57 protein-coding genes and 1 pseudogene (2 of these 58 running past the window's edge) are annotated in these 55,182 nt (G+C 64.6%); 27 read left to right on the top strand and 31 right to left on the bottom strand.

The window, feature by feature from the left end; genetic code table 11:
• A protein-coding gene (locus tag ACUWEX_RS11270) for a transglycosylase domain-containing protein (RefSeq protein ID WP_159449524.1) crosses the window boundary here: on the bottom strand, positions 1–2,467 show its 5' portion. Its footprint begins 71 nt before the window's first position; the window shows 2,467 of its 2,538 coding nt (coding positions 1–2,467); the start codon lies at positions 2,465–2,467; its stop codon lies off the left edge, out of view.
• Between the two features lie 54 nt (positions 2,468–2,521).
• Here ACUWEX_RS11270 and ACUWEX_RS11265 point away from each other — a divergent pair, with 54 nt between their 5' ends.
• Together ACUWEX_RS11265 and ACUWEX_RS11260 are read left to right on the top strand one after the other, a co-directional pair.
• A complete protein-coding gene (locus tag ACUWEX_RS11265; protein WP_445996306.1) occupies positions 2,522–2,692 on the top strand; it encodes a DUF4177 domain-containing protein in 171 nt (56 codons plus the stop codon).
• On the top strand, positions 2,692–3,162 hold the full coding sequence (locus ACUWEX_RS11260; protein ID WP_445996305.1) for a RidA family protein: 471 nt from the start codon (positions 2,692–2,694) through the stop codon (positions 3,160–3,162). Before ACUWEX_RS11265 ends, ACUWEX_RS11260 begins: the two co-directional genes overlap by 1 nt.
• On the opposite strand, the gene ACUWEX_RS11255 is transcribed toward ACUWEX_RS11260, so the two are convergent.
• The gene (locus tag ACUWEX_RS11255; protein ID WP_445996304.1) at positions 3,159–5,270 is read right to left on the bottom strand and encodes a glycosyltransferase family 39 protein; all 2,112 of its coding nucleotides are present in this window, start codon (positions 5,268–5,270) and stop codon (positions 3,159–3,161) included. The two genes, ACUWEX_RS11260 and ACUWEX_RS11255, sit on opposite strands and share 4 nt — an antisense overlap.
• A gap of 73 nt (positions 5,271–5,343) precedes the next feature.
• On the opposite strand from ACUWEX_RS11255, the gene ACUWEX_RS11250 reads away from it, so the two are divergent.
• Positions 5,344–6,456: a ThiF family adenylyltransferase gene (locus tag ACUWEX_RS11250; protein WP_445996303.1), complete on the top strand. Its 1,113-nt coding sequence runs from the start codon at positions 5,344–5,346 to the stop codon at positions 6,454–6,456.
• Positions 6,457–6,463: 7 nt separating this feature from the next.
• Here the strand turns inward: ACUWEX_RS11250 and ACUWEX_RS11245 are convergent, their stop codons facing one another.
• Genes ACUWEX_RS11245 through ACUWEX_RS11235 form a run of 3 tightly spaced genes read right to left on the bottom strand, consistent with a single transcriptional unit; the run spans position 6,464 to position 9,517 of the window.
• Positions 6,464–6,868 (bottom strand): hypothetical protein, encoded by a 405-nt coding sequence (locus tag ACUWEX_RS11245; RefSeq protein WP_445996302.1) that lies wholly within the window; start codon positions 6,866–6,868, stop codon positions 6,464–6,466.
• 3 nt (positions 6,869–6,871) lie between these two features.
• Complete coding sequence (gene moaA / locus ACUWEX_RS11240; protein ID WP_445996301.1) at positions 6,872–8,047, bottom strand: GTP 3',8-cyclase MoaA; 1,176 nt, start codon at positions 8,045–8,047, stop codon at positions 6,872–6,874.
• Positions 8,048–8,056: 9 nt separating this feature from the next.
• Entirely contained in the window at positions 8,057–9,517 is a 1,461-nt protein-coding gene (locus ACUWEX_RS11235; RefSeq protein ID WP_445996300.1) for a glycosyltransferase 87 family protein, read from the bottom strand.
• A 159-nt stretch (positions 9,518–9,676) separates the two neighbouring features.
• On the opposite strand from ACUWEX_RS11235, the gene ACUWEX_RS11230 reads away from it, so the two are divergent.
• Positions 9,677–11,065, top strand: a complete 1,389-nt coding sequence (locus tag ACUWEX_RS11230) for a molybdopterin-dependent oxidoreductase (protein WP_445996299.1) — start codon at positions 9,677–9,679, stop codon at positions 11,063–11,065.
• The gene (locus ACUWEX_RS11225) at positions 11,062–11,568 is read left to right on the top strand and encodes a hypothetical protein (RefSeq protein ID WP_445996298.1); all 507 of its coding nucleotides are present in this window, start codon (positions 11,062–11,064) and stop codon (positions 11,566–11,568) included. Before ACUWEX_RS11230 ends, ACUWEX_RS11225 begins: the two co-directional genes overlap by 4 nt.
• 28 nt (positions 11,569–11,596) lie before the next feature.
• On the opposite strand, the gene ACUWEX_RS11220 is transcribed toward ACUWEX_RS11225, so the two are convergent.
• From ACUWEX_RS11220 to ACUWEX_RS11210, 3 genes are read right to left on the bottom strand one after another with little or no spacing between them, the layout of a single operon-like run.
• Positions 11,597–12,322 carry a class I SAM-dependent methyltransferase gene (locus ACUWEX_RS11220; RefSeq protein ID WP_445996297.1) on the bottom strand — a complete coding sequence of 242 codons (726 nt, stop codon included), beginning with the start codon at positions 12,320–12,322 and terminating at the stop codon, positions 11,597–11,599.
• On the bottom strand, positions 12,303–13,025 hold the full coding sequence (locus ACUWEX_RS11215) for a TIGR04282 family arsenosugar biosynthesis glycosyltransferase (protein WP_445996296.1): 723 nt from the start codon (positions 13,023–13,025) through the stop codon (positions 12,303–12,305). Before ACUWEX_RS11215 ends, ACUWEX_RS11220 begins: the two co-directional genes overlap by 20 nt.
• Positions 13,022–13,693 (bottom strand): glycosyltransferase family 2 protein, encoded by a 672-nt coding sequence (locus ACUWEX_RS11210; protein WP_079728190.1) that lies wholly within the window; start codon positions 13,691–13,693, stop codon positions 13,022–13,024. Before ACUWEX_RS11210 ends, ACUWEX_RS11215 begins: the two co-directional genes overlap by 4 nt.
• A 105-nt stretch (positions 13,694–13,798) precedes the next feature.
• Between ACUWEX_RS11210 and ACUWEX_RS11205 the strand changes: the two genes are divergently transcribed.
• Complete coding sequence (locus tag ACUWEX_RS11205) at positions 13,799–15,643, top strand: molybdopterin-dependent oxidoreductase (RefSeq protein WP_445996295.1); 1,845 nt, start codon at positions 13,799–13,801, stop codon at positions 15,641–15,643.
• A 72-nt stretch (positions 15,644–15,715) separates the two neighbouring features.
• Here the strand turns inward: ACUWEX_RS11205 and ACUWEX_RS11200 are convergent, their stop codons facing one another.
• From ACUWEX_RS11200 to ACUWEX_RS11180, 5 genes are all read right to left on the bottom strand, one after another.
• Positions 15,716–16,300 (bottom strand): hypothetical protein, encoded by a 585-nt coding sequence (locus tag ACUWEX_RS11200; RefSeq protein ID WP_445996294.1) that lies wholly within the window; start codon positions 16,298–16,300, stop codon positions 15,716–15,718.
• The gene (locus tag ACUWEX_RS11195; RefSeq protein ID WP_445996293.1) at positions 16,297–18,210 is read right to left on the bottom strand and encodes an alpha/beta fold hydrolase; all 1,914 of its coding nucleotides are present in this window, start codon (positions 18,208–18,210) and stop codon (positions 16,297–16,299) included. The genes ACUWEX_RS11200 and ACUWEX_RS11195 overlap by 4 nt, the downstream gene beginning before the upstream one ends.
• 14 nt (positions 18,211–18,224) lie before the next feature.
• On the bottom strand, positions 18,225–18,527 hold the full coding sequence (locus ACUWEX_RS11190; protein ID WP_445996292.1) for a hypothetical protein: 303 nt from the start codon (positions 18,525–18,527) through the stop codon (positions 18,225–18,227).
• Positions 18,528–18,778: 251 nt separating this feature from the next.
• Positions 18,779–19,888: an NAD-dependent epimerase/dehydratase family protein gene (locus ACUWEX_RS11185; protein ID WP_079728195.1), complete on the bottom strand. Its 1,110-nt coding sequence runs from the start codon at positions 19,886–19,888 to the stop codon at positions 18,779–18,781.
• Positions 19,889–19,896: 8 nt separating this feature from the next.
• On the bottom strand, positions 19,897–20,796 hold the full coding sequence (locus ACUWEX_RS11180; protein ID WP_445996291.1) for an MTAP family purine nucleoside phosphorylase: 900 nt from the start codon (positions 20,794–20,796) through the stop codon (positions 19,897–19,899).
• 158 nt (positions 20,797–20,954) lie between these two features.
• Here ACUWEX_RS11180 and ACUWEX_RS11175 point away from each other — a divergent pair, with 158 nt between their 5' ends.
• Genes ACUWEX_RS11175 through ACUWEX_RS11160 form a run of 4 tightly spaced genes read left to right on the top strand, consistent with a single transcriptional unit; the run spans position 20,955 to position 23,880 of the window.
• Positions 20,955–22,271 (top strand): molybdopterin molybdotransferase MoeA, encoded by a 1,317-nt coding sequence (locus ACUWEX_RS11175; protein WP_445996290.1) that lies wholly within the window; start codon positions 20,955–20,957, stop codon positions 22,269–22,271.
• Positions 22,264–22,740 (top strand): cyclic pyranopterin monophosphate synthase MoaC, encoded by a 477-nt coding sequence (moaC, locus tag ACUWEX_RS11170; protein WP_445996289.1) that lies wholly within the window; start codon positions 22,264–22,266, stop codon positions 22,738–22,740. Before ACUWEX_RS11175 ends, moaC begins: the two co-directional genes overlap by 8 nt.
• Positions 22,737–23,444 (top strand): MogA/MoaB family molybdenum cofactor biosynthesis protein, encoded by a 708-nt coding sequence (locus ACUWEX_RS11165; RefSeq protein ID WP_445996288.1) that lies wholly within the window; start codon positions 22,737–22,739, stop codon positions 23,442–23,444. The genes moaC and ACUWEX_RS11165 overlap by 4 nt, the downstream gene beginning before the upstream one ends.
• Entirely contained in the window at positions 23,434–23,880 is a 447-nt protein-coding gene (locus ACUWEX_RS11160; protein ID WP_445996287.1) for a molybdenum cofactor biosynthesis protein MoaE, read from the top strand. The genes ACUWEX_RS11165 and ACUWEX_RS11160 overlap by 11 nt, the downstream gene beginning before the upstream one ends.
• Positions 23,881–23,891: 11 nt before the next feature.
• Here the strand turns inward: ACUWEX_RS11160 and ACUWEX_RS11155 are convergent.
• Positions 23,892–24,188, bottom strand: a pseudogene (locus tag ACUWEX_RS11155) (AMP-binding enzyme); the annotation flags it as partial.
• A 38-nt stretch (positions 24,189–24,226) separates the two neighbouring features.
• Between ACUWEX_RS11155 and ACUWEX_RS11150 the strand changes: the two are divergent.
• The 4 genes from ACUWEX_RS11150 to ACUWEX_RS11135 all read left to right on the top strand — a co-directional run bounded on the left by ACUWEX_RS11150 (position 24,227) and on the right by ACUWEX_RS11135 (position 27,885).
• The gene (locus ACUWEX_RS11150) at positions 24,227–25,822 is read left to right on the top strand and encodes a recombinase family protein (protein WP_445996286.1); all 1,596 of its coding nucleotides are present in this window, start codon (positions 24,227–24,229) and stop codon (positions 25,820–25,822) included.
• Positions 25,823–25,971: 149 nt separating this feature from the next.
• Positions 25,972–26,391: a hypothetical protein gene (locus ACUWEX_RS11145; RefSeq protein ID WP_445996285.1), complete on the top strand. Its 420-nt coding sequence runs from the start codon at positions 25,972–25,974 to the stop codon at positions 26,389–26,391.
• Positions 26,392–26,458: 67 nt separating this feature from the next.
• On the top strand, positions 26,459–27,052 hold the full coding sequence (locus ACUWEX_RS11140; protein ID WP_445996284.1) for a hypothetical protein: 594 nt from the start codon (positions 26,459–26,461) through the stop codon (positions 27,050–27,052).
• Between the two features lie 65 nt (positions 27,053–27,117).
• Positions 27,118–27,885, top strand: a complete 768-nt coding sequence (locus tag ACUWEX_RS11135; RefSeq protein WP_445996283.1) for a hypothetical protein — start codon at positions 27,118–27,120, stop codon at positions 27,883–27,885.
• 60 nt (positions 27,886–27,945) lie between these two features.
• Here the strand turns inward: ACUWEX_RS11135 and ACUWEX_RS11130 are convergent, their stop codons facing one another.
• The 11 genes from ACUWEX_RS11130 to ACUWEX_RS11080 form a co-directional block, all read right to left on the bottom strand.
• A complete protein-coding gene (locus ACUWEX_RS11130; RefSeq protein WP_445996282.1) occupies positions 27,946–28,125 on the bottom strand; it encodes a hypothetical protein in 180 nt (59 codons plus the stop codon).
• Between the two features lie 54 nt (positions 28,126–28,179).
• Positions 28,180–28,422, bottom strand: coding sequence for a hypothetical protein (locus ACUWEX_RS11125; RefSeq protein WP_445996281.1), 243 nt, complete (start codon positions 28,420–28,422; stop codon positions 28,180–28,182).
• 325 nt (positions 28,423–28,747) lie between these two features.
• Entirely contained in the window at positions 28,748–29,095 is a 348-nt protein-coding gene (locus ACUWEX_RS11120) for a hypothetical protein (protein ID WP_445996280.1), read from the bottom strand.
• 556 nt (positions 29,096–29,651) lie between these two features.
• Positions 29,652–30,089: a prepilin-type N-terminal cleavage/methylation domain-containing protein gene (locus tag ACUWEX_RS11115; RefSeq protein WP_445996279.1), complete on the bottom strand. Its 438-nt coding sequence runs from the start codon at positions 30,087–30,089 to the stop codon at positions 29,652–29,654.
• A 121-nt stretch (positions 30,090–30,210) separates the two neighbouring features.
• Entirely contained in the window at positions 30,211–30,954 is a 744-nt protein-coding gene (locus ACUWEX_RS11110; protein WP_445996278.1) for a hypothetical protein, read from the bottom strand.
• A 61-nt stretch (positions 30,955–31,015) separates the two neighbouring features.
• Positions 31,016–31,660 (bottom strand): signal peptidase I, encoded by a 645-nt coding sequence (locus ACUWEX_RS11105; protein WP_445996277.1) that lies wholly within the window; start codon positions 31,658–31,660, stop codon positions 31,016–31,018.
• Positions 31,661–31,726: 66 nt separating this feature from the next.
• Positions 31,727–32,452 carry a hypothetical protein gene (locus tag ACUWEX_RS11100; RefSeq protein WP_445996276.1) on the bottom strand — a complete coding sequence of 242 codons (726 nt, stop codon included), beginning with the start codon at positions 32,450–32,452 and terminating at the stop codon, positions 31,727–31,729.
• Positions 32,453–32,484: 32 nt separating this feature from the next.
• Entirely contained in the window at positions 32,485–32,613 is a 129-nt protein-coding gene (locus ACUWEX_RS11095) for a hypothetical protein (protein WP_445996275.1), read from the bottom strand.
• Positions 32,610–33,350: a recombinase family protein gene (locus ACUWEX_RS11090; protein ID WP_445996274.1), complete on the bottom strand. Its 741-nt coding sequence runs from the start codon at positions 33,348–33,350 to the stop codon at positions 32,610–32,612. The genes ACUWEX_RS11095 and ACUWEX_RS11090 overlap by 4 nt, the downstream gene beginning before the upstream one ends.
• Positions 33,351–33,368: 18 nt before the next feature.
• Positions 33,369–33,686 (bottom strand): hypothetical protein, encoded by a 318-nt coding sequence (locus ACUWEX_RS11085; RefSeq protein WP_445996273.1) that lies wholly within the window; start codon positions 33,684–33,686, stop codon positions 33,369–33,371.
• A 234-nt stretch (positions 33,687–33,920) separates the two neighbouring features.
• Positions 33,921–34,376: a hypothetical protein gene (locus ACUWEX_RS11080; protein ID WP_445996272.1), complete on the bottom strand. Its 456-nt coding sequence runs from the start codon at positions 34,374–34,376 to the stop codon at positions 33,921–33,923.
• Positions 34,377–34,634: 258 nt separating this feature from the next.
• Here ACUWEX_RS11080 and ACUWEX_RS11075 point away from each other — a divergent pair, with 258 nt between their 5' ends.
• Positions 34,635–36,113 (top strand): hypothetical protein, encoded by a 1,479-nt coding sequence (locus ACUWEX_RS11075; protein ID WP_445996271.1) that lies wholly within the window; start codon positions 34,635–34,637, stop codon positions 36,111–36,113.
• 37 nt (positions 36,114–36,150) lie between these two features.
• On the opposite strand, the gene ACUWEX_RS11070 is transcribed toward ACUWEX_RS11075, so the two are convergent.
• Positions 36,151–36,309 (bottom strand): hypothetical protein, encoded by a 159-nt coding sequence (locus ACUWEX_RS11070; RefSeq protein WP_445996270.1) that lies wholly within the window; start codon positions 36,307–36,309, stop codon positions 36,151–36,153.
• Positions 36,306–36,851, bottom strand: a complete 546-nt coding sequence (locus ACUWEX_RS11065; protein WP_445996269.1) for a hypothetical protein — start codon at positions 36,849–36,851, stop codon at positions 36,306–36,308. The genes ACUWEX_RS11070 and ACUWEX_RS11065 overlap by 4 nt, the downstream gene beginning before the upstream one ends.
• A 978-nt stretch (positions 36,852–37,829) precedes the next feature.
• Between ACUWEX_RS11065 and ACUWEX_RS11060 the strand changes: the two genes are divergently transcribed.
• Together ACUWEX_RS11060 and ACUWEX_RS11055 are read left to right on the top strand one after the other, a co-directional pair.
• Entirely contained in the window at positions 37,830–39,368 is a 1,539-nt protein-coding gene (locus tag ACUWEX_RS11060; protein ID WP_445996268.1) for a HEPN domain-containing protein, read from the top strand.
• Between the two features lie 48 nt (positions 39,369–39,416).
• Positions 39,417–39,989, top strand: coding sequence for a hypothetical protein (locus ACUWEX_RS11055; protein WP_445996267.1), 573 nt, complete (start codon positions 39,417–39,419; stop codon positions 39,987–39,989).
• 187 nt (positions 39,990–40,176) lie between these two features.
• Here ACUWEX_RS11055 and ACUWEX_RS11050 read toward each other — a convergent pair whose 3' ends face one another.
• Positions 40,177–40,668 carry an endonuclease domain-containing protein gene (locus tag ACUWEX_RS11050; RefSeq protein ID WP_445996266.1) on the bottom strand — a complete coding sequence of 164 codons (492 nt, stop codon included), beginning with the start codon at positions 40,666–40,668 and terminating at the stop codon, positions 40,177–40,179.
• 1,029 nt (positions 40,669–41,697) lie between these two features.
• On the opposite strand from ACUWEX_RS11050, the gene ACUWEX_RS11045 reads away from it, so the two are divergent.
• Genes ACUWEX_RS11045 through ACUWEX_RS11030 form a run of 4 tightly spaced genes read left to right on the top strand, consistent with a single transcriptional unit; the run spans position 41,698 to position 45,204 of the window.
• Positions 41,698–42,897: a hypothetical protein gene (locus ACUWEX_RS11045; protein ID WP_445996265.1), complete on the top strand. Its 1,200-nt coding sequence runs from the start codon at positions 41,698–41,700 to the stop codon at positions 42,895–42,897.
• On the top strand, positions 42,890–43,051 hold the full coding sequence (locus tag ACUWEX_RS11040) for a hypothetical protein (RefSeq protein WP_445996264.1): 162 nt from the start codon (positions 42,890–42,892) through the stop codon (positions 43,049–43,051). Before ACUWEX_RS11045 ends, ACUWEX_RS11040 begins: the two co-directional genes overlap by 8 nt.
• A complete protein-coding gene (locus ACUWEX_RS11035) occupies positions 43,044–44,684 on the top strand; it encodes an FtsK/SpoIIIE domain-containing protein (RefSeq protein WP_445996263.1) in 1,641 nt (546 codons plus the stop codon). The genes ACUWEX_RS11040 and ACUWEX_RS11035 overlap by 8 nt, the downstream gene beginning before the upstream one ends.
• Positions 44,685–44,694: 10 nt before the next feature.
• Positions 44,695–45,204 carry a hypothetical protein gene (locus tag ACUWEX_RS11030; RefSeq protein ID WP_445996262.1) on the top strand — a complete coding sequence of 170 codons (510 nt, stop codon included), beginning with the start codon at positions 44,695–44,697 and terminating at the stop codon, positions 45,202–45,204.
• Between the two features lie 468 nt (positions 45,205–45,672).
• Here ACUWEX_RS11030 and ACUWEX_RS11025 read toward each other — a convergent pair whose 3' ends face one another.
• A complete protein-coding gene (locus tag ACUWEX_RS11025; RefSeq protein ID WP_445996261.1) occupies positions 45,673–47,820 on the bottom strand; it encodes an AAA family ATPase in 2,148 nt (715 codons plus the stop codon).
• Between the two features lie 225 nt (positions 47,821–48,045).
• The gene (acs, locus tag ACUWEX_RS11020) at positions 48,046–50,031 is read right to left on the bottom strand and encodes an acetate--CoA ligase (RefSeq protein ID WP_445996260.1); all 1,986 of its coding nucleotides are present in this window, start codon (positions 50,029–50,031) and stop codon (positions 48,046–48,048) included.
• A 905-nt stretch (positions 50,032–50,936) separates the two neighbouring features.
• Here acs and ACUWEX_RS11015 point away from each other — a divergent pair.
• The 5 genes from ACUWEX_RS11015 to ACUWEX_RS10995 all read left to right on the top strand — a co-directional run bounded on the left by ACUWEX_RS11015 (position 50,937) and on the right by ACUWEX_RS10995 (position 54,047).
• Positions 50,937–51,896 carry a TadA family conjugal transfer-associated ATPase gene (locus ACUWEX_RS11015; RefSeq protein ID WP_445996259.1) on the top strand — a complete coding sequence of 320 codons (960 nt, stop codon included), beginning with the start codon at positions 50,937–50,939 and terminating at the stop codon, positions 51,894–51,896.
• Positions 51,893–52,900, top strand: coding sequence for a type II secretion system F family protein (locus ACUWEX_RS11010; protein WP_445996258.1), 1,008 nt, complete (start codon positions 51,893–51,895; stop codon positions 52,898–52,900). The genes ACUWEX_RS11015 and ACUWEX_RS11010 overlap by 4 nt, the downstream gene beginning before the upstream one ends.
• A gap of 45 nt (positions 52,901–52,945) precedes the next feature.
• Entirely contained in the window at positions 52,946–53,158 is a 213-nt protein-coding gene (locus ACUWEX_RS11005; protein ID WP_445996257.1) for a DUF4244 domain-containing protein, read from the top strand.
• A gap of 110 nt (positions 53,159–53,268) precedes the next feature.
• Positions 53,269–53,622 carry a TadE family type IV pilus minor pilin gene (locus tag ACUWEX_RS11000; RefSeq protein WP_445996256.1) on the top strand — a complete coding sequence of 118 codons (354 nt, stop codon included), beginning with the start codon at positions 53,269–53,271 and terminating at the stop codon, positions 53,620–53,622.
• Positions 53,623–53,771: 149 nt separating this feature from the next.
• Positions 53,772–54,047: a helicase gene (locus tag ACUWEX_RS10995; protein ID WP_445996255.1), complete on the top strand. Its 276-nt coding sequence runs from the start codon at positions 53,772–53,774 to the stop codon at positions 54,045–54,047.
• Between the two features lie 26 nt (positions 54,048–54,073).
• Here ACUWEX_RS10995 and ACUWEX_RS10990 read toward each other — a convergent pair whose 3' ends face one another.
• Positions 54,074–54,310: a hypothetical protein gene (locus ACUWEX_RS10990; protein WP_079728205.1), complete on the bottom strand. Its 237-nt coding sequence runs from the start codon at positions 54,308–54,310 to the stop codon at positions 54,074–54,076.
• A gap of 128 nt (positions 54,311–54,438) precedes the next feature.
• On the opposite strand from ACUWEX_RS10990, the gene topA reads away from it, so the two are divergent.
• Positions 54,439–55,182 carry the 5' end (the start) of a type I DNA topoisomerase gene (topA, locus tag ACUWEX_RS10985; RefSeq protein WP_445996254.1) on the top strand. Its footprint extends 2,169 nt past the window's final position, so only the first 744 of its 2,913 coding nucleotides appear in the window; the start codon lies at positions 54,439–54,441; the stop codon falls past the right edge of the window.

Genomic DNA, 55,182 nt, shown 5'->3' with positions numbered 1-55,182 from the left:
CCGGGTTCTGGCCGGTCACCTGGCCATCGTTCGGCGCATTGGGGTCGGCCGTGCACATGAACTGCACCCCGAACCCGGCGTCTTCGAGCGACTTTTGGGCCCGTTGCTGGTTTTGGTTGGCCACATCGGGCACGGCGACCTCGGCGGGTTGCCCGCTCGACGGACGCAACGTGATGGTCGATCCGACCGACACGTTGGCACCGGCACCCGGCTCGGTGGCCGCGACGACGCCTTCCTGCAGCTGCGACGCGATGGGCTCGCCCGTGGCGACGGTGAAGCCCGCGGACTGCAGCGTGGTAGTGGCGTCGGCGACGGACTTGCCGCGCACATCGGGAACAGCGACCTGCTTGGCGCGGATGAGGCTCTGCGAGGGCTGCGGGAACGCATCCCCGCCGAACTTCGCGACGGCCGAGTTCATGATCTGCGACCAGACTCGGAACTTCGCGCTGAAGCCGGTTTGCCCGCCGAGCACCCGCACGTTGTACATGCTCGCCTTACCCGAGACGTTGCCGATCCACAGCGAGGTGACGGCCTTGGTGGTGCCACCCGTAATCCAGGAGTGCAGGGCGTCGTCGGCGGTTCCCGTCTTGCCGAACAGCGGGGCGCCGCGCACGGTGGTGGCCGCGGCGGTTCCGCCGGGCTGGAAGATCGTCTGCATGGCGTAGGCGGCCGTGTTCGCGATCTCGGGCGTGACACCCTGCTTGCAGTTGGCGCTCGGGGGCGTGAACTTCTCGCCGTCGGGCTTGACGATCTCGTCGATGACGATGGGCTCGCAGTACTTGCCCTGGGCGGCGATGCCGGCAAACGACGCAGCCATGGTGAGGCCGGCGATGTCGTTCGAGCCGAGGATGGAACCGGGGAAGTCGACGAGCTGCTTGCCGTCGGCGCGGTGCACGCCCATGGATTCAGCGGTCTGACGGATCTCGCACAGGTCGAGCTTCTGCGCCATGGCGACGAAGGCCGAGTTGACGCTTCGCTTGGTGGCGTCGATCGCCGTGATCGCTCCGGGGCTCGAGCCGTCAAAGTTCTGCGGGTTCCACGCTCCGCGCCAGTTGCCTTCACACGTGTTGGTGAAGGAGGTGAAGGTGCGGCGCTTGCCGTCGACCGTCTCGTTGAGCGAGTGCCCGTTCTTCAGCCAGTCGAGCAGCGTGTACACCTTGTACGACGATCCGACGGGGAAGCCGGTGGACCCGCCATAGGCCTGATCGGTGTTGTAGTTGACCGCCGTGTAGCTCGGGTCGGGGGAGTCACCCGCCGTGTAGTTCTTGTTCTGCGCCATGGCGAGAACGCGGCCGGTGCCGGGCTCGACGGTCGCCGCGGTGGCTCCGATGTCTACCCGGGCCATGGACTTCGGGATGTAGGCATCAATGGCGGCCTGCGACGTGTTCTGCATGTCGATGTCGAGCGTGGTGTAGACGTCGAGCCCGCCTCGCTTCAGAAGCGCCAGTCGCTCTTCGTCGGTCGCGCCGAATGCCGCATTGCGCTTGATGACCCAGGTCACGTAGTCGCAGAAATAGGCCGCGTTGCCGGCGGTCTGGCAGCCGGATGACGGCTGCACGATGTTGGGCTCGACGGCCGACGCGAGAGCCGCGTCGTGCTCTTCTTGCGTGATCTTGTTCTCTTCGAGCATCTTGTTGATGACGTAGTCGCGCCGCACCTTCGTCAGCGAGTAGCCGTCGGCTGCGCCGTTGACCTCTTGGTCGGGACGGTCGATGCGCAAACCCGACGGGTTGTTCAACATGGCGATGAGCGTGGCCGCCTGCTGGATGTTGACGTCCTTCGAAGAAACCCCGAAGTAGTACTTCGACGCTGCCTCGACGCCGTAGCTCTGCCCGCCGAAGTTGGCGATGTTGAGGTAACCGAGAAGGATCTGGTCTTTGGTGTAGTTCTTCTCGACGCCGACCGCGAGACGCATCTCTTTCAGCTTGCGCTCGGGTGTGGTCTTGGTGGCCTCTTTGTAGGCGGCGTCGCGCTTGTCTTTGTCGGCGATCTGCTCGGCCTGCTGCACGAGGACGTTCTTCACGTATTGCTGCGTGATCGACGAACCACCCTGGGTGTCGCCACCGACCACGTAGGTCTTGATGACGGCACGCGCCGTGCCCATGATGTCGATGCCGCCGTGCTCGTAGAAACGCGGGTCCTCGGCCGAGACCGCCCCGTCCTTCAAGAACTGGGAAACGTTCTCCCACGCGACGTCTTCGCGGTTCTGGTCGAAGAAGGAGGCCAGGAGGACGGGCGAGCCGTCGGCGTTCTTGGCGTAGATGTTCGACTTCTCCATGGGAGCGTCGACGTTGAGGTAGTTCGGCAGGTTGTCGAAGACGCTGATGGCGTTGTTCGCGGTCATGCCGGTGAGGGCGAGAGCGGGTGTGACGGCGGCGGTAACCAGGACCCCGGCTGCGACGCTGAGGCCGACAAATCCGAGGAGGCCGCCGAGCGCACCCCTACCCGTACGTTTTTCTTGAGGCATAGGATCGAGCCTAAGCGACAAAACTGTAAAAGTGCCCGAATAACGAGGAGAACCATGCCCCGCTGGGAGTACGTCACGACCCCCCTGCTCATCCATAACACCGCCGCGATCCTCAACAACTGGGGCAGCGACGGCTGGGAGCTCGTCCAAATCGTTACCGGACCGGAAGGCGGCCTCGTGGCCTACCTGAAGCGCCCGGTCGCCGACGCCGGAGCGGGCGCCTGATGGCCGTCATCGCCGACAGGCTCGCCGAGCTGGGAATCGAGCTGCCCGAGGTGGCCGCCCCGGTGGCTGCCTATGTGCCCGCCGTCGTGCAGGGCAACCTCGTCTACACGTCGGGCCAACTGCCCTTCGTCGCGGGCGCCCTGCCCGCCACCGGCAAGGTCGGCGACGGCCACGGCCTGGTGCCCGCCGCCGACGCGCAAGACTTCGCGCGCACCGCCGCGCTCAACGCCCTCGCCGCCGTGCAGAGCGTCATCGGCTCGCTCGACCGCGTGACCCAAATCGTCAAGGTCACGGGTTTCGTGGCGTCCGCACCCGAGTTCACCGGGCAGCCGGCCGTCATCAATGGCGCCTCCACGGTGCTCGGCGAGATCTTCGGCGACCTGGGCGTGCACGCGCGTTCGGCCGTCGGCGTCGCCGTGCTGCCCCTCGACTCGCCCGTCGAGGTCGAGATCATCGTCGCCTTCGCCTAGGGCGCGGGCGTCGGAGCCGGAACGGTGGGGGCCGACGTCGACCCCGGTTCGCCGGGCAGCGGTGTCGGCATCCCGAACGGATCGGTGGGCGGCGTCGTGAGCGACGGGTCGACGTAGTCCTCGGGCGGGGCGCCTCGCGTGGGAGCATCCCCGTCGTCGGTCGTCACGCGCTCGAAGCGCAAGACGTTCACGCCCGTGAGCTTCCACTGTTCAGTGATCGAAAAGCCGAGGGGTGCCAGGCGTGCTGCGACGCCCCCGCGCCAGTCGCGTTTGTTGCTGGTGATCAGGTAGATGACATCCGCTTCGTTGGCCACGTCGAGGCGCTCCGAGAGCGGGTGGATGCTTTCCCAGAGGGTGCCGCGCAGGGCGCCGGGGGTGTCGAGGTTGATGTCGGTCATGCCCGCGAAGGCATTGGGGTAGGCGACCTCGATCACGCGTGAGGTGGCCGTGGGGTGGCGTCTGACGGGACCGAAGATCACGGCATCCTTCGTGCCCACCGTCTCGGCCGCACGTTCGCGCGCGATGAGGTCGGCCACCTGCGACCATGCCGAGTTGTCTTTGGCCTCGGGCAGGCGCTGGGCGACGATGGATGGCGCGGCCACCGCGGCGATGACCGTGACGGCGATCGCGATCTGCCACTTCTTGCGCAGCACGGCCACGATCGGCACGGCCATGAGCAGCGCGAGCGCGGGAGCGGTGAACGCCAGGTAGCGCGGCGAATACAGCGGCGAGAAGACCTCGGAGGCGACGACGAGGCCCGACAACGGCACGACGAGCCACGGCACGGCGACCTGCAGCAGCGTGAGACCGCCGCCCGCGATGCCGCCCGGTTTGGCGGGGGAGCGGAACCGCACCCAGCCGCCCCAGGCCAAGATGAGGACGCCGATCGCGCCGAGGGGCCAGCCGATCCAGGCGAGCACGGGGTTCTCGGTGAAGAACTGGGTGGTGAAGATCTGGCCACGGGTGGCGTCGCTGATGGGGGCGATCCAGCTGACCTGTTTGGCTTGCGCGCGGATGGCGAGCACGAGCGGCAGGGCGCCGGCGGCGGCGATGCCGGCGGCGACGAGGAAAGACCCGAAGACGCGGGCCGTGTTGGCCGCGCGCGCCTTGCCCCGCAAACGCGTGAGCGCCCACCACACCATCGTGACGCCGTGCGCCGCGAGCAGCAGCGCGAGGTAGGCGAAGATGGCGACGCCGCCCACGGCGAGGATCACATAGGCCACCCAGGGCCAGACGCGGCGGCGGCTGCGCACCGCGTAGACGAGCACGAGCGTGAGCGTGATGGCGATGAGCGTGGTCAGGGCGAACGAGCGACCCTCGGTTCCCATCCAGGCCACGCGCGGCATGAGGAAGAACAGGATGCCCGCCACCACGGCGATGCGGTGCGTGACGAGGCGGCCGCCCAGCCACACGATGAAGCCGGAGGCCAGGCCGATGCAGATGGCGCTCGGCAGGCGCAGCGTGAGCGGGCTGTAGCCGACGAGGTCGAACCACAGGTGCATGAGCGAGTAGTAGGCGGCGTGCACGGCGTCGACGCTCTGCACCATCTGCCAGAGCTGGCCGAAGCTGCGCGTGGCCGAGGTGACCGTTGCGGCCTCGTCGTACCAGACCGAGGGAACCCAGAGGAAGGCGCCCGAGACGATGAGGCCGGCGAGGCCCACCAGGATGGCGTCGCGCACGCGTCGGCCGCGGCCGGGGGCCGAGGGGGAACGCTTCGACGGGCGGCGGGGTGTGCCGGTCGAGGCGGCGACCGAGGATGTCTCGGGTGAGGGCGACTCAGTGGAGGGCGTTGCCGGTGACGATGTCTCGCGTGAGGAAGTCTCGGGCGAGGGGGTGCTCGCCGGGTTCTCGTGCGCCGGGGGAGAAGCCGAGGCATCCTTGCGCTCGTCGGCGGATGTGGTGGCATCGGGGGTGCCGAACACCTGGGTGGCACGCGTGATGGCCGCGTCGAGGTCTGCGGGCGAGGATGCGCCGGGGGAGCGCTCGGGCTCGCCGGGTCGGTGGGGCTCGTCGGGCCGGTCGGAGGCGGGAGGGACGGCGCTCTCACCCGCGGTTAGGCTGGGTTCGTCGCTGCCGCGCGCCGAGTGTGCGCGAGGAAGGTCAGTCATGAATTCTCTGCCTCCGCTAGTGGAACCCGGGCCGGCGCTCAGCCCTGCCCAACTCGAACGTTTTTCACGTCATGTGGCCTTGCCCGGCCTCGGACTCACCGGGCAACGACGGCTCGCGAACGCGCGTGTGCTGGTGGTGGGGGCCGGGGGTTTGGGCTCACCCGTGCTGCACTACCTTACCGCGGCGGGCATCGGAACCCTGGGAGTGCTCGACGACGACACCGTGGATGTGAGCAATCTTCATCGCCAGGTCATCCACTCGACGGCCACCGTCGGCATGCCGAAAGCCGAGTCGGCGGCGCGGGCCATGTGCGCCATCAACCCGGATGTGCGCGTCGAGGTGCACCCCGTGCGACTGACGCCCGAGAACGCGCTCGACCTGTTTGCGCGCTACGACCTGATCGTCGATGGAACCGACAACTTCTTCACCCGTTACCTCGCGAATGACACGGCGGCGGTGCTCGGCAAACCGTATGTCTGGGGCTCGGTGCTGCGCTACGACGCGCAGGTGAGCGTGTTCTGGCAGGGTGCCCCCGACGGGCGCTCGCTCGACTACCGCGACCTGCTGCCCATTCCACCGAACGACGACGATGTGCTCTCGTGTTCGGATGCCGGGGTGCTCGGCGCCGTGTGCGGCCTCGTCGGCTCGATGATGGCGACCGAGACGATCAAGCTCGTGGCGGGCGTGGGGGACGCGCTGCTCGGGCGCGTGCAGAACTTCGACGCCCTGGCCGGCACCTGGCGCGAGTTCGAGCTGCGCCGCGATGCTGCCCGGCGGCCGATCACGCTCGACGAGTGGCACGAGCGGTGGGGCGACGCGGCGACGGGCTCGTCAGCTGATCGCGCGGCGGTCGGCTCGACCGTCCCCCTCATCGAGCCGCGCGAGCTGGCAACGCTTCTGAGCGACGCGGATGCCGGTGTCGAACTCGTCGATGTGCGCCAGCCGTTCGAGCGCGACATCGTGTCGATCGCGGGCTCGACCTGGCTCGACCCCGAGGCGCCCGTCGAGGGCCTGCGCCGACGCGGTGTGGATGCCGCAACGCCCGTCGTCGTGCTGTGCAAGTCGGGCGTGCGCTCGGCCCGCGCCGTGCGCGAGCTGCGGGAACACGGCGTCGACGCTCGGTCGCTGCGGGGCGGCATACTGGCCTGGGTCGACGAGGTCGAACCCGAGTTACCGCGCTACTGAGCGAGCCTCAGCCACCGGCGAACGGGGGCATGACGTCGATCGTCTGATCCCCGCTGAGCACGCGCGCGTGATCGGTGACGGCCACGCCGTCGACGAGGAATGAACAGCGCCGGAAGACCGCCTCGGCGTGGGCGACGGTGTCGATTGAAGCCGAAGCCGAAGCCGAAGCCGAAGCCGAAGAAGACGAAGACGAAGACGAGGTCGAGGCCGCCTCAGGTGCAGGTGCCGCGTCGACGGCGGGGGATGACGGGGCCGCGAGCTGACGTGCGACTGCCGCGAGGGCATCCGCGATGGTGGAGCCCACGGGGAGCTCGACGTCGAGGGTGTCGCGACCGACGGCGGCACGGGCGGCCGCGAAGAAGCGCAGGGTGACGCGCAGGGCTGTGGTGGAGGCATCCGCTCGGGTCGTCACGCCTCAGCCCCCGATCGCGCTCATGCTGCGGGCGGGCTGCACGAAGTCGGGGTTGTCGAGGCCGTGCCCGGCGGGTTTGCCCCACATGGCCTCGCGCCACAGGTCGGCGACCTCGGCGTCGGAGGCACCGGCGCGCATCGGGGTGAGCAGGTCGGTCTCGGTGTGCGAGAAGAGGCAGCTGCGCACGCGGCCGTCGGCCGTGAGGCGCGTGCGGCGGCAGTCGGCGCAGAACGGCTCGGAGACCGAGGCGATGATGCCGACCGTGCCGAGCTCGATGCCCGACCGGTCGAACACGCGGAAGAGTTCGGCGGGGGCGCCGTCGCGCGGGGCGTCATGGGGTGTGAGCGTGAAGCGCTCGGAGACGCGGGCTCGGATCTCGGTGGCCGTCACCATATCCGAGCGGCTCCACGTGTGGTCGGCGTCGAGGGGCATCTGCTCGATGAACCGCAGCTGATAGCCGCGCTCGAGGCACCAGGCGAGCAGCTCGGCCGCCTCGCCATCGTTGACGCCGCGCAGCAGCACGGCGTTGATCTTGATGGGACCGAGACCCGCCTCGGCGGCCTTCTCGATGCCGTCGAGCACGCGGTCGAGGAACGGGCGACGCGTGACCTCGAGAAAAGTGGCCGCGTGCACGGTGTCGAGCGACACATTGATGCGGTCGAGGCCCGCGGCGGCGAGACCGGCGGCGCGCGAAGACAGGCCGATGGCGTTGGTCGTGAGCGAGACCTCGGGGCGCGGTTCGAGGGCGGCGCAGGCCGCGATGATCGAGGCGAGGTCGGCGCGCAGCAGCGGCTCGCCGCCCGTGAAGCGCAGCTGACGGACGCCGAGCAGCGAGACGGCGATGTGAGACATCCTCACGACTTCGTCGGCCTGCATGAGGGCCGCGGCGGGTTTGGTGGGCAGGCCTTCGGCGGGCATGCAATAGGTGCAGCGCAGGTTGCAGCGCTCGGTGAGCGAGATGCGCAGGTCGGTGGCCGAGCGGTTCCAGCGGTCGACGAGGCCGGATGTCGCGGGCCGGGCGCCGGCGTGCACGATCGGGCCGAGCCCGAGACCGACCGGGGTGGCGGCGGCTCGCGAGTCGGCCGGGGCGGCAGGCCGGGAGGCCGGGGCGACCTGCTCGGGCGCTCCGCGATGCGCGCCGGGGGCCGGCACGGCGGGAAGTCCGAGAGAGACGGTCACAGGTTGAGGCTAAGCGACATCGGGTCGATCCGCCACGTCGGGCGTCCCCGCGGCGACACTCGAGCCGGTCGCGGCCTCTTTACCCCGCCCCGGAAGCCGACGACGGATGCCGCGCCACAGCTGCTGCGGAGCATCCGGCCCGTGACGCCACCACGACACAGCCACGAGCACGACGATCGAGACCGCGATGCCCCAGCGCTGCACGGCGAGGCTCGGGAAGATCTGCCGGTTGAGGATGGACAGGCCGATGACGAACCACTCCCAGCGCCCGCTCATGGCGATGAACGGCACGAGCAGCAGGGCATACCAGGGGTAGCGGGGGCTGACGATCAGCAGCGTGACACCGATCATCACCAGCTGCGCCACCCAGGGCCGCTCGGGGTCGGTCGCGACGATGACGGCGACCGCCGTGACCACGAGCAGGATGGCCGCCACCGGCAACGCTGCGCTGCCCGGGGCGAAGAGGGAGATGAGACCGAACCTGCTGCCATCCTCGTAACCCTCTTCGCTGAGGTAGCCGGGCAGATAGCCGAGCACGCCGATGCCGGTCGACAGGATGTAGGGGATGTAGAGCACGGCGAACGTGGCGATGGCCGCGGCGATCACCTTCCAGCCCTGGCGACGCAGGAGGGCGGGGGCCGCGATCACCGGGATGAGCTTGACGGCGATGGCGCCGCCCAGGGCCACACCACCGAGCGCGCGTCGGCCGATCGTCACCGACAGAGTGGCCACGAGGATGAGGACGGCCCCGACCAGATCGACGTGCGAGTTCGTGACCCCCTCGGCCAAGACGAGTGGACACCAGGCCCACAGCGCCGCCTGCCACCCGGGCAGATTGCGCCGGCGCAGGGCCCGCAGCAGCAGGGCGGCCGTGCCCAGCACGAAGAGGAGACCGACGGCCTGCAACGGCCAATACTCGGCGGAGGGCCCGACGAAGAAGCGCACGCCCGCGAACAACATCTCGGCCAGCGGGGGATAGATGGTCGGCACCTGCGGGCGGTTGATGGCCGTACACAGCACATCGTCCGTGCCGACCTCGCGTGTTTTCGAGATGCGCTCACCATCGCAACTCTCGGAGCCGTCGGCCGCGACCGTGGGGGCCGGGAACAGCCAATCGGTGCGGAGCTCGGCGAGGGCCGGGTCGGCCGGCACGTACTCGTACGGCGAGATGCCCGCGTTCTGCACGATTCCGTCCCAGGCATACCGGGCCGAATCGGTGCTCGTGTTGGGCGGACCCGCCATGGCCGAGGCGCCGAGCACCGCGCATCCGATGAGCACCAGGGCCGTCACGGCGCGGCCGCGCACACCCCGCAGCGCCCACACCGACAGCGCGAACAGCGCCCACAACGTGTAGGTCGCCCACGCCATGGCCGGGCGGTCGTCGTCACTGTAGACACCCAGATTGAGCACCGTGAAGGCCGTCAGAACGGTGGAGGCCGCCAGCAGAACGGCGGTGAGAGCGATACGCACGTCCCCATCTTGAAGGAAAAGCGGCCCGAGACCCATCCCGAACGGCCACGGTGACGAATAAAGGTCAGCAATACGGGTCGGCAGGCATCCGCCCGCCTAGGCTCAGATCCACACCGCTCAGGGACACACCGCGCAGACGCGCTCGACGAAGGGACCGGCATGCGATTCCTTCTCTATCGACTGCGCCGCAGCATCGACTCGCCCTCGCGCAACCCGCGCATGGCCACCGTCACCGGTCGGCTGCTCGGGCTCGCGTTCCTGATCTGCTTCGGCACGGGGCTCTACAGCCACTTCCTGCAGGAGCCGCTGGCCTGGATGACGTTCACCACGCGCCCGCTGTGGCTCTATCAGGTGACGCAGGGCATCCACATCACGGCCGGCATCCTGTGCTTCCCGCTGCTGCTCGGCAAGCTCTACGTGGTGTTCCCCGACCTGTTCCAGTTTCCGCCCGTGCGCAGCCTGAAGAAGGGCGGCGCCGTCGACCTGCTCGAGCGGGGGTCGATCGCGCTGTTCGTGGGGGCGTCGCTCGTCGAGATCACGATCGGGTTGCTGAACACGTTTCAGCTCTACCTCTGGCCGTTCGGGTTTCGGCAGGTGCACTATGCGCTCGCCTATGTGATCATCGGGTCACTCGCGATCCACATCGCAGTGAAGTTGCCCATCATTCGGCGGTATTGGTTCAAGGCCCGGATGCCTGAGGGCGAGCCGGTTCTGGCGAGCGGGCGCGAGGACGCCGCGATCGGCCGGGACCTGGCGGATGCTCGCGCATCGAGTGTGTCGAACGACGCAGCGTCATCAACGCCCGCGGCCGCCTCTGCCGCCGCTTCTGCTGCCGCCGCGCCGGATTCGGGGGATCGGGTGCCGCAGGAGGCCGCCCAGGCGCCGTTCGCCGCTCGCGGGGTCACCGGCCGCGTCTTCGACTGGATCGACACGACCCCCGCCCCGAACAAGGCGGTCAGCCGGCGCGGCTTCGTCGCCACCCTCGCCGTCGCCGTCGCCGCGCTCGTGGCGTTCACGGGTGGTCAGTCGTTCCGCGTGCTCGACCGCCTCAACGCGTTCGCCCCGCGCAAGGCCGGCATCGGCCCGCAGTCGCTGCCCATCAACCGCACGGCCGCCGCCGCGAAGGTCACCGAGACGGCCGTCGACCCCGCCTGGACGCTCACCATCGCCAACGGCGACCGCAGCATCGACCTCAGCTACGCCGACCTCACGGGGATGCCGCAGACCTCCGTCGACCTGCCGATCGCGTGTGTCGAGGGGTGGAGCCAGATGGCGAGCTGGAGGGGCGTGCGCATGAGTGAGTTGGCGGCGCTCGTGGGCGCGACATCCGAGGATGCTTTCAAGGCCACGAGCCTCGAGACGAACTCGCGCTACGGCGTGATGACGATGGGCCCCGAATACGTGAACGATCCTCTGACCCTGGTGGCCGTGCAGCTCAACGGCGAACCGCTCGACATCGACCACGGCTACCCCGCGCGCATGATCGCGCCCGGCCGGCCGGGTGTGCTGCAAACCAAATGGCTGAGCCGACTGGAAGTGACCTCATGACCGACGTCGTGGCAGAAGCCCCCGAGAGCGTGGGGCGCGGCGTGACCGTGGTGCGAGGCATCCTCATTGCCCTGGGCGTGGCCCTCATCGGGTTCGGCGGATACACCCTCGTGATGCTGCAGCCGCGGCCGAATCAGCTCATCGGCGTGGCCGTGTGGCTCATCGGGGCGATCGTGTTGCACGACGCGATCCTGTCGCCGCTGCTCGTGGCCATCGGCCTGCTCATGCGTCGCGCCGGGCACCGCGTGCCCTGGACCGTGATCGCGCTCGTTCAGGGCGCCGTCGTGATCGGATGCCTTTTCACCCTCATGTTCCTGCCCGAGATCGCGGTGCAGCAGCGCGGGCCCAAGAACGCCACCGTGGTGCCGCTCGACTACGCGCAGAACCTCGTCATCATGTGGGCTGTGCTCGCCGTGATCGTGGCCGTCGGAAGCATCCTGCTCGTGCGACGCACGCGCAGCGGGGGACGCAGCCACAGCAACGTGCGGCCGCCCCGCGCATAGCGCTGAGGGTCTAGGAGGCGCTGAGGGTCTAGGAGGCGCTCAGCGCCAGCGACACGAACGTGCGGCCGTCGGCCACCCAGACCTGGTCGGCCTCGAGACCGGCGTGGGCGGCGCGGGCCGTCAGCGCACGCTGGCCGATCTCGGCCCACGGGAACGGGTCGCTCTGGTGGCCGTGGCCGTTGACCACGGCGCCCTCGAAGGCGCGGTCGTGGTCGTCGTCGGGGTGGGTTTCGACGATGACACGTCCGTCGGGTGCCAGCAGCTCGGCGACGCGCGCGAGCAGGGCGCCCGGGTCGCCGCCGATGCCGATGTTGCCGTCGAGCAGCAGGGCCGTGCCCCAGGCCCCTTCGCGCGGCAGCGGGTCGAAGACCGAGCGGCGCAGCACGTCGAGCCCGGCCGCCTCGGCGATCTCGAGGGCCGCGGGCGACACGTCGATGCCGAAGGCTTCGAAACCCGCATCGGCGGCGGCCTTCACCATGCGGCCGGGGCCACAACCGATGTCGAGCACGGGGCCGGTCGCGCGGGTCAAAACGTCGCGGTCGGTGTCATCCGCGTCGGCACTCCACTTCGACACGTCGAACGGCGCGGGATGCCGCGGCGAATCGCTTGCGGTCTCGCGCAGGTAGAGCACTTCGTCGTCGTGACGCAGCGCCCGAGCGTAGGGTTCGCCGCCACCCGAGCCGAAAGTGGCGGGGACGACGGGGATAGCGGGGTTGGCGACATCGTCGGAGCGGTTAGTTTCGATCGTGCTCATGGCGGGCTCCTTCGGCGGTGGCGGAGGTAGTGCTCTCGATGCGGCGCAGGGTCTCGGCGAAACGCGTGTGCGGGGCGAGAGCCGCCACGGTGCGCGCGTCGTCGATGGTGTCGACGTCGACGAGTTCCGGCACGAGGCTCACGCGCAGGCCGGCCGCTTCGAGGCGGTCGAGTTGCACGCGGCCGGTGTCGTCCTGCGACATCGGCACGCCGCGGATGAGCGAACCGTCGGGTTCGCGCATGCCGAGTGTCCAGAAGCCGCCGTCGTTGGCGAAGCCGAAGAAGACGTCGGTCGTGCCGGCATCCGCGTCGGTGACGCCTGCGTTCGCATCGGCTGTCGCTGCTTCGTCTTCGGCGGCCCACTGCGCGAACATGTCGCGCAGAACCCGGGCGTCGAGCTGGGGCGTGTCCATGCCGATCAGCACGGTCGGACCCGTGCAGTGATCGAAAATGTGCGCCAGCCTCACGTCGAGGTCTCCTGTCCCTTGAGGTACTACCTCGTAGTGTTCGGAGCCGGGCGGGAAAAGGTTTCCATCGAAGTACAGAATGCGGCGATCGACGTCGACGGCGCTCGCCGCGGCAAGCGTGTCTTGGATGGCGGCGGCCGCAACCTCGGCGGCCTCCTCGTAGCTCAGGGGCGGGTGCAGACGCGTCTTCACCTTGCCGGGAATGGTCTCTTTCGCGATGACGATCAACGTGGTCACGGGCGGCGCACCTCTCGCAGCAGTCGGGACATGTCTTGGATGGCGACAACGGTGCCCTTCAGCGTTCCCGTCACCTTCGAGCGGCCGACGCGTTCCGTGTAGGGGGTGTCGGTTTCTTCGATGCGCCAGCCCTCGGCTTTCGCGCGCAGCACCATCTCGAGCGGGTAGCCGCTGCGGCGGTCCTGCAGGTCGAGGGCGAGAAGGCGTTCGCGGTGGCCGGCGCGCATGGGGCCAAGGTCGTGGATGTCGACGTGAGCACGCCGACGGATGAGGAACGACAGCGCCAGGTTGGCGGCGCGGGCGTGCAGCGGCCACGACCGAGCGGATGTCGGGCGCCGGCGCCCCAGCATCAGGTCGACGTCGCCGCGTTCCACGGGGTCGACGACGAGTGGCAGATCGGCGGGGTCCATCGACGAGTCGGCGTCGCAGAACGCCACGATCGGGGCGGATGCGGCGAGCAGTCCCGTGTGGGCCGCCGAACCGAAGCCGCGGCGCGATTCCGAGACGACGACGGCGCCGTGCTCGCGGGCGACCTCCGCCGACCGGTCGGTCGAACCGTTGTCCACGACGATGGCGCGATAGCCCTCCGGCAGGCGGGACATGATCCAGGGCAGCGAGCCTTCCTCGTTCAAACAGGGGAAGATGACGTCGACTCGGGGGTGAACCATTTTCCGAGAGTACAAGCATGCGGCGCGTCATCCGTGCACCGGGAGTTGGCCTTGACATCTGACCGTGGGGCGTCGAAACGCCGTGGGGCGACTTATTCTGAGGCGATGAGCACAGACGACGAGCGGGCCGACCCGGCGACGACCTGGGACACGCTGGCTGCGGGGGCCACGGCTCGGGGGAGTGACGTCGAGGGTGGCTCGGGCACCGCAGCCCGCGGAGGCGGCACGTCCGGTGCCGGCGCCGGCGTCGACGAACGTGGCGGTGACAGGAGCCTGACCGGTGCCGCTCGTGGCGGAGAGGCGCCCGGCGCCGGTGGCGCAGATGCCCGCGCTGCCAATCCGGGCTCGGGCTCGGGCGATCTCGACGCGGGCCGACGCCCTCCCCTCTTCCGCGACCCGGCCACCTGGTGGGCCGCGCTCGCCGGCATCGTCTCGGCCATCGTGGTTCTCGCGGTCGCCGAGGTCATCGCGGTGTTCCTCGGTTTGGCCGGCAGCCCGCTCTTCGCGGTCGGCGCCTGGGTCATCGACCTCGTCCCCGGCTGGCTGAAGGATGCGGTCATCCAGGCGGTCGGCACCGCCGACAAGGTCGTGCTGCTCGGCGTTCTCGCCGTCGTCGTGCTGCTCCTCGCCGCCGCGGCCGGCATCGTGCAATATCGTCGCGCGCCGTGGGGCGTCGTCATCCTGGTTGCGGTCTCGGCCTTAGCCGCCGTCGCGGTGACGACCCGGCCCGAGGCGACCGGGGTGGATGCCATCCCCACCGTCGTCGGCATGATCGCGGGTGCCGTGCTGCTGCGGCAGGCCGTGCGGGCGCTCGCCGACTGGCGCGAATCGGCCGCGCGCGAGCGGGGGACCGTCGCTCGCTCGGGCGGGCTCGCCCAGCTCGACCGCCGCAAGTTCCTCGGCCTGACGCTCATCGCGGGCGTCGCTGCGGCGGCGGCCGGTGCGGGCGCGCGAGCCTTCAACCAGGCCGTCACCTATGTCTCCGATCTGCGCGCCAAGATCACGCTGCCCGCCGCCGCCACGACGGAGGCCCCCGCCCCGGCCGGTGCCGACCTCGACATCGACGGCGTGGTCTCGTACATCACCCCGAATGAGGAGTTCTATCGCATCGACACGGCCCTGCAGGTGCCCAACATCGACCCGGATGCGTGGAGCCTGAAGGTCACGGGGATGGTCGACCGCGAGGTCGAGATCACCTTCGACGAGCTGCTGGCCAAACCCCTCATCGAGCACACGACGACGCTCGCGTGCGTGTCGAACGAGGTCGGCGGAACCCTCATCGGGAACGCCGTGTGGCTGGGGTATCCGATTCGTGAGGTGCTGGCCGAGGCGGGTGTGCAGGCGGGAGCCGACATGGTGTTGTCGCGCAGCCAGGACGGTTTCACGGCATCCACCCCGCTCGAGGTGTTGCAGGACGAGGGCCGTGAGGCCCTGTTGGCGGTCGGCATGAACGGCGAGCCGTTGCCGCTCGAGCACGGTTTCCCGGTGCGCATGGTCGTGCCGGGATTGTACGGCTACGTGTCGGCGACGAAGTGGGTGGTCGAGCTGACGGTGACGACGTTCGCGGCCGAGACCGCCTATTGGACCGACCGCGGCTGGGGCGAGCGCGGCCCGATCAAGCAGTCGTCGCGCATCGACACGCCGCGTCAACTGGGCAAGATCGCCCCGGGGCGCACGGCGGTCGCGGGTGTGGCGTGGGCACAACACACGGGCATCCGCGGGGTCGACGTGCGCATCGACGACGGCCCGTGGCAGCCGGCCCGCCTCGCCGACACCGTCGGTCCCGACACGTGGGTGCAGTGGGTTTACGAATGGGATGCCGCGGCCGGCCAGCACCAGGTGCAGGTGCGCTCGACCGACGCCACGGGCCAGCCGCAGACGGAAGCCCTCGCGGGCGTCCTCCCCGACGGCGCCACCGGCCTCCACACCATCACGGTAAACGTGGGCTGATCGTTCCTCACTGAACCAGTCATCGTTGCCTGACGAGGAACGAGGGCGACACCACGTGTCGGTGTCGCCTTGTCACGAAGGCTCAGCGGGGTGCGGGAGCGGTTCCGACGGAGGGACGGATGGGGGCGTTCCATACTGCTTCTCATACGGATCGGGGAGCGTCGAGGCTATGTCCTCGCGGATGGTGTACCAATCACCTCCTACGCACCGGCCTTCGACGTCGAGCAATATGACCCCGAGGTCGAGCCCGTAAGAGAGAGTGACGCCGCCCGGCGCTCTGGCGGTTATGGCGCGATGTTCAGCCGCGTAAGAGGTGGTTTCAAGAGCAAAGCCCAGCGATTGCCAATAGTGAAGAATGCGGTTCGTGGGCCCTTCGATGTCGGTCAGTCCGTCCTGGCGTCGGCCGCCTGACCAATAGACGCCGTCGCTGTGTGAACTGACGTCGCATTCTTCCGGAAGTGGGCTTTCCTCGATATGCCAGTTTCCGCCGATGACATTCGAAGCGTTCTCGAGAAGGCTATGGACTTCGGCTCGGGCTTCAGCGGGGGTCGTGATGATTTCGGGGTCACCTTTCTTCTGTTCGATGAGGTCACTCGTCGATGTGCATCCCGTCAGGAGCAGCGCGACGAGCGAGACCGAGATGCTCAGCCACCTCATCGCAGGTACTCTCCGTGCACATGCAAGTCGGTGCGTCTGCCGTCCGTGACGTTCTCACCGCGAAGGATGCGACGAATGTTATGCAGGCTTTCCGTATCGGCGCCGAAGTACTTGCGACGATCGTCGGTTTCGCTCCCACCCACGGCGTTGTGTCCGACGACGGGCTCGAGCCTCGTTCCGTCCGTCAAGGTTGCGCCATCCACCCCGAAAACACGCGCGCCCCAGGCTTCGCTTTCGGGGTCGACTCGTCCGCCTACTTTCTGGCCGAATCTCGCCAACACATCCGTCTGCGCTTGAGAGACGAAGACCTGCTCCGCTGGAACATTGAGGTCGGATAATGCCAGGTGATCCGGTATGCCCGCCGAACCCACGAGTACGACGGAATCCACGGCGAGAGGACGTGTGGCGAGAGCCAGGGCCACCAGAGTCGAGCCATACGAGTGGCCGATCACGGATGTGCGGGGAGAGACCCCCGTTGTCGAAGTCACGATTGATGTCGCGGCGATGTCCGCTGCGAGACGAGAAGCGCCCTCGCGCGCTCGATCGTCCCGGGGCACTTCGGCTGGACCTGGGCTGTCGTAATTCAGCCAGAGGACGACGGCCGAGTCCTCGTCCTTCGAACGGATCCGCGCCGCAGCGCGAGCGTAATCCGGCAATTCAGCGACGCTACTGTTCATGCCGGGGACGAGGTAGCTCACGTTTGTCGCGCTCGAAAGGTCGCCGATAGACACCGCGACACGTGGTCTGCCCGGCATTGCATCGTCGAGGGTGACGAGGTATTCGGGCGGGTTGTCATGGCGAGCACTACCCGTGCCGTAGCGCTTCAGGAGCAAGCCAAAAGCACTCAGTCGCGCAGCGGCGTCGGCCATCCCCGGGTCGCCGTCATAACTGCGCGGCCCGTCTCGGCCGGCGAGCTCGCGGTAATGCGAGGCGGCAGCGTCATGCAACCCCTGCAGGCGTTGCACGTTTGCGTAGTCACGGTCGAGCGGGGACACCCCCGGCATGGTCCCCACCCGCTCGGGATTTCGGTCGGCCAGACGTTTGCGAAACGCCGGGCTCAGGCCCGCCCAGATTCCGGCCACCTGCGCAACGGGCATCGTGCCCAGAGCCGCTAGCGCCCCATCGGCGTCGGTGCCGTAAGCGCTTTCAAACGCGGCGCCGTCGAGCGTAGCCCAGGCGCGCAGGAGGTCGGAGGTGTCGGCGTCGAGTCGCGAGCCCACGTGGCCCGTCCGTGGCACCCCCGCGGCGTCGAAAACGGGGAGGTCGTCGAGACCACGGACGGCGGCCTCGTCGGCGCGGGCGCGGGCGTCGACCTGTGCTTGCCAGAGCTGCCTGACGGTGGCCAGCTGGTTGAGACATTCGCGCCACGCGGCCTGTGCGCGTTCGACGGTGGCCACATCCGCCGCGTCGATGCCGAACGGCGGTGTGCCAGAAGACGAGCTGGGGGAGACCGCGGCCGCCGGAGTATCCGGAATGACGTCCCACCGGAATGTCCAGTCGCCCAACGCCTCGCTTCCGAGAACGCGATCGATCGCGCGGGCGTGAGAGCGAATGTCTGCAAGTTCCGCCGTGGCCCGTGCACGAAGCCGGGAGCATTCGCTAGCGATCGCCTCGACGGACACCGCATAGGCGATAAAGGTCGCCCGATAGCCGTCGAACGTGGCCGCGGCCGTGCCGAGTCGTTCCTGGAGAAGCGAGGCGGTGCCGGTGAGCGCCGCCGTAGCCTGCGACACGTTCGCGTCGAACAGGGCCCCGGCGCCGCTGATGTTCTCGGCCATGGCGCGGTACGTCTGTGCCTGCAGAGCGAACCCCTGGCCGCTCCTCAGGATCTCGGCGAAGTCGCCTCGGCCGGGATCGTCGAGTCCACCGAGCGGGCCGCCCGCTGCGAACAGTTCGTCGCCCGTCTCCACCCGTCTCGCGTGCCTCACGGGGCGACCGCCTGGGCGAGTGCGTCATCGGCGTCGCGGAACCCCGCACGAGCCGCGGACACCGATTCAGACATCCGGCCCATCGATTCGACGAGACCCGCGCCCATCATCTGCACGGCGTGCCCCGCGTTCTGCATCGCCCGCGCCACCACAGCCGACCCGATCGTTTCGGTTGACGCCATGCGCATGCGCGCGAGAAGCAGCGGCACCGTCACACCCGCGATGTAGGCCGCGACGGCCCGATCGACGAGCGCCTTTCCTTCGTCGATGTCTGCATACGTGATCGTGAGATCGGCCATGGCGCCCCGCCCCGGAACCGTCGGCTACTGCGCAGGGCGGCGGTTCCCTCATCCGCGATGCCCTGTCAAAGTAGCCCGCTTGCGCGACCTCCCGAGGGCGTATCGGGCGGTCGAAAACGGCGAACGTGAGGCTTATTTCAGAACGACGACGAAGTGGCCCCTGTTCGGGTGGGTCGGCCCTGTCGAGGCCTGTTGCAGCCGCCGAGAGGTCGGCCCCAAAATCTGCGCCCCCGACGGCGTGTCAGCAGAAACTACCGCTGCACGGCATCCCGCAGCGGCGCGTTCGCGAACTCCCGCATCCCGTCGTCGAACCCGACGCGCGCCCGGTAACCCAGCTCAGTCGCCAGACGCTCCGACGACGCCGTGATGTGGCGCACATCGCCCAGGCGGTACTCGCCGGTCACGACGGGGGCCGGGCCACCCGCGTGGCGACTCAACGCCTCGGCCATGTCGCCGATCGTGTGTACGTGGCCCGACCCGACGTTATAGGCGCGGAATGATCCGGATGCCGCATCCGCCGTCGCTGCCAACGCCGCGAGGTTCGCCCCCGCAATGTCGTCGACGTGCACGAAGTCGCGGCGCTGACCGCCGTCCTCGAACACGCGCGGCGCCTCGCCGCGAGCCAGCGCCGAACGGAACAGCGACGCCACCCCCGCATAGGGCGTGTTCTGCGGCATACCGGGGCCGTAGACGTTGTGATAGCGCAGGGCAATCGCGCGACCGCCCGTGCTGCGCGCCCACGACGTGGCCAGATACTCCTGGGTCAGCTTCGTGATGGCATAGACGTTGCGCGGGTCGAGCGGCGCATCCTCTTCGATCAGCACGGATTCGAGCGGCTCGCCTGTGGTCTCGTCGAGCGGGTCGAAGCGCCCGGCGTCGAGGTCGGAGATGTGCCGCGGCCCGGGGCGCACGAAGCGCTCGCCCGCACGGTAGCGCCCCTCGCCGTAGACGACCATCGACGAGGCCACGACGAGCCGGTCGATGCCGGCGGTGTCGAGGGCCGCCAACAGCACGGCGGTGCCCAGGTCGTTCGAGCCGACATAGTCGGGGGCGTCCTGGAAGTCGACGCCGAGGCCCACCTTCGCGGCCTGGTGGCACACGGCGTCGACGCCGTCGAGGAGCGCCGGCATGGCATGCGGGTCGGTCACATCGGCGCGGATGAATTCGGCGCGCGGGTCGATGGTGGGCGGGCCGCCGTGCACGTCGGCCCGCAGGTTGTCGGCGATGCGCACCTGCCACCCGGCGTCGAGGGCCGCGCGCACGATGGCGCTGCCGATGAAGCCGGCGCCGCCCGTGACGAGCAGCCGCCCGGGCGACGACGGCGACGGGGCTGCTGCCGCGGGAGTGCCGTCGGGTGACATCGCGTCGCTCACAGCGTGGCGGTGGGCGCGGCGTGGGCTCCGGCATCCGCGCGTCGAACCGGGCGCGAGAGCACCTCGGCCACGGCGTCGGGAGCCACCTGATCGCGCGGCACGAAGTCGGCGGGGATGGAGCGGATGATCGCCTCGAGCGCTGCGACGATGCGCGGCTGGGCGTCGGCGAGGCGGTGCAGCACGAGCTGGTGGCTCACCGCATCCTCGTCCTTCTCGGCCCCGGCTTCGGGCGCCAGGCCGGCGTCGCTGTCGGTCACGAACGAGAGGTTGATGGTCTCGATGTTGAGCTCTCCGGCGAGCGGCACCTCGGGATACATCGTCATGTTGATGGTGTGCGCCCCGGCGGCACGGAACCACAGGGATTCGGCGCGCGTGGAGAAACGCGGTCCCTGGATGACGACGCACGTGCCCGAGGCGCGGAACGGCCCGCCATCCTGACGCACGGCTTCGACAGCCAGCGCGTGCAGCTCGGGCGAGAACGGGTCGGCCTGCATGAGGTGCTGCACGGCGCCCTGGTCGTAGAACGTGTCGGGGCGCGACGACGTGCGGTCGATGTACTGGTCGGTGACGACGAGCGTGCCCGGCGGAACCTCGGGGCTGACGCCGCCGACGGCCGACGACGACAGGATGGTCTTCACGCCGAGTGAGGCCAGCGCCCAGATGTTGGCGCGGAAGTTGATGAGGTGCGGCGGCACCGAGTGGTCGGAGCCGTGCCGGGTGAGGAACGCGACGCGGCGCCCGCCCATCTCGCCCACCGTGACGGGGCTCGAGGGCCGGCCGTAGGGGGTGTCGATGTCGACGGTTTCGGCGGTGCCCTCGGCGAAGAGCCGGTAGAGGCCCGAGCCGCCGATGACGGCGATGTCGGCGTGCAGGGCGGGGGATGTCGTGTCGGTCACGGTGCTCCAGACGTGTGCGTGCGCGAGGGGCGCGGGCGAGGTGGGCGGCGAACCGCCCAGAACAAGTATGCGGGTGGCCGTCGGGCGCGCCAAGATAGGGGGAGGAGCGGGGCGAGCCTTGCGGGCCCTCCGCCGGGCGACTATGAGACGAGACGGTCATGAGTGACGGGATGGTGCCGACATCCGTTCGTGTGGTGCGTTCGGTCGATGAACACCGCGAGGTCGTGCGCGTTCTGCTCGCGCCCCTGGCGGCACGGCTCGGCGCCGACGAGCTGGCGGTCTCGGCCGAGCGGATGTCGCGGCATCCTCACGATTACGACGGCCGGGTCTTAGCCGCCGATGTCACCGCGCCGATCGATCTGCCGCCCTTCGACAACTCCCAGATGGATGGCTATGCCGTGGCGAGCGACGACCTGGTGGATGCCTCGGGCGAGCGACCCGTGGCACTGCGTGTGGCCGCGCACATCCCCGCCGGGTCGACGGGCCGGCCGCTCGAGCGCGGGTGGGCGGCACCGATCATGACGGGCGCGCCGATCCCCGATGGCGCCGATGCCGTCGTGCCCATCGAGCAGGTCGATCCGCCCCAGTTCTTCCCCGACGTCGATGTCTCCCAGCACGCCGTGGCCCCGCCTGTCGCGCGATTCACCCGCCCCGTCGCCCCCGGCACGTATCGTCGTGTGCGCGGCAGCGACATCGCGGCGGGCAGCCTCCTCCTCGCGGCCGGCACGCGGCTGGGTGCCGCCCAGTGGGGTGTGCTCGCGGCATCCGGCGTCGCCACCGTGCCGGTGCGCCGCCGCGTGCGCGTCACGGTGCTCTCGACCGGTCACGAGCTGCGTCAGCCCGGCGACGAGCTCGGCCCCGGCCAGATCTTCGACGCCAACAGCGCGGCGCTGACGCGTGCGCTCGCCGAGGTCGGCGCCGACGTGCGCACGGTGGCCGCCGTCTCCGACGATCGCGAGGCGTTCTCGCGGCAACTCGCGGCCCTGGGTGCCGAGACCGATCTTCTCGTCACCACGGGCGGGGTCAGCGCGGGCGCCTACGAGGTCGTGCGCGAAACCCTGGCCGGGGCCGGAGTCGACTTCGTGGGCGTGCGCATGCAGCCGGGCGGGCCGCAGGGCTCGGGCGCGCTGCGCGACACGGGGATGCCGGTCGTCACGTTCCCCGGAAACCCCGTCTCGGCGCTCATCTCGTTCGAGGTGTTCCTCCGGCCCGTGTTGCTCGAACTCGCCGGGGCCCGCGCATCCGATCGTCAGCGCCTGCGTGTCACCCTCGCCGAGGATGCGACGTCGCCGGTCGAGAAGCACCAGATCCGCCGCGGGCGCCTGCGCGAGGACGGCCGTGTCGAGCTCATCGGCGGCCCCGGATCCCATCTCTTACACGCCTACGCCGCCTCGGCGTTGCTCGTGCACATCCCCGCCGGTGTGGCATCCGTCACGGCCGGCGACACCCTCGACGCCTGGAGGATCGATGACTGATCTGCCCCTCACCCACCTGCGGCCCGACGGGTCGGCCCACATGGTCGACGTCAGCGACAAGCCGGTGACGACGCGCATCGCCACCGCGCAGGCCGTGCTGCACACGCGCGCCGATGTGGTGGCGCAGGTGACGTCGGGCACGCTGCCGAAGGGTGAGGCGCTGGGAACGGCTCGCATCGCGGGCATCATGGCCGCCAAACAGACGTCCACGCTGATTCCGCTGTGTCATCCCTTGCCGATCAGCTCGGTCACGATCGACATCGAGCCGCAGGGGTCCGACCTGCTGGTGCTCGCCTCGGTGAAGACATCGGGGGTCACGGGCGTCGAGATGGAGGCGCTCACGGCGGCCAGCGTTGCGGCCCTCACCCTCTACGACATGATCAAGGCGGTCGATCGCGAGGCCGTTATCGGCGAGATCCTCGTGCGACAGAAGTCCGGCGGACGCTCGGGCGATTGGAGCCGGTCATGATCGACGAACGATCGGATGACGCGGGCGACACGTCCTCGGGGCACGCCGCGGGTGCAGCGGGGGAGCACGCCCCGACCGGCGCGGGCACGGGTGCTGGCGCCGGCGCGGCGGACAGCGGAGACTCGTCGTTCGTCTCGAGCACGGGCGCTACGTCGCTCGAGGATCTGTCGATGCCGGGCTCGGGCGGCCCTGACGAGGTCGTCGACGGCGTCCCCGCGGCGGCGGCAGCGGGGCGCGCCCGCGTGATCGTCGCCTCCACCCGCGCCGCCGAGGGCACCTTCATCGACCGCACGGGTCCGCTCATCGAGGCGTGGCTGCGGCAGCGCGCGTTCGACACCCCCGACCCGCTCGTGGTCGCGGACGGTCCGGCCGTGGGCGATGCGCTGCGTCAGGCTCTCGCGGAGGACGTCGACATCGTCGTCACGACGGGCGGAACGGGCATCTCGCCGACTGATGCGACGCCCGAGCAGACATCCGCCCTGCTCGACCGCACGATCCCGGGTTTTGCCGAGGAGTTGCGCCGGCGCGGAGCCCAGGTGTCCTCGCGCGCGCTGCTCAGCCGCGGAATCGCGGGCGTCGCCGGGCGCACCCTGGTCGTCAACCTGCCGGGTTCGCCGGGCGGTGTCGAGGACGGCCTGCAACTCCTCGGCGAGATCCTGGAGCACGCCCTCGACCAGCTGTCGGGCGGCACGCATGACGCCTGACCTGAGCCGAACGGGTGTCGTCGCGCTCGCCGATGTCGTCGACCGTCCGATCTCGATCGCCGAGTGCGAGACGCTCGTGGCCGACGACCGTTTTGGCGCCGTCGTCACCTTCGCGGGAGTCGTCCGCAATCACGACGAGGGCCGGGGCGTGCTGACGCTCTCCTACACGGCCCACCCCTCGGCGGCGTCGGTCATCGCGGATGTCGCGCGCGACGTCGCGGCCCGCTTCCCGGATGTCTCGCTCGCCGTTCTCCACCGTGTCGGCGACCTCGGCATCGGCGACATCGCCCTGGCTGCGGCGGTTGCCTCGGCCCACCGCGCGCCAGCCTTCGAGGCCGCCGCGCTGCTCGTCGACCTCGTCAAGGAGCGGGTACCGATCTGGAAGGAACAGTCCTTCGACGACGGCCAGACCGAGTGGGTGTCCGCCCTCGGTTGAGCCGGAGTCGGTCAGCCCACCTTTTCGGTGATGATCTGCATCACGGTGGTGTCGGCCAGCGTCGTGGTGTCGCCGATCTCGCGCCCCTCGGCGACGTCCCGCAGCAGCCGCCGCATGATCTTGCCCGACCGCGTCTTCGGCAGCTCGTTCACGACGAAGATCTGGCGGGGCCGGGCGATGGGCCCGATCTGCTCGCCGACGTGCGTGCGGAGAACGGCCTGAATATCTTCGACGGCCTTCGATTCCTCCAGCTGGCTCTCCTTGATGATGACGAAGGCGACGACCGCCTGGCACGTTGTTGTTCCACTATGTGTAAGCATTGGGTCAACGAATGAGAGGGATCGTCATGGTCGTGACCCCGAAAGCTGCCATCTACGCACGCATCAGTGATGATCGCGAGGGAGAAGGGTTGGGCGTCGAGCGGCAAGAACAAGACTGCCGTGAGCTCGCGGCTCAGCTCGGTTTCGAGGTCGTCGCGGTCTACGTAGACAACGACATCGGAGCGTCCGAGCGAACGGCGAAAGCAAAAGTCCGAGTCCAGTATCAGGCGATGCTGGAGCATGCCCGCGCTGGCGGCTTTCGGTACATCGTCGCCTACTCGAACTCGCGGCTAACCCGACGAGTCAAGGAGTATCTGGAACTGATCGATCTTTACAGGGAACACAAGGTCGAGATCCGCACCAAGGTTTCCGGCGATCACAACCTCGCCACAGCCGATGGCCGCGCGGTGGCTTTGACTCTGGCCACATGGGACGCAGCCGAGGCTGAGCGCATCTCGGAACGGATCAAGAGGGCCAATCTGCAAAAGGCTTACAACGGTGAGCCGGGGATTCAACACCGACGCGCGTTCGGCTTCGAGCAAGACGCGAAGACTCATCGCCCCGACGAAGTTGCGCATATCCGGGAAGCAGTAAAGGCCGTCATCGCAGGCGCGTCCGTCACGTCGATCAGACACAGGTGGCAGGCCGCTGGTGTTCTGACTTCCGAGGGACGCGCGGACTGGGGATGGACTCCGGTCTACCGCGTTCTATCCGGCTGGAAGACCGCCGGGGTGCGAAGCCTTAACGGCGAACCGCTGTATGACGGCGATGGAGACATGGTCATGGGCAATTGGGAACCCATCATCTCTCTCGAAGAGCGGGCTGCGGTGATGGCCATGCTTGAAAGACGAACGCGTAGGGGAGTCAAAGAGGGCACCTGGCTTCTCAGCGACCTGCTTCGCTGCGGGGTCTGTGGTGGGAAGCTTTACGGTCAGCGGGCTGAGCCAGAGGACCGAAGTAGCTACGCCTGCAACAGCGGCAAGACCTCTAACCACCTGGCGATCAACGCAACGCGACTCGACGAACTGGTCACCTCAGAAGTGTTCGAGTACCAGACCGCCCGAGCCTTTCGAGGGATAGACCAGCCGGTGGCGACCCAAACCGTGTGGGCTGGCGAAGAGAAACTGGCCAACACTAGTGCGCGCATCGATGAGCTGATGGAGATGTTCGGACAGGGCGTCCTAAGTGGGGAGGTCATTACCCCGCAGATCCAAAAGCTCGAAGTGCAGCGCTCCGACCTGCGCAAAGACCGCGACCTGCATTACGCGGTGACGAGCCTTGCGCCTGCTTCACGCGAAGAGATGGCCTGGACAAGTAGCAGGGTGTTGAGCGACACGCAGGCGCTGTTCGATGAGCGCCAGATCGCTATTCGTTCCGAGGTGGAGCTTGTTTGGGTGAGGAAAGCGACCAAGGGCGCCGGGTCTCGATCCTCGGAGGCTTTTAACGAGCGGGTAGACATCACCTGGAAGCAGCCGCATCAAGAAATTGAGAAGCTGTCGCCCGAAGAATGGGCGCAGCTCAGGGTCAACGCGGATAGCGACCCGAAGATGGTAGCTCGCCTCTGGGACATGTTCACGATTGACGATCCAGCGGACGCCGACCCGGACGGCGCAACGCCGTAGACGCTGTTCTAAGCGTCAGTCACGACAAGACGTGGGATTGTCGATGGTCGTCGGGCCGTGCTGCTAGATCGCTGACTACAGCGTCGTAGATGGTTTTCCGGCGACGGGCGCGAGCGTGTCCGCAAAACTCATCAGGGGGAGGTTCGATCATGGCTGGTTTCTCGCGTGGCGAGTGGCTGGAAGTCATTCGCGAAGTCTGGAAGAAGCGAACGGATGCCGTCACGGCGCTCGATGAAGCGAGTGCGCTCCTTCGACCCGGCAAGACTCGGCCCTCGGGTGACGTGGAGGAGTACATCGATCAAAAGACTCCACAGTGGGAGGTCGCATACGCGAGGATCGCTGACGCGGAGGATGCAGTGAAGCGAACTCGCAAAGAGTGGAAGAGAGACATGGCTAGGGCGACCTCATGGAGGGATGAAGCGCACTCTCTTGCCTGGTTGGAGTGGATCTTCGAAACCGGTCACACGTTACAGGGCTTAAACGAACTAGAGCAGGCAGTACCCGATCACCTCGACCTCAACAGTGACCCTCGATTGAGGGCCGCCAAACGTCGCGGTATCGCCATTTAAGTGAGACAGCCTCTGCTAACTTCGATGATGGGGGAGATGCCCCTTGTACACACGAGAGGGCTACCCCTTGGCTGAGACTACTTACTACATCGTCGGCGAGAAGCTGGAACTGAAGGATGGCTTTATCGAGCCTTCAGAAACGTCCTTCACCGGCGACCTCTCCGAGCTGTATGAGAACAACGGGAAGCTCCTCGCTTCCACGCTCGAAGAGTGGACGAGAAAAGTTGTCGCAAGCGAGGACATCCAACTTGCCCTCGGCATCCAGTTGCGAGTCGCGACCAAGGAGGATCTTGCAGGGCGCGAGGACGAACTCGAAATCTTCGATGCCTTCCGTCAGGTAGCCAGTGCGCGCGAAAGGGCCGAGCGCGAGGAGCTCGAAGGCAAGACGAAGGTTGTGCACTACTTCTCGGACACCATCACGACGGAGAAGGAAGCGACCGCCTTCCTTAAGAACTACCGCACCTCAGCGAACCGGATGAGCTTCTTCATCGAGCAGGTTGCTAGCGCAGAGGCGAAAAGCCAAACGGGGTGGAAGTTCAGCCCGGTCGCGGCGAAGGCTCTCGCAAACGCGTGGACGGCAACCGCTGGAACGGACTCGACCAAGAAGGCAAAGCTGATGGACGGACCTCGCTACAAGCTCGTTCAAACCTGGTCGAAGTAGGCCGGTATCTACTCGCAAGACCCCCGACCGAAGAAGGTCGGGGGTCTTGCTCGTAAAGGACAGTCATGACTGAGGTTGAAACAGTGATTGCCGGCTTTCGGGGACGCATTCAGCAGAAGCACCTTGCCGTGGGCAAGTTCGCCGCCGTGGTCGTGGACGAGGAAACTCGTGCGGAGCTGATGGCTGCCCTCGCGCCCTACGACCTAAGAGTCTTCGTGAAGGTGGCGGCTCAGCCGATCGCCTTTGACGACATCGAAGAGTCCAAGACGGACAAGATCGAAATTGCTTACACGGGCGTGATCGAGGTTCGACACATGAAGCCGACCGGCTTCGGAAAGATCCACAACAAGAACATCTTCAAAGCGGCCGTGGCGCTCTACAAAACCTTTGGCGTTTTCGAGCCGGTGATCCTCCGCAAGGACATGACCGTGATCGACGGCGAGATGCGCGTAGCAGCGGCGAAAGAGCTAGACCTTGACCGCTTACCCGCCATCGTCTTGAACGCCACCGAGCTACAGGCTAAGTTCCTTCGGCTGGTCCTGAACAAGAGCAATGAGTTTCAGCGGTGGCACTGGGACGAAGTGGACGCGTTCCTTGAACAGCACCCCGAGTTCCTTCCCCACCTCGAACCGCTCGGCATATTCGGTGAGCGCGTGGTGCCGAAGAGCTACCTGGCGAAATCGGTCACGGACTATGAGATTCACGAAGAGACAATCGGGAAGACGCAGCAGGCCGCGTACAAGCAGGAACACGGGTTAGCTCGATGGGCGACCATCGAACGGGCTGAACGTGCCATCGAAGAGCAGGTGCGCGCGATTCGTCGGAAGAAGTAGCGCCGACACCTCTGAACACCGCCCACAAGGTCTACTTGGGCGGCGTTCGTGTTCGCAGGGTCAGGGTTCGCTCCGAGTGTTGTAGGCCATCGGCACGCCGTTCATCACCGTTACGCTCACGATGACTTCGGCGTCACGGGCTGCCTCGGCCAGGGTGTCTTGGAGGGACTGGAACAGTTCAGCGCGAACGTGGTCATGCGCTTCTGTCGCGGCGTATATCTGCACGGTGGTTACTCTCATGGAGAAAGCCCCGGCTACATGAGCAGGGGCTTTCAGGTGGACGAGTGAAAATGATCAGCGCTTCTTGATCGCGTCGAGTGACTCCGCGAACTCGGTGAGGGCCTTGAGGCTGGCAGCCAGCTTGCCCTCCGCCTCGCGCTTCGAGGGAGCGAAGAACGGACGGGCGCGCTTCGCGTCGTTGAAGATCTCGGTCAGCTCGTGGCGCACCAGGGCGATGGTGCGGGACACATCGGTACGTTCGATGGTGGCGATGTCGTCGGCGGCGGGGGCGGTCTTGGTGTTCGTTGCGTTCGTCATGTAGCCAACAATGCCAAGCACTAGTAGCCAGTCAATGGGCTACTAGACCTTTTTTCTACGCCCTGCCTGAGGCTCAAAACCGCTTCATCTCAGAGGTCGAAAAGTCCCCAATGGCCAGTAGGCGAGGCCAGTGGTGAGAGGGCGTCTAAGACGGATCTTTCAGCGAAAACCTCAGTCTCGACAAGTTGTACAGGGCGAGACGGGAAGCTGCTTAGCGCCGCTGATAGCTCGCCTACGCCGCGCATGACGAAGCCCGGTCGGCCTCCCAGGTGTGTTTGCAAACGGGATTAGAAAGAGGCCGACCGACCTTCGAGCTTGTGGGAGGTCAGTCGATGATGGAGTCAGGTTCGACGTGCACTTCGGTGATGTTGCTCATGAGTTCGATGTGAGCGGCACGGACAGCTACCGCGGCACGGTTAGCAGCCTTCTCCGGATTCATCGTCACGTTCGACACGAGCATCTCGGCGTACTGGTCGTCCGTAGAGCCAATGAAGTCCGCTTCGTTTTGCAGCTTCTCAAGAGGTAAGCCACTCAGCTTGGCGAGGCGCGGCAGATCCGCCCCGCGTGCAGCGTCACCGAGAGTCCAGAGCTTCAGCTGACCCACGCTCAGGCTTTCAGCCCATTCCGCTTTTGCCTCTATTGCCTTCAAATCAAGAGCGTCATCGTCGTTCATAGCCATAACGCTAGAGGATCGTGCGGTCGATCGGGCGCGGTCACGGAGCCTCACAAGAGCGCCGGAAGCGGTGTAGACACTTCGGCGTCCGCTCGGGGCGTCGGCGGTGAAAGTGCCGTCCGATTCGAGGGCGCTTACGTAAATCGTGATCCGTGCGCCGTTCTCGGTGCGTACCTCAGGCCCTCCGCCTTGGGCGGCAATACCCTGCCGCCCGATGACGTGAGCGCGGTCACCGATGGGGCAGAGCGAGACGCCTTGACCCTTTCGCTTCACAGCACGGCAGCGCATCCATTCCTGGTCTGCGGTCAAGTGGTAGCGCGTGTTACTCATGGTGCCCTCCCGGTTCCGTACAAGGTTGACCGGACTATCAACTGGACCGAAGCTAGCAAGCCTCAACGGCACCAGCCGTTCTAGGACTGCGGCTCGGTCGGTGGTGTCGATGTCAGGAGCGACAGCAACGCACTGCGAGACCGCCGGCTACGGGCTAGTGGACGCATGAAAAACCCCCTCCGCGACGAGCCATCGAAACGCGAAGGGGGTTCTACCTCTTCAACCGTTACTTAATATCAAGGTGGCCTGAGTCCCACGGTTGGAGCTTTTTGCAAATCGGTGGTCCGTCTACTCGATGGATGGACTCGCCGGTGCTGTCGTCTATCTGGAAGACCGAGTACGCGCAAGTGACATCGCTGTCTGCGCCTGGGTCGAACTGCTTTTGAGAAGCTGGCGGGAAGATCGAAGCCATTGTGTAAATCTCGCCCTGGCGGAGGTTGCCCCTCATAAGCGATTGCTGAGAGTTGTCCTGGGCGTTGAGCGCGGTGAGTTCGGTGATCGCGTTTCCGTTGGACGTGTCTAGCGATTGCACGCGAACGTTGTCGCGGATCAGGCCGTAGCTGGGTATGGCGATGGCGGTAAGTATGCCGATGATCACGACGACGATGACCAGCTCGATCAGGGTGAAGCCATCATCGTTCTTGGCCTTTCTAAGTCTGTACATTGCGGTCTCCTGGTGGTTGAGCGATTAAGGCGAATATCGCCCAAAGGCTCAGGAGCGCGACGATTGAACTCACGACAAACCCCCGCAGTCGGTGAAGAGTGCGGGGGTTGTGCGACAAGGCTTAGTGGGCGGTCACCTGCAGGTCCATTGTTGGCATCGTCCATGCCTGAACTCCGCCTTGGAGGTTCGGAAGCATGGTCTTGTTGCGTGAGGCCGTTACTGCGTCCAACAGCGGTGAGGTGCGGTCACCGGTCAACTGGTGGAAGGTGAAGCGCGTCCCGAAGGAGTGATCGACCGCCGCCGCAGTTTCGTACGACGACCAGGAGGCGTCGTCGGCAGGCATGATCGTGATGCTCATCTCGACCCTCTGGTTTGGTCCGACTATGTCATCGGTCACGACCGCTTCGGTAAGGAACTCTTTGAGGGTCTTATCGTTGTTCGTCCCCGCGTAGACGGGCTCTGTCGAGCCGTCGCGGTGATCGACCGTGATTGCGTAGGCCACACGGGTCTGCTCGTAGATCGGGTTAGTCAGATCAATCCCTGCAATGGGGTCGATGTTGAAAGCAACCTGAGCCGGAATGTCGCCGGTGTTTGTCGCTGCAATTGACGCGTAACTAGCTGGTGCGTTGACAGTCAGGTCGGCGTCGAAGGAGCCGGTAGAGGTGTAGGCGAAGTCGAACGAGACCTGCTCCGAGTGAACGCGGTGCTTATCGGGGCCGTCAGTGATGGTCTTGGTGAGGTTCGAGCTTGTCCCGCCGATGAGGAGTCCGCCCCCGACGACTAATGCCGTGCAGGCCAGGACGATCTTCTTGCGTGACTTGCGGTCAGTGTTCTTCTTGGTGGTCTTGGTGGTCTTGGTGGTCATAAGAGGTCTCCTTGATGCGTTTACGGTGTGGTAGTCCTTCGAAATATCAGCGCCGAAACGCCTAGCGGGTTCGACGTTCTCCGACTGAGGCGTCGTGGGCCTTGAGGCGTCCCTCTGAGACGTGCACGATGAGCAAGAGGGCTAGCAGGGCGATGACTCCCCAAGGTGCCTGTTCGCCGATCGACGCAAGGGCTGACCAGTCGAAGTGCGAGATGGCAGTGAAGGCGTCGGCGCGCCACTCGTCAGTCGTGAGGAACAAGCCAGCAACCTTGGACTGCTCGCCGTCGAGGTGGTGAGCGAGCACGCCGGTGATGTCCTCAGCGGTGGGCTGGTAGATGTCGCGGACGTTGTTGTTGTCGCCCTGGACGATGTACGAACCATCGGCGGCGACCTCGATGATGCGGTGGGTGACGCTCAGGCCTTGGTTTTCACCGGCGTGCTCGAAGGTGATGACGGTTCCGACCTCGAGGTCACGCCCATCGGTTGGCGCGGTCACGATGTAGTCGCCGGTCATGAGGTACGGCTCCATCGACTGGGACATGACGCGGTTGATCTGAAATCCACCGAAGGCGCTTGCGCAGAGCATGAAGACGACGGCGACAGCCGCCGCGACGATGACGGCGTAGCTGGCGAAGTTGAAGACCCTCGCGAGGAGCACGAGCGGGGAGGCTTTTGGTTCGGTGGGGGTGAGGGCGGTTGCGGTCATGGTGATCAGTCCTTGGTCGAGGTGGTTTCCGTTCTAAGCGGAGGGTGGGGCAGTGGTGATGGTGGGTCAGGCGGTGCGAAGAACAGCGCCGAGCGGGGTGGTGATTCGTTCCTGGAACTTCGAGTTGGCCTCTTTGAGGGCGTGCTTCTTGAATCGCTTCACGAGGGTGTCGAGGATTTCGCTGAGGATGAGAAGAGCCATCGCGCCGAAGAACGCGAGCGGTGCGCCCTCCTTGAGGCCTCCCAGATCGGAGAAGTCCCCGCGGAGAACGGCGGTCACCTTGTCGCGATACGGCGGGGTCATGGCGACTAGCGAAATGATGTTCGAGTCTTCGACGGAGACGACGTTGCTGACGATGTTTTTCACGTCCGCGAGCTGCGGGTGGTACTCGTCGGGTGCGTTGTTTGCGTCACCCTGAGTAGTGATGGTTCCGTCGGGGGCGATGTCCACGATGCGGTGCGACACCGGAATGCCGCCGTAGTTCTCGGCAGCCTCGACGGTGATCACTGCACCCTCGGTGAGTTCGCCACCGATGACCGGTTTGTTGATGACCCACTGACCGACCTGAATCGTCGGCTCCATCGAGCCGGTCAGGGCGTAGGTCATCTGCGCGCCGTCGAGCTTTAGATCGAGGGCGACCATGCCGATGATGGCTGCAAGTGCGGCGGCGGCGATGACACCCCAACGAGAAACGGTCGTAGCCAGCTTGAGGAGGCTGTCAGCCATTGGGCCGTAGGACTCGATTCGATCTTCGGTGACGGGCTTCTTCATGGTGATGGTGGTTGATGGCATGGTCGTTGTCCTTGGTTGAGGTGATTGCCGTTCTAGGCGGAGAGCTGGCGAGCGTCAGCGGCGGTGTCGTCGGAGGTGGAGGCGGTGAGGGGATTCGGGATGATGCTTTGCGTTGCGGGGTCGTAGATGAAGCCGTAGGTGGTCGTGATTGAGTCGGTCATGATTCGTCCTTGGTTGGTGAGGTTGTGTCTTTCTTGTTTTCAAGTTCTGCGTACTTCGCGGCGGCGATCTTCAATGCCTTCTCGCGGTCCTTGACCTGCTTTGATTCGAGGGCACGACGAGCGCGGGTGATCGTTGGGTCGTTGGCCTCCTCGGCTACAGCCCATGCGTCGTTCCTGATACGCGTGATGGTCGAGTTACCTAGGCCGGTCATGGTGCGTATCTCGGCAAATGAGTAGCCCTTGTCGAGAAGGTCGAGGATCAGGTCTTCCTGTTTCAGCGAAGTAGCGCGTTTGCGTCCGACGCGACCGCCTGCGGCTTGAATCGAATCGAGTCGATCCTTCGTTCGGGCGGCGATCATGTCGGTTTCGAACTCCGCGAACATCGACAGCAGGTTGAAGAGCAGTCGGTCCATCGGGTCACGGGGGTCGTGGGCAGTACCACCGATGACGAGGACGACACCCTTGGCGTCGAGCTTCTTGGCTATGTCATCAAGCTGTCGGCCGTTTCGGCCTAGGCGGTCGAGCTTCGTGACGTGCAGTTCGTCGCCGGCCTCCAACTCATCGACGAGCGCGTTCAACACTGGGCGATCCTTCTTCCCCGAACGCTTCTCAGTGACGATGTAGGTGGGGTCGATGCCGAGGCGTTGAAGCTGCTCGACCTGTGTGTCGGTCGTCTGCTCGCGAGTCGATACACGGGCGTAGCCGTAGCGCTTCGAGTTGGTGTCCTTGGCGTTCATTGGGTCTCCTTGAAATGATCAGTTGGCGGGTGCGAATGGGCGTGTGGGGATGCCGCGGTGTCCGAGGTCAGGTGCGCCGGTGTGGACACGGCGAACAGGTGCGGCCTCAGCCGGTTTGTCGAGTTCGGCGATGAGGTCGAGCGCGGCCTGATGGGTCATTCCGAACTTCGCGCAGAGGACGCGGGCGATGTCGTTCTTCGTTGCACCGTGGCGCGAGGTCGGGGGAGTGAGTTCGTAGGTGGCCTTCTTGCTCCACTTGAATGAGCCGAGCTGCTGGTACGTCTTCGAGAGGATGTAGTTCAGTGCGCCGTAGGTGATGGTGAGTTGGTTGTCCATGAGGTAGCTCCTGGTTGAGGTGAGCGGGTCATGGCCTAATATCGGTTTAGTTTTGGGCGACGCGTTCCGGTGGGGTTTTCGTACGGTTCTACGGGCCTTTATCGGCGGTTTCAGTCGGTTTCTCGCTGCTCGCTTTTCTGTACCGCTATTCCTCGTTTCGGTACAGCGCTTACGACGAATGCCTCGCACGATCATGGGTAGATCGTGCGAGGCGTCAGCGAGTCGGGTCGAGGGTCAGGCGGTGGGCGTCTCCACTAGTCGGTGGTCAAGTTCCTCGAGGAGGTTGGCGTGGGGGAACGTCCTGCGGATGTCGTGCCAAAGCATCGAGCTGACGGTGAGTTCGGCGTGCAGGTCGCGCCAGACTCGCGGCTGAATCTTGATGAGCAGAGACAGCGCGTCAATGTTCGTGAACTCCCACGAAGCGGGCGAGACACAGTCGGCGTGCCAAATTTCTTCTACGGCTTGGTGGAGTAGGGCGCGAGACAACTTGTCGAACTGATTGGCGACCTCGCTGGTGCACAGAGTCGCCCCTGTTCCTTCGAGCGCGGCGAGCCGTAGAGCCTCATCCCTAATTGCGAAACGAGCCGCGGCGTCGGGGACGAAGTAGGTGTGTCTGACACCGAAACCTGGCCGCGTTTGGTCGAACTTTGGAGAGTGAATAATGGTGTCGCGGGAGTGTCCTAGGGGCATAGCAACTACCTCCTGGTAGCGGTGGATGATGAGTCAAATATCACCGCGCCGTTGCTAAGCCGACCTGCGGAAGCGAGGCGCGACGCTCACTTCCGTACAAGGTTGACCAAGGTCCTAAGTAGCAGGCGGCTTATGACGCAGCGCGGAGGGGCACACCTTCTTGATCGGCGTTATCGGAAAGTCAGCCTTCAGGGGTGCGGCGTACCCTGCGTGCCGTATGGACACCAGTCCTAGACTCTGCGAAACAAAGGGGTGACGGTGAACGATGGGCTGATGAGGTATCAGGACTACATGTCCTTGATTCGCCGCTATGACCGAGATCTTCTGGTCTATGGCTTGTCGCAGGTCTGCCTCAAGTGGGACGGCCGCCCGCAACTCGACGACGGCACAGTGAAGAACGCTCTTCCCTGGAACGTAGCGGGTGCGGCGGCGGTTGCCATCACTCGCGGGACGGCCGGGGGCAGGGCTCCGTCACGTGGCGATGTTCTCTTTATCGCCCATGAGTTCTCCCGTGTCCAAACACCACAGCAGTTGGACGGTTCCCAAGACACGTATGGCCTGATGTTGAGGTGGGCGTACGAGCAGTGGCCCTACAACCGCGTCAGTAAACGGGACTGGGCGAGGTGTGTTGCCCTGTTTATAAACACGCCATTCCCTGATGGATACCTACCCGAAGTCATGGCTTCCGGCTGGGAGGAAGCTCTCTTCGGTACATCGGTCGAAACTTTTGTCTCAGTCGGTGTCCTCCTTTGGGCCGCGACCAATCAGGGCTCCTTCTTTCCCTTCCCGTGGACAGAGCAGATGGAAGGTATTCGCGATCAGCTCGGCGGGCAGGACGCGCTCGACGAGGTGGTGGCTCACAACTACACAACGGACATCGATGGCTTTAAGGCCGCGAGGAGAGAGGCCCTGTCGCGGGGCGACTACACCGACGGCGAACGGTTTGTCCGGGAACCCTTTGCCTACAACCCTCTGCTCGCGACCCCGCTAGTAGGGGGCCTCTTGAGTCAGGGCTGGATCGCACCTTGTCCGCCGGCCTTGAACCTCAAAGTCTCCCCCGTCGGCATTGTCTACGCGGGGATGGCAAAGTGGTCGACAGCTTTTTCGCGAGACGTCGGCCATCTCTTTGAGGCATACATCGGTTCACAGCTCCGACAGAATCAAGGATTCTCCGTGCACCCTGAGGTGACGTACGACAAGGACCAAAAGAAGACCATCGACTGGTTCGTCATCACCCCAGAAGCTACTTACTTCATCGAATGCAAGAGCGTCATGCCGAGTCAGCCGATTAAGGAGGGTCTCCTCGCTCACGAAGACGCGCACGACCAAGCGCTAGCCAAAGGCGTGAAACAGCTGAACCGGACACACCAGCTATTTGCCGACCGTTCGCCTCACCTGGCGTTCCTGCCTGACGATCGTCCGGTCATCGGTCTATTGGTGACGCTTGGCCACTTCGACCTTGTCGATCAGGACTTCGTCAAGGATGTTCTGCCAACGCCAAACTTCCCAACCGCGATCGTCTCGGTCGGCTTCATAGAAGCATTGGCGACGACGTTGCCGGACGAGAGTGCACGACTCGCAAGCACGGCCGCTGACTTCGTAGACGGTCACGGGTACATCAGGGCGAATCCGTGGGTCGAGGGCCTCGAACGTCGAGACAACCCCTTACTAAGCGTCGCGTATGAGAAGCTTGCGGTGGTGGCCTTTGCGCAGCAACAGGGCATCGACACCACCTGATCCGCGTCGCCGTCGAGCCACTAACAGACGGGCGGTGTCAGCCGTCGAGCTCCGCTTTCAAGCTGAGGTAATCGGCTCGCGCCTTGTTGAGTCTGCGGCCAAGTTCGGGGTTGCGTCCGGTGCGGTTGTCGAACGCTTCCTGTGCTCCCTCGTACTTGGCACGAGCGATGACGACCTGCTCTCTGAGCGACTTCATGAGAGTTCATCCAGCATGCGACGCACCCAGAACGAGCGAGTAGGCGCGAGGCCGGTCGGCGTGATGAGTGCGGCGAGTTCGTTGTCGCTCGTGAGCAGGCGAGTCACCTCGTCTTCGATCAGGGTAAGGCCGTCCCACGAGAAGAAGGATGAGCGTTCGTCGTTCGCAATGTGCCAGCCGTAGATGTAGTGGAACGAGCCATCGTCCCCCTTGGCGCACTTGAAGATGTACCCGTACTTGTCTTCGCGTAACAGGCGAAGCGCGTCCTTGAAGATCTGCTGCGGGTTGGCGCTCTCTCGTTCAAAAGCCTTGCGGACTTCGCTCGGTAGGGACTTGTAGGTCGGCACGGTGTAGGCGTCCTTGAACGTGCCTGACCACTCGATCACCGGTAGGCCCTCGGTCGCCTGCTTGGAGGCGATCTTCGAGTTCGTCTGGTGAACGATGATCTTCGCGAGTTTCACGCGTAGTGAAGTCTTCTTGCGGGTGCTGGCCCCGATGTTCGAGGTGTTCAGCAATACGTACGGCTGTGTGGCGGCGATCATGAGTTGCTCCCTAGTCAGGGTCGCCTCCTACAGCGACCAAGACGTATATCGCTACGGCCGAAACTTCTCGCCCCCGGTGAGGAGCCAGCACCGGGGGCGAGAACGAGCGTGAGGCAGAAAGTAGGAGTCAACTCACGGTCGGGAGGGCAACTATGGGAGCAATCGCCTATGTACTTATATCAACTCTTCCGGCGATCTAGCCCGAGACTCGGGTGACTCGCATAGCTGTCGAAAGCCGAATCGGGTCCCTCATATAGCCGCCTCGAGCCGAATCGGGTCCCTCATATAAAGACTTCTGAAAGGCCTCTTCGAGGCTTTAGGAGTTGAAAGCTTTTGCTCTGTAAGCAGAAACAGCTCGTGTGCGACTTCGCTCGTGTCATCTCTCAATTCGACTAGCCAACGTAAAGACCCTCCCAGGGTTGGAGGGCTCTTTAGATTCTGTGCCAGCCGTGGCGCTGTACGGCCTCCGTCGAAAACGTCGAGCGGAAAACCATGCTTCGTCATGGCGGTGGAGGCAACGAGGACTAGCGCCTCTACGCCATAGCGCGAAAGCCTCTGTGATCTCTAAACCTGGGTAGCCGAGCCACGGCGTTCCGACTAACTCTCATCCCTCCAACTCTTGGGAGGGGTGAGACGTTGGTGCTTTACCAGTGTGCTTGATGGCACGAGCGAGACCGGTCCTCACCCTTGACGAGTGATCGAGGCAACAGCGCCCTAGCGCTTGGAACACTTTTTAAAGCCGGTGGTTTTTCTTCTGAGAAGCCTGACGCCGGAGGCTCCGTACAAGGTTGACCAACGCCCGCCCGACGATGTACACACTTGTAACCATCGCTAGGCGCTGCTCTAAGCCCGCTGTTTGATCAGGTACGCGGTTGTGCGGAGCGCCGCTAATCGACCGTCAGGCCGCAACGGGCCGACTGGTGGATGGCCTGCAGGCGACACGACCGCCTGCGGCGCTAACATCTAGACTTCGTCATCATGAGTACACCTCAGTCATCGAAGACGATTGCCGCTACCTTCACGCGTAAGAACGGCGATGGTGAGACGGAGACAGCTCACGGCCAGTTCATCATGAGCGAGTCGGCACCGAACCACGTCGTTCATCTGTTCAGTGACTTCGCGAGCGAAGCCCCGGACATCGAACGATTCTTCTCTTCGGGCTCGGAGGTGAATAACTACCCGATCCTTCACGCGCAGACAGAGGAGGGATCGTTCACCTTCGTTGACCTCCGCCTAAACGGATACAAGCGGAACTTTGGGGGAGGCAAGCTCACTCGGCGGACGTACCAGCCTTATGTCGTCATCAAGAGTGAGGTTCTTCTGGAAGAAGACGATCTGTTTCTCACCCACGCGGCCTTCAGGTTCTGGGGGCAGGACGCCTGGGCGCAGTGGGTCAATTGGAACATCGAGACCAATCTTGACGACGAGCGAGAGCTACAGGTCACTCGGCTCAATATCCCGACCCGCACCGTGGTCTACCGAGGCGTCGAGGTGTCTTTGAAGGACGCATCGCCGAGAATCTGGTCGCCAGGCGACAGCGGCAAGCTGACGTTGACCCAGACAAGCATCTTCAAGCTGACGTTCCCCGAGCCGGTCAGCCTGCGCGATTTCATCTCGGGATGGGTTCTGCCCCTTAGTTTCCTTGTCGGCTCAGGCATCCGAAGCGCTGCCGGCATCGAGTCAATGTGGATCGGCAACACGACCTGGACGTACACGGGGTCGGGCGAACTCGTGGGTCGCGACGTGCAAGTGCTCGCGAATAACCCTGACCGGAAGGTGACTCAGGACGACCTGGAGGAGGGGAGGTTCATGCACCGCCTCCGCAACTTCGACTACGAAACGCAGATGCCGATCTTCTTCGACGCCTGGAAGAAGCATCAGGTCACCTTCGAGCAGTACGTGGACTGGATTCAGCAGCGCCCGACCAGTCGCCTGACGCAGATGAGCTACCTCGCCCAACTCGTTGAAACCTTCGACCGGTCCATCAATCCAGACCCGGAAACTGACGACGCACTTCGCGAGTTGGCTGCCACGGCCGAAGCTGCCCTTGCAGAGCACGATGATCTGAGGCCGTTCGCCAAGAAGGCAAAGCAAGCCGTCCTCGAGAGCGCACGGCCGACGCTGCGGCAACGACTTGCGAGAATGGACACCGAAACGGGCGAGCTACTTACGACTGCGATCGGGGGTGTCCGGTCCTGGAAGGACGACGTTTCGCTCGTTCGGAACTCCCTGATACACGGCCTGCCGACCTCCGTGTTCTTCGCCCGAAATCACATCCCGCTGTATGTCAGCATCGACATCTTGGAGATTCTGTTCGAGGCTCGCCTGCTGGTCACCCTCGGGTTCACCCCGGAGCAGGTGGAGCAGATCCTGACCAAGGACAACCCTCGGTGGTACCAGCGGGTCTCGCAGATCACCGACTTCCTTGACTCGCTCGTCGAGTTCCGAAACTTCGTTCCGCCCGCGGATACGCAAGCCGAGGACAATGACGACGCGACGCCTGACCCGACGACTTGAGGTGCCGCATGACCAAGGCTGGGGATGCAGCGTGGTTAGGCTTGCCGAGTGAGTCATGACATCAGCCACCGCCCTCCCGCCCTCGTTGGGAGTCCGATCATCAACACTGTGCTCGACGACGCCCTCGAGGAATTGCTTAGGGCCGAAGACGCGGAGAGCGTCAGTCTGTGGTTCGACCGGTTTGGTTCCGAAATATTCCGACCCGATACCCCGGTGAACGAGGCTATTAGCGCTGTTCAGATCCTCACGAATCGGCGCCACATACCGTCGACGGTGTTGATTCAGTCACACGCGGGCGCACGCCGGTTTATGTCGTCTCCCACCTACGACGACTTTTGGGAGAAGATCGAGCACATCTATCAGGTGCGATTCAAGGACGAACTGCCGCCCCTGGGCGACCCGAAGTTCTGGGCCTTGGAGTCGCCGGACGTTTTTAGCCTCATGGACGAGCTTCGAGCGGTGGTCGATCGAGCACAGCACCCCCGATACATCCTGGATCTCTGGCGTTTCGCTCAGACCTACCTCGCCAATTACAAGTCTGCGAATTTGACCTCGCTTGTGTCCGCTTTTCGACGCAACCCGCAGACACCTGCGGAGGTCGTCACTGAGGCCTCGGCTTGAAGCTTCACGCATGACGAAACGCCCCCAGCCTTGTTCGGCTGGGGGCGTTTCGCACATCGGTTAGTCCTCGTCGTCTGATGGCGTCCGAGGTGTCAGGGTGATGCGGTTAGCGATCAGGTAGTCCTGAAACCCCTTGAGTGACGCGCGGTCGATGCTGAGGCCTGAGTCTTTGTTCATGGCTGTCTCCCTAGTCAGTGGTCTTCGTATCGCCGACGATCTGGCCAGCCTCACGAAGTACGCGGTAGGCGGCCAGGTAGACGATTGCTGCTTCGTAAATCTCTGGCTGGGCGCAGCCGTTCTCGATCCGAGCGCGTGCCTCATCGGGAGAGTCGTGGATGGCTCCCAGAACAGTGTTGCAACGGATGCACAGAAGGCCACGCACGCACTTGCCACAACGAGGGCCGTCCGCGCACTCGCACTCGTGATCGTGGTCGATGACCTCAGGTGGTACGACGGCGCAGAGGCCGCATAGCCCATCGTTGGCGGTAAAGATGTTTCGGTGACGCTCGCGAGACAGCTTGTGTGACGCGGCAGCCCAGGGACTGAAGAACAGAGGTTCAAGTACCTCCACTGTCAACGGTTCTCCGGTGTAGACCGATTCGAGGTAGTGGTCTCTGCACAGTCCCTCGTAGACAAGGCGCGTGCTGGTGCAGTTGGTACAGGTCGCTTTCTTTGACATTGGTGTATCTCCATTGAGCGATGCATGAACGGTCAGCGGGGGTATGGACCGCTCGTGGCATACCCCCGCCCAACGTCAATATCGCCATGCCCTCTAGCGGTGACACACTGTGCCGTCTATCGGGATCGCTCTCGAGGCCGAGTCGGTGACACACTGTGCCGCTTCTCACAGACGCTTAGCGACAGCCGACGATGGGTTGGTGACACACTGCGCTGACAGGATTCGGCGGTGCCGGTCATCTCGTTTCTGGTCGGTGACACACTGTGCCTCGTCGCGCTCAAGCCGGTGACACACTGTCCGCTCACATCGCTTCGCGCCGGTGACACACTGCCCGTTCGACTCGTCACGACTAGGTGACACACTGCGCCTTCGCGCCGTTCAGCGGTGGTGACACGCTGTGCCTTGACTCACGAGGGGTCGGTGACACACTGAGCCGCAATCGGCCTACGCCGGTGACACACTGCGCCTCGGCCTGCCCTCTGACGACGGGGAGCATCGCGGACCGTCAAGGATCGAAGTTTGAAACCTGTCCCTAGGTATCCAGCATCGAGAGTTCAAACCTTTGCGAAGGTTGAAGCAGGTGTCAGAGGACGGCAGTCCAACAAGAGTCGTGTTCCGTAGTCGAGGCTCTATCGACAGAGCTATCTAACAGCCCAGTGGTTAGACCGAAATCAAACAGCGCTTGGTAGCAGGTTGAAGACTCAGAAAGGTTTGGGCAGATTGTCTAAATGCTCAATGTCCCAGGAGGGGATGAAGGGGTGAAGTCCAGGAGGTGGATTTAGGTCGAGTCCCAGAGAGGGATTTAGGGTTGAGCTTTTCGGGAGTCCAGAGGGTGTCCCAATGGTTGGCGAAGCCAAGGGAAGATTACCGCGCCGAATGTTTGGTTTGGCGACCACGGTAGAACCACGCGTCTTGGCGCTTCAGCTTGTCGACTGAAGCATCCCTATGGTCGTCCCACACTGCTGAACAGCTGATGCGACAAGCCGAAGCGATATTGATTCTGAACCCACGAATCAAGGAGTCGCTGACATGACTGACACAACCGCTGTAAACCCTCTCCTAGAAGACGACGAGGACGAATTCACCGTCACGAATCCGATGCTGGATGAAGACGAAGACGAAACCGTAGCCGCACCTACTCGCCCGCTGCTCAACCTCCCAAGCAAAGCCCCTGCGCAGACACCTGCCGCCCCGAAGGTGCTGAAGGTGGGAGACAAGGGATACAACCTCGGAGGCAAGCACCCGCACAAGGGAACGCCTCGCGCTCACGCCACGGCCAACGACGCACCCGGACTCGCGTTCATGTACGAGGTGAAGGTCGTTGACCTCATGACCTTCTCGATGGCCCTTCGAACCGCTGCAAGCCCCATCTCCGTCGGCGGCAGAATGCCGAGCGAGGGCGGTGCCCGTAAGAAGCTCGTTCGCCTCGAACGCCTCGGGCTCGTTGAAAGCGTCTACTCGCGTGACGACGGCAAACAGCTCTGGGGTGTCACTGAAGCCGGAATCTCCGCTGCACAGCGCTACGGGTTCATCCTCGATGACAACCTCCCGTCGTGGAAGAGCATCAAGGACATGAAGCGCAAAACACTCGCGCACAGTCGAGCCATCGGCACCGTCGCCGCTCACCTCATGGCCGGCGACTACAAAGAGTCACTGGGGATCGGTGCTCTGGACTTCAAGCAGCTCGTGAGCGAGGACAAGATGCGCCGCGACCAGAAGCCGGTGTCCGATGCGGTCAAGGTTCGCGAGGACACGAACTTCGGCATCGAGCGAAGAAAGACCGTCGCCGCTGCTCGCGCTGAGTTAGAGGCAGGGACGCTCGACCGCAGCCACCTGTTCCTCAAGTACCCGGAACTGCTCGTCATGGGCTACTCCAAAGACTTCGATGACGGCAACTTCATCCACGAACACTGGGCTGACCTCGTCGTTCTTCTGGATCGAACACCGGGAGGCCCGAAAGGCAAGAACGTCATGATCGAGGTCGAGCTGAACAAGAAGGGCTGGGTGCATCTTCGAAAGCTGTTCAACACCTACGTCAAGGAGTTCCAGGACGGAACTGTTTTCGAGCGCGTCATCTACGTCGTCCACTGGAGCGAGGTCGAGAACCTAATCCGCGCCGTGGATAAGGACGGAAAGTTTGGCCTCATCGAGAGCGGCCGACTCGTCATCACCTCCCTGACTGATCGGTACGGCAACCCCGTTGGTCGCTTCGACAAGCTGGGTGACTGACATGGTCGTCAACTGGAAGTACACCGACGCTGACTTCACATTCCAGGAACTTGCCGACTCCATCGCCTGGCTGATGGAGGCGAACTCCGACTTCGATCCGATGGACACCGAAACGCTCAACCCGAACATTGACCAGGAGAAAGGCCATGAATGACTTACTCGACAACCTCATCCCACTAGCGATCACTGCGTTCGTGCTAATCGGCGGTGGCGCTCTCGCGGTGAGGGTTTTCCTTCCCCGCCTGATTCTCGCCAACGCGAAGCGAAAGCGACCCCTCAACGAGCGCGAGACGTTTGACTACCTACAGAAAATTCTCACGATTGAAGAGGTAGTCGAAACCTACGCTCCTTCGAAGCCGTTCATGAAGGAAATCGAGAAGGAACAGAAGGCGCACCCGCAGGCTGCATGGCTATCTCCTTTTCCTCAGGCAGTGAAGAAGGCAAACGCCCGCAACAAGCCCGCGAAGACCGCCCAACGGTTCTTGCTAGCGCGCGCCCAAATAGCTCACGCGGCGAAGTCCGTTTCGGTGGCCGAGCTCCCCGAAGATCTACAGCCGGGTAACGCTGGGCCGGAGCACTTCTTCATCAACCTACAGCTCGACGGTAAGCCAGAAGGCAAGATCAAAGCTCTTGAGGCCGTGATCAAATCGACGCTTGGCCTCCACTCGCTCACCCCAACTGACGCCGACGACTTCTTCTCGATCAGGTACATCGGCCACGCGGTTTCGCCCGTGGACAAGATCGAAGGGTTAACGCCTGGAGCCGACTTCTTCGAGCAGTATCCCGCCGCTCGAATCACCTCAATTCCTCTCGCAGTGAAGGCCAACGGCGAGGCATGGGAACTACCGACCCACCACACGCTGATTCACGGCACAACCGGATCGGGTAAAGGTTCGCCCATTCAAGGGATGATCCGACAGCTTGAGCCGTTCATCCACGAGGAAATCGTCAAGCTCTACGGCATCGACCCCAAAAGCGGTGAAATTAAGCCGTTCGTCGGCTCGTCGCTCTTCGCGGGCATCGCAATTGGAGACAACGAATCGATGGTCGGGATGATCAACGCGCTTCACGCGCTCATGAAGGCACGCCAAGACTCCATCGTCGCGACCAAGGCGAACGATTTTGGCCGGACGGTTCCGTTCGACAAGGAAACCCCACTCGTCATCATCTTCATCGACGAGTTCCTGAGTCTTCTATCCGCCATGAAGAACATGGGTAAGCCCGGTGCCGTCGCCGTTCAGCGACTCACAGAAATCTTGGCGCAGGGTCGTTCAGGGAACATCTTCGTGGTGGCCGCTACTCAGGCCGCGACCAAAGACCTCATGGGTGACATGCGAGAGAACTTCCCAAACAAGATCGTTCTTCGCCTCGAGGACGGGCAGACCTATTGGAACGACCTGTGGTTAGGCGACACCGCCAGCGCTCAGGGATTTGACGCGACGAAGATCCGTAAGTCAGGTGCGAGCAACAATTACGCCACCGCAGGTGTGGGGTACGTCAAGGAACTCTCGGGCAGCCCAGTCAAGGTGCGCTTCGCCCGCACCACGGCTGACGACTTGGAAGACCTTTTGAATCGCAACCGTAAGGCAACCAGTACCCCTGAACCGCCGAGTGGCCTCGCGTTGAGCACCGTTCACGCGGACGACGACGCCAATGATGCTGACGACCTGGTCGACGACGGCGCCTTCGGGTTTGAAGAGATTCCCGGAACCGATAACGATGATGACGAATTGGGAATGCCGGACCTCAGCGAACTATCCCTCCCCGACCTCAATACCAATCACTAGGAGAAAGGCCATGAAACACCGACGACTACTACCCGAACCGGTTCCGTTTGAATTCTGCAAAGCTCACAGCCACAGCCTTCGAGACATCGCCCACGTACTGGGCGTGGACGCCGAAGATGTAGTCGTACGCGACTGCCGAGACGCCGCCGACGTGGCTTCGATGTTCCAGGTGGATGTTGACACATACCTGAGGGCGTTGGAATGCGCCTCATGCGACTACCGATGGGCGCACGGGTGTGACACTTCCGCGCCGTGCCTCAGCGGATGGACGAAACCATCTACCGCGAAACAGGTGGGTGCCGTGCGACGAACCGAACTCATGGATCAGAGATCGAGTCGCAAGAGCTTCGGCGTCCTAGGCAAAATCGAGAAGTTGTCCGGCGTCGCCGTTCCTGCTGGCTGGACAGGCAAGGTGGATGACCTCGCCGCCTACGTCGGTTTGCCGGTCGAGGAGGTCGCATCTCTCTGGCGCGAGGACCTGGACGACCTTCGTCGCATCTCGATCAAGGTGAACGCCTAACAGCTGTCATGACAAACCCCCGCAGATATCGGATCTGCGGGGGTTTGTCGCAAGAGCAACCACCGGTCTTTCGACCGACCCTGGGTTACCCAAGTCTTAGAACGGGATGAACATGCTTTCGTCCTCGCCGTAACCGTGTGTGACCTTCTCGTGAAACTCGAAAGCCGCGTGGGACGTGGCAAAGTGTGGTGCCAGATCGCAGATACCTAGGGGTAAAAGGCAATGGTGAATTGAGCCTGTTGAGTCGATGTGGAACACGGTGCGCCTCCCTGTGTGTCGGTCACACCAAATATCGATGCGCACCTCCGGCAAGGGCTGGTGATCACCGGTCTTCGGTCACCATGCTCACAAGCCCCTCGCCGAACGCCTTGTTTGCCTCCCAGCCGTGCCGTAAGTGCTCATCGACGACTTCTATCGCCCTGTGAGCACGTTGACTGTCGTCAAGGTTGGGCATGTGCGGAGTTGTGATCACGAAGTGGCTGCAATCAGCTCCGTGCAACGGTTGACGACGAATTCTGGCACTGCGTCGAAATCGCGCGGATTTAGCTGCAGGACGTACTCGTTCTCAATGTGATAAGTGGTGTTGACGAACTTCGTGAAGACATCATCCCCCTTGGGGAGGTCCGGGTTCAGATCTGCCATCATGCGGAACAATTGCACTTTTTCATAGCCGACGTTTGTGGCCTCGAAGCGGGCCTTGAGCGCACCCTCGGCCTTCAGTTCGGCCAGCAGCGCCGCGTAATCGAAGTCGCTGATGTGGCGCTGAATCTCGGTCGTGGCATCCGCGGTTTGCTTCGGGGTAAGAGGCACGTCCGGACCATCGCTGGGTCTGAAGATGGGCACCTCTCGACCATGGAAGAGATTGGAGAGAAGCTCGTAACCCGCGTCCTTTGTTCCATGGACCTCGTATAGGCGCCGCAAGTAGATGCACTTAACCATTGAGTCGGAAGCCGATTTGATGTTCTCTTCGCAGACTGTGGTGAATGTGAGAAGGTGACGGGCCTCGATGGGCTTTTCGGACACTCTGCCTTTGCTGCCACGGAGAAAATGCGCCACTGGCTTCGCCGCTGTGAACAGTCCCTTCGTAGCTACGCGAACCATGTCGATGGCTGGTTCGATGTCGTGTGTCAAAAGTAAAGTAGTGGTGTCTCTCAGGGAATTCCGGCCACGGAAAAGCTGATTGATAATGGCAAACTTCTTGGTTTTGTCAAAACTTGACACCGGGTCGTCGAGAACTACCAGATGAGGCTTTTTGTGTTGCACGTCGTGCATGAAGAGAACCATTGCGAAGGCATTCTTCTCGCCATAGCTGAGGTGACTTCCTGCTTCCTGAATGTGATCACCCGGAGCGTCCATGTGATCCAGCAGCATTCGATAGGTTTCGTCGCTCGGCTCGATACGTACCTGATAGCGATATCCCGCGGAACGAAGGAACGAGTTGACTTCCTCCTGATTTTTTTCAATGAGCTTGGCAACTCGATGCTTCTGCCTATTGATCCGCCCTTGGATCTCTCCGACCTGCGCAGACACTTCGTCTAGCTTCCCATTGATGATCATCGCTACGGAAGTAGTCTTCTCCGAGCTCAATGCAGGCAAGAATTGAAGATCTATCTTCAGATTCTTGAGTGCCAAGGAGAGGTTTTCCTCTTCTCGAAGCGCATGGAATGACAGCGCCCTGATGGCTGAGAGCTTGAGGAGGAGGGTCTCGATCTGGCCGCGGAGAGAAACGACAAAGGACTCTTGCTCTGCGCTAACCCCGGAAATGGAGCCTGTCACGTCCTTAAGGCTCTGTAGAGCTGACGGTGTGAAGTACCCGCCAAGCCGTTCGATCACACCCCGCAACAGGCTCATGTTCCGAACGGCTGTCGAGTCGTATTCCTCGGAAACCTTTTTTGCAGTCTCTTTGTCGATGCTTTCCCCTGAGCAAAATGGACAGTGGTCCGAGAGCTCAAGGAATTCTTTTCCTTTGGCCTGCCATGTGATCCAGGTCGCGGGGTTATCGCTCTGTATGAAGTTGGTGAAGCCGTGAAGGTGCTGTGGTACGTTCTCTAGCTTGCCGCCCACGGTGAGGGCTTTATAGCCTTTGCTGGTCTTGGCGACTGCGCCGCTTTTTGTGACATTGAAAGCATCCCTAAGCTCAGAAAAGCTTTCCACCGCCTCGTTGAACTCGACTTCTTCGTCAAAGGTTTGCTTCAGCGATTCGAACCGAGACGCAATCTGATCAATGCCGTCTTGGAAGCCCTCAGTCTTAATGAAGACTTCGAAGCTGTTCTCAAGCACCTCGTCACGCTTGAAAACGAACCCGGACACGTACGCGTCGTCGAACGTCATGACCTGAGATATGTCGTCAGCTCCGGTCACTTCAGGGCGCGGACCGTCCTTGTCTGCCCGGTGCTTGAACGGTGTCAGTTGATCGAGTTTTCCTTCACCTTCCGCGCGGTACCGTAAAGCCTTTGCAATAGTGCTCTTCCCAATACCGTTCGGACCGTACTTGATGTTGAGGGCGCCGGGACGAAGCACGATGGATGCTTCCTCGATGCTGTTGCAATTGCGGATAGTGATGTTGTAATCCGGCTTTGTTTCGACCGAATCGGGCAATGGTTCGGCAGTCGTCATCGCTTGCTCCTCATTGATTGGGTTGAAGTCTACTTAGTGACCTCGACGTTGTGGTCGTCGGATGGTGAAGCGAAACTAGCGATTTTCGACTAAGAGCTATAGGTGACGACTCGGAGTAAATACACGTGGCAGGGGCTGCGGTCATATTATGTCTGAGTTTCGGTCCATTGGCCGCAATGATAGCTACTCACAGTCGAGACGTTAAACCTGCAAACAAGTGGTCGTCTACCTGTTCGCAACCTGCCCCTCGATCGTGTCAACGATCGTGTTCATGACCTTGGTGTCTGCCAGGGTCGTGGTGTCCCCAACCTCGCGACCTTCCGCGACGTCGCGTAGTAGACGACGCATGATCTTCCCGGAGCGTGTCTTGGGAAGTTCGCCAACGATGTAGATATCCCGCGGACGGGCAATCGCACCAATCGCTTTCGTGACCCACGCCCGCAACTCGCGCACCATCGCTTCCGCACCTTCAGGTTCGAGGGTTACAGAATCGCGAATACATACAAAAGCGACCACCGCCTGGCCGGTGGTCTCATCGGATGCCCCGACGACGGCCGCTTCGGCCGTGAACGGGTGTGACACCAGCGCCGATTCGATCTCGGCCGTCGACAGGCGGTGCCCGGACACGTTCATGACGTCGTCGACGCGGCCGAGCAGCCACACGTCGCCGTCGTCGTCGAGGCGAGCGCCGTCGCCCGCGAAGTATTTGTCGCCGAACTTCTCCCAGTAGGTTTCCTGGAACCGCTCGGGGTCGCCCCAGATGCCGCGCAGCATGCTGGGCCAGGGCTCGGTCACGACGAGCAGGCCGCCGTTGCCCTCGCCGACCGGGTTGCCGTCGTCGTCGACCACGTCGATGGCGATTCCGGGCAGGGGAACCTGCGCGCTTCCCGGCTTCGTCTCGGTGATGCCCGGCAGCGCCGAGATCATGATGGCGCCGGTCTCGGTCTGCCACCACGTGTCCACGATGGGGGCCGTCTTGCCGCCGATGACCTTGCGGTACCACATCCAGGCTTCGGGGTTGATGGGTTCGCCCACCGAGCCGAGCAGCCGCAACGACGACAGGTCGAACTGCTTGGGGATCTTGCGGCCGAGCTTCATGAACGAGCGGATGGCCGTGGGGGCCGTGTAGAAGATCGAGACCTTGTACTTCTCGATGATCTCCCACCAGCGACCGGGATGCGGGCTGTCGGGTGTTCCCTCGTAGATGACCTGCGTGGCGCCGTTGGCGAGCGGGCCGTAGGTCACATAGGTGTGGCCCGTGATCCAGCCGATGTCGGCCGTGCACCAGTACACGTCGCTGTCGGCGTGCAGGTCGAAGACGTTCTTGTGGGTGAAGGCCGCCTGGGTCAGATATCCGCCCGAGGTGTGCAGAATTCCCTTCGGCTTTCCCGTCGTCCCCGACGTGTAGAGGATGAACAGAGGGTTCTCGGCGGGAAAGGCCTCGGCGGTGTGATCGGGGGATGCCGCGGCGAGCTCGTCGTGCCACCACCGATCGCGCTCGGGGTTCCAGTCCACGGTGTTCTCGCCGCGTTTGACGACGAGCACGTTCGTGACGGTGTCCTGCGGACCGAGGTCACCGCGCGCCTCGAGAGCGGCGTCGACGGCGGGTTTGAGCGGCGAGACCTTGCCTTTGCGCCAGCCGCCGTCGGCGGTGATGACGAGTTTCGCGGCGGCGTCGTCGATGCGCGAGCGCAGGCTGTCGGCGCTGAACCCGCCGAACACGACGGAGTGCACGGCGCCGAGGCGCGCGACCGCGAGCATGGCGATGACGGCCTCGGGAATCATGGGCAGGTAGATGGCCACGCGGTCGCCCGCGCGGATGCCGAGACCGGTCAAGACATTGGCGGCCCGCTTCACCTCGGCGGTCAGCTCGGCGTAGGTCAGGCTGCGGCTGTCGCCGGGCTCGCCCTCGAAGTGCAGGGCCACGCGGCCGCCGTTGCCGGCGTCGACATGGCGATCGAGGCAGTTGTAGGCCACGTTGAGCGTGCCGTCGTCGAACCACTTGGCGAAGGGCGGGGTGCTCCAGTCGAGCGTCTGTGTGAACGGCTTCTCCCACGTCACCAGTTCGCGCGCCTGGCGCGCCCAGAACCCGAGGCGATCATCGGATGCTTCGGCATAGAGTTCGGCGTTCGCCACCGCGTTGGCGGCGAATTCGTCGCTCGGCGCGAACCGGCGGTCTTCGTGTAAGAGGTTGTCGATCCTGTTGCTCATTGCGGCTCGGCGCTCCTTTGCGTTGCTGTTCGGACGGCGGTGTCCTGGCTGCAGACGACTGTACTCCGATTCGGCGAACTGCTTGCCGGGGCGGATATGCACAGGCCGCGGGGATGTAAAAAACCGACCAGTTTGTTCTCAGGAAGCTCCCAGATCCTTGTCGGCATTTAGGGGGACACGCCGGTTTGCGCATCTGCTGTTTCCGCGTACACTTGAACACGGCCGAATCTTCGTATTCGTGCATGCGGCGCCCGGATTCCCCCCAATCCCGCGTCGCATCTGGCGGCACCCATTCCCCCCAATGGGTGCCGCCCCCTTCTTTTTAAGCGCTCATCTCTCACGCCTGCCTGCTCTGTGGGCACAATGCGTCCCCCGGTGGGTGCGCCGAGCGGCTGATGCCGATGCGATCGCCGTCTTTCCGGCACCCCACTTCGGGTGTTCCCACTTCGGGTGTTCCCCGTTCCGGTCGTCAGATCGTTCTCCACAGGTGGGAATCGCCGAAAGTCTCCACAGATTGCCGGTGGCTCGCCGCCGGGATCGATCGCGCACATACCGTCGCAGGCATGAATCTTTTCGAGCAACAGCGCGTCAGGGGTCGGGCCCGGGCTGCGTTCGGCACCGGTCCCGGTCCTGAACCAGCGCGTGCAGCGGCACCTGCTCCAGCATCAGAACTCGCGCCTGCGCGTGCGCCGGGTGTCGCCTCAGCACGTCCTCCCCTCATCGGGGTCCACCCGCCGGGTTCCGAGCCGACGGGTGGCCAGGCCGCGCCTCCGCCCGTGGTCTCGGTGTCGGCACCGCGGCCGCTGTTGCTCGATCGGTATCGGCATCGCGCGATCGACCGTCCCGTTCGCCTCGATCACGCACGCGACCGGCAGCGACCGGCGCGTCTCCCTGCTGCCGCGCCGGTGGCTCCGCTTCGCATCGACACCGCGTCGCGTTTCGGCAACCTCGGCCCCTACCTCCTGCTCGATGATGTGACTGACATCGTCGTGACCGGATCGAGCGGAGCGTGGGTCGACCGGGGCCGGGGTTTCGAGCGCGTGACCGAATGGATGCCCAGCCCCGACGTCGTCCATGCGCTGGCGGTCCGGCTTATCGCCGAAGGCGGCCGCCACGTCGATGAGGTGACCCCCTTCGTCGATGTTCGGCTACCGGGAGGCATCCGGGTGCACGCGGTACTGCCGCCCCTTTCCGTCGGGGGAGCGGCTCTGAGCATCCGTGTCCCGGCGCAGCGTCCTCTGCGGCTTGTCGACCTCGAGGCGCGCGGCATGTTCTCTCTGCCCGGTGGTGCCGTGGCGCGGCGTTTGCGCGAGGCCGTCAGCTCTCGCACCAATGTGCTCATCTCGGGTGGTGCCGGAACGGGGAAGACCACGCTGCTCGCCGCGCTCTTATCCCACGCCGACCCGGCCGAGCGCATCATCTGCGTCGAGGATGTCTCCGAGCTTCTGCTCGATCATCCGCACGTTGTCTCGCTCGAAGCGCGGCAGCCCAATGCCGAGGGCAGTGGCGGAGTCGACATCGCCCGACTCCTCCGCGAGTCGCTGCGCATGCGGCCCGATCGGCTCGTGCTCGGCGAATGTCGCGGAAGCGAGATCCGCGACATGCTCGGCGCACTCAACACCGGCCACGAAGGCGGGGCCTGCACGGTGCACGCCAACTCCCTCGACGACGTTCCGGCGCGTCTCGAAGCGCTCGGCGCTCTCGCCCATATGTCGCCAGAATCCGTGGCTCGGCAATCGGCCAGCGCCATCGGTCTCATCGTCCACCTGCGGCGCATCGATGGCGTGCGGCGCGTCAGCGCCCTGGGCCACTTCCGGCGTGACGAGCACGGTCGCCTCGCTGTCGCCACCGAGGTCGCGTCATGACGGTGCAGCGCCTGTCGGCCGCTCGCATCACCGCGGTTCGGCGCATCGTGCATGCCGCGGCCGTCGACGAGCGGCCCCACGCCGAGAACATCGCTACGGTCGTTCAGCGGCTCGCCGTCGTTCTCGAGGCGGGTGTCGCGCCCGGCTCCGCATGGCGTTATCTCGACGACGATTCGGCCGCCGTGTCCTCCGACAGCGTCGCGCCCGTCGTTCATGCGATGCGTCGACTCCGGCGCGGAGGGAGCGTCGTGCCGGTGCTTCTCGAGGCCGCGCCGCGAACGGGTCCGGCGGCGCCCCTCTGGCGGGCCGTAGCCGCCGCATGGCAGGTGTCCGAGACGACCGGCGCGCCACTCGCTCCCTGCCTGACCTCCATTGCTGCCTCGCTTCTCGACGTCGGGTCCACCGAGCGCGCGGTGCAGATCGCTCTCGCCGGGCCCACCGCAACGTCTCGCCTGGTGCTCGGCCTCCCGGTCGTCGGCCTCGTCTTCGGCGCTCTCCTGGGCTTCGATACGCTCCAGTTCCTCTTCACCACGACTCTCGGGGCGGTCTGCGGTCTCGCCGCCGTCGTGCTCGTGCTCATCGCCCGACGGTGGAGCAACCGCCTGGTGCGCGCCGTCGCCCCGCGGGGACGCGCCCCCGGCCTGCTGCTCGACCTCACGATCATCGCGCTCGCCTCCGGCCGGTCCGCTCTCTCAGCCGTAGCCGCCGTCTCGACCGCCATCACCGATTGCGAACTCGAGTCGGCCACCGAGAGCGCCGAACACTCCGACCGAGAGGCGGTCCTCGTTCTCTCGAAACGAGCCGGGATCCCGGCGTCGCTCCTGCTCGCCTCCGAGGCACAGTCCTACCGTCGCATGGCGCGCACCGCCGCGGCCCGCAACGCCGAAAAGCTCGGCACGCAGCTGCTTCTCCCGCTCGGCCTCTGCATCCTCCCCGCTTTCATCCTGCTCGGCGTCGTACCCATCGTCGCCGGCATCCTCTCGAGCTCGATCAGCGCGCTCTAGTCCATCCATCCACACCATCCACGTCACGACAACCCACGGAGCACCATGTACACCTTCGAGACCCCCGCACTCTCCGGCCCGTCATTCCCCACACGACGACGATCGCTTGCCGACGACGCCGGGGCGGCCACCGCCGAATACGTCATCACGACCATGGCCGCCGTCGCCTTCGCCGGGCTGCTCGTCATCATCATGCGCAGCGACGAGGTCAAGGGCATTCTCCTCGACCTCGTTCGCCGCGCCCTCAATGTCGGCTGATCGTGAACGAGCTATCTGCTGGCCGGCCGAGCAACGTCCACGGAGCAGTCCTACCCGTAGCGGCTCCGATATCGGGCGCGCTTCTGCCGCGGTTCACGTCCGCTTCGACTGTGCCGCTGCACAGGTTCGCGCAGGATCGCGGGTCGGTCGCAGCCGAGTTCGCCGTGACGATGCCCGCCGTCCTCCTCGTGCTGGCGCTGTCGGTCGGAGCACTGGGTGCCGCGGTGCACCAGGTGCGGCTCGCCGACGCCGCGGCCGACGCGGCGCGTGCGCTCGGTCGCGGAGAACCCGTCTCGTCCGCCGGAGCCCTCTCCGCCCAGCTCGCACCCGGCTCCACGCTCACCACGTCGTCCGAGGGCGACCTCGTGTGCGCCGAGGTGTCGCGGCCCTGGGCGTTACCCGGCGGTCGTGTCACAGGCATCAGGCTGGCGGCACGCGCCTGTGCACTGGGCGGAGGGCGATGATGGCGTCCCGCCCGGTAACGGCGACACGCCGACGCCTCAGCGGTGGATCGGCGAGACTGCACGAGGGGTGCCCGGTTGCGACTCCGCTCTCACGATGTCGCTGCGGCTCGGGGAGCCTGCTCTCGGTTGCCCTCATCGCCTGCGGGGCCATGACCGCTATCGGCCTGACCGCGTCGACCGCAGCCGCGCTGGCCCGACAGAACTTGAACCATGCCGCCGACGCGTCGGCGCTCGCCGCCTCAGACACACGAAACGGATTCTCGGACGGGGAGCCCTGTGCCCGAGCGGGCAGCGTCGCCGCGGCATACGACGCTCGGGTCACCCAGTGCCGACCCTGCGGCGACGACATGTGCGTCGAGGTGAGCGACACGTTCCTCGGCCTCGCGTTCTCGGCGCGCGCCCGCGCGAGCGGGGCGATCGCGTGAGCGACACGCCCCTCGTCGACCCGCGCCTACGAGAAGTTCGTGGTGAGGAACCGATAGGCGACAGCGCTCGGCAGGGCGGAGCCCGCCGACTCGAACTCCTGGCCGGCGGAGCGCGCATAGATATAGGTCTTGCCGCCCGGCGCAGGAATCTCGACCGTGGGCTTCGGTTGCCCGTCATCGAGGAAACCCGTGGCGACCGTGCGGCCCTCGAGGGGGCCGTCGGTGAGCTTGGCAGTGTACGTCGTCTTCGTCGTGTCACTCATACCTCTTATTGTCCTCACAACCGAAACGGGCACAAGGGGCCACGGCCATCCGCGGCGGAATCACGCGGCAGCCGATTAGGTGGAGGCCCAGTGGGTGTGTGTATGGTGTGGCTGACGAGAGGAGTCTGGTGACAGGCACAAAGAAGCTGGTCATCGTAGAGTCGCCCACCAAGATGAAGTCGATTGCCGGCTATCTGGGCGACGGATACGAGGTCCTGAGTTCGGTGGGGCACATTCGTGACCTGGCCGAGCCGAAGAACCTGCCCGCCGACCTCAAAAAGGGTGGCCTCGGCAAGTTCGCCGTCGACGTCGACAACGGGTTCGAACCGTACTACGTCGTCTCCGACAGCAAGAAGAAAACTGTCGCCGAACTCAAACGAGCCCTGAAAGACGCCGACGAGCTCCTGCTCGCCACCGATGAAGACCGCGAAGGCGAAGCCATCGCATGGCACCTGCTGCAGGTCCTCAAGCCCAAGGTGCCCGTCCGCCGCATGGTCTTCCACGAGATCACCAAAGACGCCATCCTCGCGGCCACCGACAACACCCGTGAACTCGACGTCGCCCTGGTCGACGCGCAGGAGACACGCCGCATCCTCGACCGCATCTACGGCTACGAGATCTCCCCGGTCCTCTGGCGCAAGGTCGGTCCGGCGCTGTCCGCCGGTCGTGTCCAGTCCGCCGCCACCCGTCTCGTCGTCGACCGCGAGCGCGAACGCCTCGCCTTCACCGCCGCCAGCTACTGGGACCTCACGGCCCACGTCGCCGCCGACGAAGCCACGCCGTTCGAAGCGCGTCTCGTGCGACTCGACGGCGAGCGCGTCGCCACCGGTCGCGACTACGACGACACCGGTGCCCTGAAGAGCAAGGCCGTG

The sequence above is a fragment of the Okibacterium fritillariae genome (genome assembly GCF_052783725.1).
Note: the sequence above shows the minus strand (reverse complement) of the source record. Positions and strands in the feature narration are given on the sequence as shown.

Coding starts and splice junctions, on each gene's coding strand:
- ACUWEX_RS10995 (WP_445996255.1), top strand. CDS start 53,772: ATGACCGCTATCGGCCTGACCGCGTCGACCGCAGCCGCGCTGGCCCGA.
- ACUWEX_RS11120 (WP_445996280.1), bottom strand. CDS start 29,095: ATGAACGACGATGACGCTCTTGATTTGAAGGCAATAGAGGCAAAAGCG.
- acs (WP_445996260.1), bottom strand. CDS start 50,031: ATGAGCAACAGGATCGACAACCTCTTACACGAAGACCGCCGGTTCGCG.
- ACUWEX_RS11095 (WP_445996275.1), bottom strand. CDS start 32,613: ATGACCGACTCAATCACGACCACCTACGGCTTCATCTACGACCCCGCA.
- ACUWEX_RS11090 (WP_445996274.1), bottom strand. CDS start 33,350: ATGAACGCCAAGGACACCAACTCGAAGCGCTACGGCTACGCCCGTGTA.
- ACUWEX_RS11160 (WP_445996287.1), top strand. CDS start 23,434: ATGACGCCTGACCTGAGCCGAACGGGTGTCGTCGCGCTCGCCGATGTC.
- ACUWEX_RS11105 (WP_445996277.1), bottom strand. CDS start 31,660: ATGACCGCAACCGCCCTCACCCCCACCGAACCAAAAGCCTCCCCGCTC.
- ACUWEX_RS11190 (WP_445996292.1), bottom strand. CDS start 18,527: ATGGCCGATCTCACGATCACGTATGCAGACATCGACGAAGGAAAGGCG.
- ACUWEX_RS11030 (WP_445996262.1), top strand. CDS start 44,695: ATGAAACACCGACGACTACTACCCGAACCGGTTCCGTTTGAATTCTGC.
- ACUWEX_RS11070 (WP_445996270.1), bottom strand. CDS start 36,309: ATGAAGTCGCTCAGAGAGCAGGTCGTCATCGCTCGTGCCAAGTACGAG.
- ACUWEX_RS11130 (WP_445996282.1), bottom strand. CDS start 28,125: ATGAGAGTAACCACCGTGCAGATATACGCCGCGACAGAAGCGCATGAC.
- ACUWEX_RS11145 (WP_445996285.1), top strand. CDS start 25,972: ATGGCTGGTTTCTCGCGTGGCGAGTGGCTGGAAGTCATTCGCGAAGTC.
- ACUWEX_RS11175 (WP_445996290.1), top strand. CDS start 20,955: ATGAGTGACGGGATGGTGCCGACATCCGTTCGTGTGGTGCGTTCGGTC.
- ACUWEX_RS11205 (WP_445996295.1), top strand. CDS start 13,799: ATGAGCACAGACGACGAGCGGGCCGACCCGGCGACGACCTGGGACACG.
- ACUWEX_RS11050 (WP_445996266.1), bottom strand. CDS start 40,668: ATGTCAAAGAAAGCGACCTGTACCAACTGCACCAGCACGCGCCTTGTC.
- ACUWEX_RS11045 (WP_445996265.1), top strand. CDS start 41,698: ATGACTGACACAACCGCTGTAAACCCTCTCCTAGAAGACGACGAGGAC.
- ACUWEX_RS11210 (WP_079728190.1), bottom strand. CDS start 13,693: ATGGTTCACCCCCGAGTCGACGTCATCTTCCCCTGTTTGAACGAGGAA.
- ACUWEX_RS11025 (WP_445996261.1), bottom strand. CDS start 47,820: ATGACGACTGCCGAACCATTGCCCGATTCGGTCGAAACAAAGCCGGAT.
- ACUWEX_RS11150 (WP_445996286.1), top strand. CDS start 24,227: ATGGTCGTGACCCCGAAAGCTGCCATCTACGCACGCATCAGTGATGAT.
- ACUWEX_RS11220 (WP_445996297.1), bottom strand. CDS start 12,322: ATGAGCACGATCGAAACTAACCGCTCCGACGATGTCGCCAACCCCGCT.
- ACUWEX_RS11060 (WP_445996268.1), top strand. CDS start 37,830: ATGAGTACACCTCAGTCATCGAAGACGATTGCCGCTACCTTCACGCGT.
- ACUWEX_RS11010 (WP_445996258.1), top strand. CDS start 51,893: ATGACGGTGCAGCGCCTGTCGGCCGCTCGCATCACCGCGGTTCGGCGC.
- ACUWEX_RS11260 (WP_445996305.1), top strand. CDS start 2,692: ATGGCCGTCATCGCCGACAGGCTCGCCGAGCTGGGAATCGAGCTGCCC.
- ACUWEX_RS11230 (WP_445996299.1), top strand. CDS start 9,677: ATGCGATTCCTTCTCTATCGACTGCGCCGCAGCATCGACTCGCCCTCG.
- ACUWEX_RS11035 (WP_445996263.1), top strand. CDS start 43,044: ATGAATGACTTACTCGACAACCTCATCCCACTAGCGATCACTGCGTTC.
- ACUWEX_RS11125 (WP_445996281.1), bottom strand. CDS start 28,422: ATGACGAACGCAACGAACACCAAGACCGCCCCCGCCGCCGACGACATC.
- ACUWEX_RS11165 (WP_445996288.1), top strand. CDS start 22,737: ATGATCGACGAACGATCGGATGACGCGGGCGACACGTCCTCGGGGCAC.
- moaC (WP_445996289.1), top strand. CDS start 22,264: ATGACTGATCTGCCCCTCACCCACCTGCGGCCCGACGGGTCGGCCCAC.
- ACUWEX_RS11005 (WP_445996257.1), top strand. CDS start 52,946: ATGTACACCTTCGAGACCCCCGCACTCTCCGGCCCGTCATTCCCCACA.
- ACUWEX_RS11265 (WP_445996306.1), top strand. CDS start 2,522: ATGCCCCGCTGGGAGTACGTCACGACCCCCCTGCTCATCCATAACACC.
- ACUWEX_RS11085 (WP_445996273.1), bottom strand. CDS start 33,686: ATGGACAACCAACTCACCATCACCTACGGCGCACTGAACTACATCCTC.
- ACUWEX_RS11135 (WP_445996283.1), top strand. CDS start 27,118: ATGACTGAGGTTGAAACAGTGATTGCCGGCTTTCGGGGACGCATTCAG.
- ACUWEX_RS11255 (WP_445996304.1), bottom strand. CDS start 5,270: ATGACTGACCTTCCTCGCGCACACTCGGCGCGCGGCAGCGACGAACCC.
- ACUWEX_RS11100 (WP_445996276.1), bottom strand. CDS start 32,452: ATGCCATCAACCACCATCACCATGAAGAAGCCCGTCACCGAAGATCGA.
- ACUWEX_RS11200 (WP_445996294.1), bottom strand. CDS start 16,300: ATGAGGTGGCTGAGCATCTCGGTCTCGCTCGTCGCGCTGCTCCTGACG.
- ACUWEX_RS10990 (WP_079728205.1), bottom strand. CDS start 54,310: ATGAGTGACACGACGAAGACGACGTACACTGCCAAGCTCACCGACGGC.
- ACUWEX_RS11185 (WP_079728195.1), bottom strand. CDS start 19,888: ATGTCACCCGACGGCACTCCCGCGGCAGCAGCCCCGTCGCCGTCGTCG.
- ACUWEX_RS11225 (WP_445996298.1), top strand. CDS start 11,062: ATGACCGACGTCGTGGCAGAAGCCCCCGAGAGCGTGGGGCGCGGCGTG.
- ACUWEX_RS11115 (WP_445996279.1), bottom strand. CDS start 30,089: ATGTACAGACTTAGAAAGGCCAAGAACGATGATGGCTTCACCCTGATC.
- ACUWEX_RS11065 (WP_445996269.1), bottom strand. CDS start 36,851: ATGATCGCCGCCACACAGCCGTACGTATTGCTGAACACCTCGAACATC.
- ACUWEX_RS11080 (WP_445996272.1), bottom strand. CDS start 34,376: ATGCCCCTAGGACACTCCCGCGACACCATTATTCACTCTCCAAAGTTC.
- ACUWEX_RS11110 (WP_445996278.1), bottom strand. CDS start 30,954: ATGACCACCAAGACCACCAAGACCACCAAGAAGAACACTGACCGCAAG.